The organism is Jeotgalibacillus proteolyticus (genome assembly GCF_002926065.1).
Taxonomy (GTDB): domain Bacteria; phylum Bacillota; class Bacilli; order Bacillales; family Jeotgalibacillaceae; genus Jeotgalibacillus; species Jeotgalibacillus proteolyticus.
The window spans coordinates 115,344-173,014 of record NZ_PREZ01000007.1 but is presented as its reverse complement, the minus strand read 5'-3'; the positions used below and the strand labels follow the sequence as shown (position 1 = coordinate 173,014).

Sequence of the window (57,671 nt, the reverse complement as noted above, 5' to 3'; positions counted from 1 at the left end):
AAAAAAAATTAGACCAACGGTTTCTGACATCCCATCGCTCAAATATAATCAACATGGACTTGCTTGATAAAATAGATGCAGTAGGACATATGTATATTGCCTGCTTCAAAAATTATAAAGAAAAAGCTAAGATAACAAAAAGCAAATTTCATTTTGTCCAAGTGTATAAAGCATTAGACTAAAGAGGCTGGGACATAACAATAATTTTAGTAACGTGAGGTGAACGGAGTGGAAGGGGGCGACTCCTGCGGGAGGAAGCGGAAGCTTGAGATCCACTTGCGTTAGCAAGTTAGCTCGAGCCCCGCCCCGCGGAAAGCGTCCCCCTGAAGCGCAGTGAACCGGGTAATTGAGGCTGAGACACATTTGTCCCAGTCTCTTTTTTGATGAAATTTTGATCGAGCAATTATAAAGGGTGTATGAAATCACTCTAAAGGTGTTTGAAACCGATTATAGTATGCCTGGACATGATTAGACAATATTTTATAGTCCAACTAATATTATCTTGTGCCTAATCTATTAACTTATTCTTTAAAGGGATACATTTTCTAATGGTTTACGATAAATTAAGGACGCAAAGGTAACCTAACAACGCATCTTTGCAACCGTTGTCAGGTTACCGAAATTAGTGATGAAAAAAATGCCTCCCTTTTTATTTCGGTAGTATTAATTTTTTTATCCTTAAGCATATAATCTAAGGGGGATTTAATAATGTTAACTAATTTTATTCGAAATGAACTCTTTTCCCACAGCTTCCAGCCTATAATCGATATCCAAAGATGGAAAAAAATAGGATTTGAGGGACTTCTTAGAACTTCTCATTTCAATAATGTTGAAGATGTTTTCAAACTAGCCATACAAGAAAAACAGTTATACGAATTAGATTCACAGTCTATCTATAAAGCTGCAGTGACCTACCATTCTGCAGGATTTTCTAGTAAGGACTGTTATTTATTTTTAAATGTATTTCCTTCCACACTTACAAATGCAAATTTCCTCCCATTTGTAAGAAAAATTAGTGCTGAATATGCTTTTTTAAATCACCAAATAGTCTTTGAAATAAGTGAATCGGAGGTAATTAAAGATTTTTTAAGTTTTAAAAAACAAATTATTCAATTAAGATCTGAGGGATTTCTATTTGCAATCGATGATGTTGGTAAAGGAAACTCTAATTTTAAATGCGTAATTGAGTTGGAACCGAATTTTATTAAGTTGGATCAATACTTTTCTAATTCCTTGCATAAGAATTTAAAGAAACAAGATTTCATTAAAAGTATGATCCATTATACTGACAAACATGAAATAAAATTAATACTGGAAGGGATTGAAACCGAAATGGATTTAGCTATGGCAAAATACATTGGCATTACGTATGGTCAGGGGAATATAATAGGAAGTCCGAAAAGCCTAAAAGTGGTTTAGAGATGATAAGTATGAAACTCAAACTATGACACTGGTTTTTTTGCTTAAATTACTTAGTAGAAATAAAAAAATTAGTAAATCAATCAATTCTTCCTTCGATATTTCTCTTTTGTGAAGAAATAGCAAAGAACAAGCTATTAGACATAAGGAGCTCCGCACTTTTATAGAAAATTACAGGATTTAGAACGGAGATGATCACTATTTTCAAATTTTTCTCCTTAAAAGTCGTTTCTATCGTTCTTTTCTTCTTTATTAGTGTAAACGTACTAAATAGTAACTCTAGTTCAGAGGAATTTCCCTTCGTTTTCCTGTACATGATGGTGATAAGTGTAATTTTATTTCTAACTACACTGTTTGCAGATCTCTATGTTAGTCAGAAGAAACTATCAGATGGTCGAAAAATAGCTGTACAATTAGTGATCTATCTAGGAATTGGGCTTATTCTTGGAGTTTGGATAAATACATATTTTATAGCAGGGAGTTCCGTGTTTATTGGGATCATTGGTTCTGTGAGTTTATGGTGTATTCAAGCCTTACTTAGTGTTTTCATTAACTTTCTGTCCAAATTAAAAATTGCTTAGATCTGCTCTCATTAAAAAGAACGATATATTTTTTCTACCTCCAAAAATAAGAGCTTCAACCCCGCCACTAGCTCAGTAAGGCGGGGTTCTTTCACATGCAATTGTTATACTGAGTATAAAATCCAGAAAACCCATTTGTGTATTTCCCTAAAATTACAGGATATTTTCTGAAATTATTAGGATTAATAGAATAATAGAAAGCGTTTACAATATGAATGTACTGAATTAACAGAAAATATAGGGGGCTTGAAAATGAAAAGTTGGAAATCACGAAGTCTTGTCGCTTCGGCTGCTTCGGCCATGCTGTTATTAGGAGCGTGTTCAGGCGGGGATGGTGCATCGGGTTCAGGTTCAAACGGTGATCAGGTTGAGTTAACCTTCTGGAATATTTGGACTGAGGCATCTCCACAGAATGAGGCCAGTAAAGCAGCAGTTGAGAGATTCATGGAAGAAAACCCTGATATAAAAATCGTACAGGAAAATATTGCGCACGATCAATTTAAAGTAAAAGTAAAAACACAGGCTGCCGGAAGACAGCTTCCGGACCTCGTACAGGTATGGCCAGGTGCAGAGCTGACGCCTCTTGTCGATGGGGAATTGATTCAGCCAATTGATGACATTCTTGACACATGGGATGGTGTAATCAGTGACACGATGTTTGCCGATTACAATGTTGACGGTGCTCAATATGCCGTTCCTGCAAATGTTACGCCTACGAGCCTTGTTTATTACAACAAGGATATGCTTGCTGAGGCAGGGTATGAAGAGATCCCTGCCACCTATGATGAATTTAAGCAGTTAATAGAGGACTTGAAGGCGCAGGGAGATATTCCAATTACACTTGGCAACAAAGGCCAATGGCTGCTGCAGTCCAGCTACATTTCAACGATCGGCGACCGTATGACAGGCAGTGATTTCCTTCAGGATGTGCTTGCTGGAGAGGCCGAATTTACGGATGAGCGATTTATTACTGCTGTTGAAGTGATTCAGGAAATGGCTGAGATGGAAGCCTTTAATAACGATTTCAACACCCTTGATAATATTCAGCACCGCGAGCTGTTTGTGGCAAAAGAAGCTGCGATGATGATTGATGGCGCCTGGTCACTTGGACCAATTGTAGAAGCAATTGAAGATGAAGGAAATCTTGGCATTGGCGTATTTCCTGAAATTGAAGGTGGAGATGGAGACCCTGAAGCGGTATCCGCTGTCACAGGTACCGGGATCGCCATTAATAGTGAGCTTGAAGGAAAAGAGCTGGAAGCAGCACAGAAGTTTTTACAGGAATTCTACTCAGAAGACTATTACACAGAACTGATGGAAGGGGATATTCTTGTTGCTGCTGATATTGAAACGCCTGATAGTGCAAGTGATGCTCTTAAGAGAGTTTCAGAGATTATCAGTAAAAAGACAGCACCTGTTTATGATGCGACTGTACCGGTTGATCTGACAGATGCAATCAACTCGGGGCTTCAGGAGGTTTCAATCGGTACTCTAACGCCTGAAGAATTTGCAGAAAACCTTCAGAGAATCGTGGACAACAGCTTATAAAATGGCAGACCAAATGAGGAAATCAGGTATCATATGCTGATTTCCTCGTTCCATAAGGAGGGACAATATGGACACGGTAAGTAAAACGAAATGGCCCATTATAGTAGGGATGGCTCCTGCTCTCCTCATCTATCTTGTATTTGCAATTGTCCCGATTCTCATTTCTTTCTATTATTCAACCATGAGCTGGAACGGTTTTTCAGACATGGAATTTATCGGACTTGCAAACTTTAGGGAAGCACTGGGAGATCCGATCTTCTGGCAGTCCCTTAAGAATAATTTATATGTCGTAGCTGCCTCTGTTTTCGGACAGGTGCCGATTGCTTTATTTTTTGCTTTACTATTGAACCGTAAACTTAAAGGCGGAAAGATTTTCAGAACGATTGGCTTTATGCCAGTGGTTATCTCAACCGTTATTATCTCTCTTGTATGGGGGATGATGTATAACTCAAGAAACGGTTTATTTAATCAGCTTTTAGGAGCAGTAGGGCTGGAGAGCTGGGCGCAGAACTGGCTTGGTGACCCGAAGTGGGCCATGATTTCTGTTTGTATTACGATCATCTGGCAGTTTATCGGCCTCTATTTAATTATCTTTCTTGCAGGGCTGCAAAATATTCCAGATGAGCTGTATGAAGCAGCTGAAATCGATGGCGCTTCAGGATTTAAAAAAACCTTGAATATAACTCTTCCAATGATGAAGGAAACGATTATCGTGGCGGTTATCCTATGTATCAGCGGAAGCCTGCGTACCTTTGACCTGATATACGTTATGACCTCAGGCGGGCCGGGTCACTCAACCGAAGTGCTGGCTATGTATATGTTTGACCAGACGTTTTCTTCAACGAGGTTTGGCTATGGCAGTACATTATCAATCTTTATTTTTATTTTTAGTCTGGGACTGGTTTACCTTGCTACTTTAATTCTTCGAAGAAAATCAGCGGCAGACTAGTGGAGAGGAAGAGGTAAAATGGTGCAATCCACAATTAGTGAACGACCGTCTGTAGGAGAGAAACAGGCGAAAAAACGTAAATTCACGAAAAAAACAATAATTTATTTACTGTTAACTTTATTTGCTCTCGTCAATGCCTACCCGATTTTCTGGATGTTTTTAAACTCATTTAAAGACAATGCAGACTTTTCCTCTAACCCGTTTGGACTGCCGGTTCAATGGATGTTTGAGAACTATGTAACTGCCTGGGAAACAGCAAGGCTTGATGTGTATTTTTTAAATAGTCTGATCGTTTCTGTTGGAGCAGTGGTTATTACAGTAGCCACCGGAGCGCTTGCTTCTTATTTCCTTGCACGGTTCAGATTTAAAATGAGCAAAATGGTGTACGGCTTTTTTGTTTTTGGGCTGTTGATTCCGATTCATGCTACGCTCGTTCCGCTTTTTATCTTAGAACGGCAGCTCGGTCTTCTCAATACCCATATTGGTCTGATCCTGCCATACATTGCATTTAATTTGCCGCTTACAATCTTTATTTTAACGAGTTTTATGAGAGCATTCCCGAAGGATATTGAGGAATCAGCGATTATGGATGGCTGCGGTGTATTCCGGATTTTCTGGTCAATTATTCTTCCGATGACAAAGCCAGCCATTGCAACAGTTGTGATTTTGAACTTTATTAACAACTGGAACGAATTTTCATTTGCACTTGTATTGATTAATGATGAGGCGCTAAAGACACTGCCGCTTGGTCTGACGAATTTTTCCGGGCAGTTCACCACTAACTACGGGGCACAGATGGCAGGGCTGACCATGGCAATCGTACCGATCCTGATTATCTATATGCTGCTTGAGAAACATATCGTTAAGGGGATGACAGCAGGAGCTGTAAAAGGATAAGATTGTTGAAAAACGGAGCTGGGGATCTAAATGAAGAAATATCTAAACGTGAACAATTGGCAGCTTACATGGAAGTTCTTTATCATTTTTTTTGTCCTGATTATCATGCCATTGTTCGCCTTTGGTTTAATCATCAGTAATAAGGCAAACGAAGCGGCACAAAATCAGGTTGTTGATAACACAAAGAAAAATCTGGAGAAAGCTTCTGAGAGTCTGGCAACTGTCTTTCAGGACATTGAGGATATTTCTTCCTATATGATCTACAGCGAGGATTTTAGAGGATACTTTAATGCAGGAAACGCACCGGGTGACCGGGGTCTTTTAAATACTCTGGAAGAGCGAATCAGCGGTTATGCGGTTTTTCATTTAAATGAAAGCGCTTATATCCACTCGATTGCGCTTGAATCAGAACGGGATAATACGTTTCAAATCGGTCAGGTTATTCAGGAAAATCAGCAAAATGAATCAGACTATATGCTCGAAGCGATAGAGCTTGATGGCAGACCGTTATGGGGAGGCTCCTATACGATAACCGATTACTGGAATCATGAATCCCATGTACTTAGCCTTTTTAGGGTAATTAACGATTTGAATAATCTTACAAGAAAGCTGGGAATGGTGACGATCAGACTTGATTCAACCAAACTATATGAGCTCGTGTCACTCGAAAACCCGGACCTCGACCAGATCGTTGTGCTGGATAAAAACTACCGGGTTGTTCTTCACGAAGACCCTTCTGTTATTGGCACTTCCTACAAATATGAAATCCCGCTTGGCGACTTAAATGAGGTGGGTGATTTTACGTATGAGCAGCAGGGGGAATCCTACCACGCAGTCGTCCAGCCGCTTGAAAATACGGATTTAACAGTAGTGGCAACGGTAGACAATGAGAGTATTCGGCAGGGGTTGTCCGGGTTAAGAACGATGATACAGCTTATGATCGTTGTTCTTGCGGCTCTTGGGATCGCAGCGATGATCGGATTTTATCATTTTAATATTAAACGGATCATCGAACTGACCGATCAGACAGAAAAATTAGAAAAAGGAGATTTCAGCGCAAAGGTTTCAGAAAGCTCCTATGACGAAATCGGAATTTTGGCTTCCCGATTTAACCGGATGGTTGATCAGGTGAACCTTTTGATTAATACAAAATACAAAATGCAAATTCAAAACCGTGATGCTGAGCTGAAACTGCTTCAGAGCCAAATTAATCCGCATTTTCTTTATAACACGCTGGATATGATCAGATGGACAGCGAGACTGGGAAACCCTGAAGAAACAGAAAAACTGATTGAGCTGCTTTCAAAAATGTTCCGGCTTAGTTTAAACAGGGGCAGCGACTGGATTCATCTGAAGGATGAGCTCGAATATTGCTCTATCTACCTAACCCTTCAGCAGCACCGGCTCGGTCCTTTATTAAAAACAGCTGTTTATTGTGAAGCTGGTATTGAAAAAGCGGTGATCTTAAAACAAATTATCCAGCCGCTGATTGAAAACAGTATCCAGTACTCAAAAGGAACTTCATTAGAACCAAAGCGATTATATTTACGCTGTTATAAAGAACAGGACATTCTCACGATTGATGTTATGGATAACGGCAAAGGCTTTGACCTGGATATTGACGAGACAATGCAAAAAGGAACCGCCCTCGCCAATATTAAAGCCCGGCTCAATCTTACTTATGGCAGTAATGCTTCACTTTCGATACAAAATCATCACTCCGGCGGTGCATGGGTCAGAATCACAATGCCCTATGAAAATGAAATTACTTCATTTATCAATAAAAGGCAGGTGACTAACGATGGGATGTAAACTATTAATTGTTGACGATGAACCAATTATCAGTAGAGGACTGGCTGAAACAATCCCCTGGAAGGACATCTCTATTGATGAAACCTACACAGCACTGGATGGAAAAGAGGCAATGGATATTTTATCGATGACAGCTGTTGATATCGTGCTGACTGACGTCAATATGCCGTTTATGAATGGACTGCAGCTGGCTGAAGAAATAATGAAGCAATACCCTGATATTAAAGTGATTATTTTAAGCGGTTACGATGATTTCGAATATGCGCGGGGAGCCATGAGATATAAGGTGAAGGATTATCTTCTGAAACCGGTAAATGTGAATGAGCTCATGGAGCGAATAAAGGGGATTGTAAGTGAAATCGAGCATTTACACTCTGACAGCGAGAAAAATGTTCTGCAAATGCTGCTAACAGACATGATCTACAAAAAGCAGGCCTCCTGTACTGAGATGCCCCGCGGAATTCTCCTTGCAACTGAGGTACTGGATGCTTCCTGGCTAAACATGATCAGCAAAGGGACAAGTGAGGAACTCGTAGACAGCTGGTTGAAGGAAGTGGAGAAATTTTTATCCAAGCTTGGTATAGCTGCATCAGTTTTTACAGCAGAAAATCGGCTCGTTACGTATGTGAAAACAGAAAATGCAGAAGAGCTGATCAATATTCTGCCAACTTTGAATCAGCAGCTTGAAAAAGTAACAGATGTGAGCTTTATTAGTGCGGGCTGTCATTTCAGTTCGGGTGGCGACACTTTTTCGTCTGATTATCAATTACTCATGGATGCACTTGGGAGAGCAGCATTTACAAATGAAAATGTTTTTTCAGTTACTCGTGAAAAAGAACAAAATATAACCGTAGACTCGTTTCAGCCTCTGCCGGCCAAGCTTTTAAATATGTTAAAAAGAGAAGCTCCCGATTTCTCTGCTCTGGTCAGCGAACTGATGGAGCATGCTGAAAAAGAAAGCTGGACTTCCATGAAATTAGTGGACGAAATTATGACTATATGTGAGCAAAAGCTAATGCTTCAGGCTTTCCATCATCTTTTCCATGAGGGGATTGTACTCAATACAGCGGACCAGCTTCAAAAAAGCCTGCTTGGCTACTTTCAAGCACTCCATGAAAAGCTGATGACAAATTATCAGCAGGGCGGCACTAGCTGGCTCATGGTGAAAGCCGCTGCCTATATAAAAGAACATTTTAATAAGGATCTAAAGGCCAGTGAAGTAGCAGATGTGATTCATGTTTCTCCAAACTACTTTAGTCAGGTCATCAAACAGGAAACAGGCATGCATTTTAACGACTATTTACATTCAATTCGTCTTGAGCATGCGAAGGAGCTGCTGCAGGAAACCTCCTACCGGGTGTTTGAAATTGGGGAAATGGTTGGCTATAAGGACTATAAATACTTCGTCCATATTTTTAAAAGACTGACGGGAGAATCGCCTACACAGTTTAGAAAATCAACTCTTCACATCAAATAAACGAAAGAAAGCAGGGTACATATGATTACATTATCAAATTGGAAGCTGCAATCGTTTGATCCGGGACGTGAAAACCCTCTGACCATTGCAGCTGTAAGCTATATCGATCACTTCTGGATGACAGCAAAAGTTCCTGGGGACGTACATTCAACCTTAATCGAGCACAAGCTGATCGAGGATCCCTTTATTGGTCACAATGACTTGAAATGCCGCTGGATAGAAGAGAAGGAATGGTGGTATAGAACCGTTTTTAACTGGAATTTAGATCATCAGGATCAGGAAATCATTGAACTGAATTTTCAGGGGCTCGATACGTATGCAACTATTTATTTGAACGGGAAAGAAATAGGATCCACAGAAAATATGTTTATCGAGCATACCTTTGATATTACAAGAGAACTGGAAGACGGAAAAAATGTTATCGCTGTCAGATTTGATCCTCTATCAAAACATGTCGGCCTAAAAGAAAAAGACTATTGGTGCAGCTACGGAAAGGAGCGTTTATGGGCGAGAAAATCCTCGATGAATTTCGGCTGGGACTGGGGACCAAGACTCGTTACTGCAGGGATCTGGAAAGAGGTAAATATCGTTAAAAAAAGTAAAACACGGCTTGGAGATATATTTGTTCATACTGCTTCTTTATCTGAAGAAGAGGCAGACCTTCATATCGATCTTAATCTGAAACGTCACTTCCTCAATAAGGATGCTCTCACAGCGCTTGTGACGTTGAGTGATGGGGATGCAGTAGTGAAGGAAGAAGTGAAAATCCATCAAAGTAAAACAGAGATTAGGCTGACAGTGAATAATCCTAAGCTTTGGTGGACCCATGATCTCGGGGACTCTTTTTTGTATGATTGCACCGTCAGCTTAAAAGATCAGAACGGTATAGAGCTTGACACGTATACGCAAAAAGTGGGCATTCGTACCATTAATGTTGATATGAAGCATGAGAATGGTGAAAATCTGTTTACATTTAATTTGAATGGCATAAGACTATTTGCTAAAGGGTCAAACTGGATTCCGGTCCATAACTTCCTTGGGGCAGTTGATAATGATAGATACAAAAAACTGCTTTATCTTGCAAAAGAAAGCAATATGAATATGATCCGTGTATGGGGCGGAGGAATCTATGAAAAAGATGTTTTCTACGAAGAATGTGATCGTCTGGGGCTGCTTGTTTGGCAGGATTTCATGTTTGCCAATGCCCTCTATCCTGATTACAACAAAGATTTTATGAAGACAGTGGAGGAAGAAATTGAAGCTGTTGTGAAAAAACTGCGAAAACACCCTTCACTTGCGCTATGGTGCGGAAATAACGAGATTGACTGGATCTATGACATGAAATTTTCGAGCGGATTAGTCACGACTCCTTTTTACGGAAGAAATATTTATCACGAACTAATTCCAGATATTCTTGGCAGGCTCGACCCGACCCGTCTTTACTGGCCAAGCTCTCCTTTTGCCACTGAAAGTGACGAGGATTTTAATGCGGAAAGTATCGGGGATAAGCATAACTGGCAGGTTTGGCATGGGAATATTAAACCAAGAAAAACTGGGGACCCTGTGGTGCAGGACATATCTAAAGAAGGTGTATCGTACAAAAATTACAAAACCGATTTCACACGCTTCTCAAGTGAATTCGGCATGCATGCTTCGGCCAACCGTTTTACATTAGAAAAATATATACCTGAAGGCGAGTTTTACTGGAAAAGCGTAGAAATGTCTTATCGTAATAAAGATAACTTTCATGAAAAAGGCATTTTATTAATGGAAGGGTTTACTGACATTCCTCAAACGATTGATGAGTACATTAATTACTCCATGCTCACTCAGGCGGAAGGGTTAAAGTATGGAATCGAGCATTACAGAAGAAACAAGCCATTTACGAGCGGTGCTCTTATTTGGCAGCACAATGACTGCTGGCCAGGGACGAGCTGGTCTCTGATCGATTATGAGCTCCTGCCAAAGGCTTCCTTCTATTATGCGAAAAAGTTCTTTGCACCTGTTGCAGCAACAGCTGACCATGACCCAGGAAAACCGGTCAGTATTTCAGTCATAAACGATTACCCTGATGCCATTGACGATGTTCTGGTCGCCACTGCAGAAACATTTAGTGGAGAGGTTATTTTTTCTAAGGAATTGCCTTACAGCGTTAAAGGAAACCAGGTTGAACAGCTAGAAGAAATAGAAGAAAGTGTCATCCTTCAGGGTCATTCTGCAGAAGAAGTATTTGTCAGTTTACAATCAAAACAGAACCGATTTCCTGAAAATATTATTCATCTAAGAGATTTTAAAGAGATGCGGTATGAGAGTACGAATCTCAAAGTCTCTAAAAATAGCACAGAAAAAAGCGTGACGATTAACGGAGGAGACTCCTTCGCCAGATTCGTGAAATTGGATATTCAACAGGAGGAGGTTATCTGTTCTGATAATTTCTTTGACCTGAGAGCAGGGGAGGAAAAAACCGTTACGTTTACTGCATTAAACGGAAAAGAAGTAGACCTTGAAAAAATAAGAATTCGTGCACTAAACAGTAAATCTGAAGGAGCGGAGGGACAATGATGAAAACAATTGAACTTAATCGCAATTGGATATTAACCTATGATGATCTTCAGCAGCCGATCCAGACTGAAATTCCCGCATCTGTTATGAATGATCTCCTGCAAAACGGACGAATTTCAGATCCTTTTTACAGAGATAATGAAGACCAGGCTATTGAAATTGCCTCAAAGGATTATCTGTACGAAACGTCTTTTTCATTAGATGATGAAATGATAAATGAGGATTCAATTAAGCTGAGGTTTCAGGGGCTTGATACATTAGCAGAGATAAAGCTTAATGGTTCGCTGATCAGCCATACAAATAATATGCATAGAATGTATGAATTTGAAGTAAAAGAGCTGCTGAATACAGGTGAGAACCATCTTTCAGTAAAGCTGAAATCCCCTATAAATTATATTAAGGAGAAACAAAAAGAACTTGCTCTGTGGGGAGTGCCTGATGCTGAAGAAGGGTACCCGCATCTTCGAAAAGGTCATAGCATGTTCGGCTGGGACTGGGGACCAAGAATGCCTGACCTCGGTATCTGGAGAAATGTTAATCTAACTTCCTATTCAAAAGGGAGAATTGATGATGTGTATATTACCCAACAGCATCATGAGGAATCAGTCATGCTTAATTTCCGCATTGGTTTGGAGAAGCTGACAGGCCAGGCGTTTGATATGGAGGTAACGATTACAGACCCTAATGGCAAAAGCGAAAGTACTACCAAAAAGAATGTAGCACTCACTGAAGAAATTACACATAAGGTTGAGCAGCCTCAGCTCTGGTGGCCAAATGGATATGGCAAGCAGCCGCTTTACACAGCAGAAGTCACGCTTCTTTCAGAGGGTAAGACGGTCCATAAAAAAACGATAAAAACAGGGCTCCGTACAATCCGTGTGAAGCATGAAAAGGATGAGTGGGGCAAATCCTTTGAATTTGAAGTTAATGGGTTAAGCCTATTTGCCATGGGTGCCAACTACATTCCGGAGGATAATTTACTTGCACGGAACTCACGAGAAAAAACGAAGCGTCTGATCACTGATTGCGTTGATGCGAATTATAATATGCTCAGAGTCTGGGGAGGCGGAATCTACCCTGAATCATACTTTTACGAACTATGTGACGAGTACGGACTAATTGTCTGGCAGGACTTCATGTTTGCATGCAGTACGTATGATTTAAATGATGAGTTTAGAGATACAGTTGTTCACGAAGTCATCGATAATGTCAAACGGCTGCGCCACCATGCGAGTCTTGGAATCTGGTGCGGGAATAATGAAATCGAAGAAGGCTGGGAGCACTGGGAGCAGATGCCAAATGACCCGAAAAGAAAAGCAGATTATATTAAGCTGTTTGAATACATTATTCCGGAGCTTTTAAAAGAACATGACCCTGAAACATTTTACTGGTCATCTTCCCCTTCTTCGGGAGGAGGTTTTGATAAACCGCGCGATCCAAACCGTGGAGATGTTCATTACTGGGAGGTGTGGCACGGGCTTAAGCCATTCACTGAGTATGAAAAATATCACTTCCGCTTCTGCTCGGAGTTTGGGTTTCAGTCCTTCCCTTCCATAAAAACGATCGACACTTTTACAGAGCCTGAAGATCGGAATATCTTTTCGCGTGTCATGGAAAAACATCAAAAAAACGGTGCAGCAAACGGGAAAATTCTATTCTACCTTTCTGAAAACTTTCTTTATCCAAAGGATTTTGAATCACTTATTTATGCCTCACAGCTGCTTCAGGTCGAAGCGATTAAATACGGCGTCGAACACTGGAGAAGAAACCGGGGACGCTGCATGGGCTCGCTTTATTGGCAGCTGAATGACTGCTGGCCGGTCGCCTCATGGAGCTCGATTGACTATTACGGACGATGGAAGGCTCTCCATTACTTTGCCCGTAAATTCTATGCGCCTTTGCTGCTGTCAGTCCGTGAAGAGGGAGAAAATGTTGAGATTCATGTAACGAATGATACACGTGAAGCTGTAAGTGCAGAAATAGAATGGAAGCTTAAGAAAAATAACGGGGAGGAGATAACTGGAGGACGTATTAGCCGCCAGGTGAGCAGTCTGTCAGCAGAACGATGCGATACTCTGTCCTTCCTAAAGAATGTCTCAGCTACCCAGAAACGGCAGACCTACCTTGAATGCAGCCTAAAAGTAAATGATAAGGTTATTAGTAATGTCACACATCTTTTTGTTAAGCCTAAGCATTTTACCTTCATTGATCCTGAAATTCAAGCAGCCGTGAGTGAAACACAGGATGCATTTGAGATTGTTCTTTCCTCTCAATCGTACGCTAAATTTGTTGAGCTTGACATGACAGACAACGATTGCGTATTCAGTGATAATTTTGTAGATCTTTCACCGGATAGAAAAGTAACCATCATTGCAGAAAAAAACAGTATAAACAAAGAAGTAACCCTGAATACATTTAAAGAGCAGCTGAATATCCGAAGTATTTACGATATGAGTGTTCATGAAAGCAGCAATCAGGAAGCATATGGGCAGGTGTCATCCAATTGACAGTAAACATCGGTGTAGACCTTGGAGGAACGAATCTACGGGTAGCAGAAGTAGATAATACAGGGGAAATCCTTCAAATGCTCAGCGAGCCCACTGAAGTAGAAAAAGGATACAGCTATACACTTAATAAAATGATCAATATGATTAATATGATAAAAGGGGGCAGACCCCTATCTGGAATAGGGATTGGAGCCCCCGGTCCTTTGGATTCCCAAAAAGGGGTTATTCTGAGCCCTCCTAATCTGCCGGGGTGGGATGATGTGCGAATTGTCCGCTTTATCCAGGAACATTTTCAGGTAAATACGTTCCTCACAAATGATGCTAATGCAGCAGCACTTGCAGAAGCGAGAGCTGGCAGCGGAGAAGGATATGAAAGTGTGTTTTATCTAACTGTTAGTACGGGAATTGGGGGAGGTTTCGTTTTTAAGGAAAAAATTTTTGAAGGTGCGCAGGGTTATGCAGGTGAAGTAGGGAATATGATTATCAATCCCGCCGGCTACCGTCATTCCAGTCTTAACAGAGGAGCATGGGAAGGACATGCTAGCGGAACGGCCATTGGAAGAGTAGGAAAAGAGCGGCTTCAGGTCCACGATGCATCCGAGGTCTTCAGACTTGCTGATGCAGAGAATCAAGAAGCATTATCCATTATCGAGGAGACTGTCAGCTCCCTTGCAATCGGTATTGCCAATATCACTCATATTATTAACCCTGAAATCTTTGTTATAGGTGGAGGTGTTATGAAATCTGAGAAAATGATTCTTGAACCACTGAAGGAAAAAATAAAAGAATTTGTTTATCCCGGGCTGCGAGAGAAAATCAACATAAGACCTGCAGCATTAGGAGGACTGGCAGGAGTCATAGGTGCATCGTTTCTCGTCAATGAGTAAAAGGTACCTTCTATAACAAGAGGTAAACAAGGAGATGACGGCCATGACTTCAAATGAAAATCTGCGGACTTGCGACAAAGGGCATAACTATCATAAAAGCAGAGATTGTCCCACCTGTCCAATCTGCGAAGCGGAACGTAAACCCGAAGATGGATTTCTTTCCTTACTAGCGGCACCAGCCAGAAGAGCCCTGGAGAACAATGGTGTGACTTCTTTAAAGATGTTATCCACTTACAGCGAAAAAGAGGTTTTGAAGTTTCATGGCATGGGACCCGCATCAATACCGAAGCTTAAATCAGCGTTGAAAGAGGAAGGTTTATCTTTTAAGCTTAGAACATAATGAAAATGCATTATTTCGTGACTGTTCGTTATAGAAACCTAAGGTGAACGGAGCGGAAAGCGTTTATCTGAAGCGCAGTGAACAGGATAAAAGGGGTTGAGACACACTAGTTGTCTCAACCCCTTATTATGATATCTAAATAAGAGCTATAAGGCTTTCTCTACTTTAAATTCTTCGTGGACAGCTCTACTCCCTCTCATTCTTCCGCTTATTTTTCAAAAATAAATTTACGCTCATATACAAAACATAAAGAGGAATGGCAAATGCAAGTGAGATCCCAAATCTGCCTGTATAAAAGGCAACGGCGAGAAGGGAGATCAAAAATAACGTTACAATGGTGCCGTATTTCGGAATCGGTACGCTTTTTAAACTCGGAATTTTAACTGAACTAACCATCAGCACACATAAGAACGTATGCGCTACCGCAATGGCAACATCCGGGAGGAAGTTTTGGAAGATTGTCAATAAAGCGATGAGTCCTCCGGCTGCTGTAATCGGAACACCGGTAAAATACTTGTTATCCGGTGTTTTATCTACATTAAATCTGGCTAAGCGAATGGCGCCAAAGACAGGGAACAGCCCTGATATAAGCATGCCAAGAATGCCAAATTCACTAAAAGCAGTGCTGTAGATCAATACCGCAGGAGCCACGCCGAATGTGACAATATCAGCAAGGGAATCTAATTCTTTCCCGAATGTGCTTTCTACACCAAGCTTCCGTGCGAGTCTTCCGTCTAAGCTATCTAACATCATCCCCGCAAGGATCATAATGGAAGCATTCTGATAATCCTTCTGTAAGACAAGCCCTATTGATAGAAACCCAAATAATAAATTGCTTAGGGTGAATAAATTAGGGATATTCCTTTTAATCATTCCAACACATCCTTGCGTTTTCTCAACATTCTCTTTTTCAAAAAGAGTTTATTACCCCTTATTTTAACAAACTGAAGGAAAGAAGGGGGGATTTTGCATAACTCCCAAAAAACTATGCGATACTTGATTAGAAAATGTACGGTATTAACAGGCTGTTTTTTTCAAATAAGATGGCTTTCCCTCCACTATCTATTCAGCTTTGTTAATTTCAAAAAGACTGCTCCTTACAGACAGGGAGCAGTCTTTTTGATTTTGAAGATAATACTCAATCAGTTCTTAGCAGCTTGCCATTGTTTCTTGACATATTCATAAATTTTGTTCTGTTCGGGCAGGTGGTTTTCTCTTCTGGTGTCATTCTCTTTCCCGTACTTGAAACTCTCAATGGTTTTGTACATTGAATCGTCCTCAAGCATTTTGAAGGGAAAAACCATGGGCTTAAAATTGGCTTCAATGATCCACACCTTCCCGTCCTCATCGACTCCAAAATCAAAGCCTATCACTCTGCTTTCCGGCCTGATGGCTGTCAAATGGGGAATGGCGGACAAGGCGATCTCATCCATTACTTTTATGGCTTTTCTAATTTGCCCAGAATTAAGGGAAGTTTTCTGCATGGCGTCTTCAACAGTAAGAATGTCCTTGGCTGCATTGGTGACGATGTATCGCAAAAGCCCCAGCCTGGCGAACTTTCCGGTGACATACCAGTCTGGGCTATTTCGCCTGCGCTGAACCATCACTCTAAAATCGATCAGGCGCTGTTCAGCCCTGATTAGGTGGATTTTTTGCTGTACAATATACCGGTTTGGCTTGATTTTACTCTTTATGAAGGAATAGGTCTCATCCTTGCCTGCAAACTTTATGATTGACCCTTCATGATGCACTTCATACAGGTCCTCTACTTCATTAAGCTGGGATACCTGGTAAATATTAAACCCCAGACGCCCCCGGCTCGGCTTGATCATCACAACTTTGTACTCTTTGACCATTTCCCAGAGTGTGCATTCACTAAACCGTTTGGTGACAGGAAGATAAACCCGCAATTCCGGGTCCTCCATTAAGATTTTGTATTGCTTCCATTTGGTTATTTGCACAATCGTTCACTACCTTTATATAAGTTGGTTATTGTTACAAACCAGATCCCGATAAAACCCATAATTTCTTGCTGCATCATTGTATGTAACCACCACATAATTTGCTTGTTCATCTGTCCAGGGATCATCATGCCACGTAATAAAAAAGACTAAATGATGATGGCTTTAAATCATGTTACTTGAACATATAGAGGTTGGTTATCTATCTCCTAAGGATTGAAAAATATCCTATTTAAGAATAAAAATGCCTTTTTTATTTCTTTTTATATTATAAAATGAATTTTCTAAAAAAGGTTGAAATTTAAATTTACCTGCACTATACTACAACTAAATCGATTTACTAAACCGGTTTAGGAGAAGTCAGACTATGAAAAAGGTAACAATGCAGGATGTTGCGGTGAAGGCGGGCGTTTCAAAAAGCACGGTTTCCCAGTATATCAATAACCGTTATGAGTATATGGCAAAGAGTACGAAGCTTAGGGTAGAAGAGGCAATTAAAGAATTAGGTTATATCCCAAATTATGTAGCAAAAAGTTTAAAGCAGAAGAAAACCGGAACGATTGGCGTCATCGTAGCAAATATTCTACATTCCTTTTCAACCGAAATTATCCGTTCGATTGAAGATGAGTGTGGAAAAAATGGATTTCATTTATTCGTTTGTAATGCGGATGATCAGCCGGAGAAAGAAAAAGCCTATATTGAAATGCTTTTAGCTAAACAAGTAGATGGGTTAATTATTTTTCCCACTAACGGAAACAACGATTTTTACCCCCTGCTAAAGCAATCTAACTTTCCAATCGTCTTTATGGATAGACGGATCAACCAGACGATCTATCCTACTCTTTTACTCGATAATGAAAGCGCTTCAAGGATCGCTGTCGAACAAATTGTGAAAAGCGGCAGGAAAAAGATCGGGATGGTATCCACTTCAATCGAAAAAAATGTTACCCCCCGTGTAGAACGGATTGAGGGCTTTAAAAAAGCATTGCAGGAGCAGGGACTAGAGTTTGAGAACAAGTGGATCATTGCAAAAGAGCCGCATGACATTGTAAGTGAATTACAGCAGGTCTGGAAAGACGAAAAGCCGGAAGCTTTTTATGCAGCGAATGATTTATCTTTAATCGAACTATTAAAATTTATTAAATCCAATCAGCTGGAGATTCCAAACGATATTGGTGTCATCACCATCGATGACTCGCCATTCCTTGAAATTGCCAATACCCCGATCACGGTTATTAAGCAGCCAACTTTTGAAATGGGGAAGGATGCGGCTGAAATCCTAATAAAAATGATTGAGAACAAAGAGTTTGAAGAGGTTTATAAAGAGCAGCGGTATACACCGTTTTTGGTTAAAAGGAAATCTATCTAAATTTTTGAAGGAGTGTCGGCAATTGCAGAGTGAATTTGGTGTATTAACAATAGGGGATGCCATGATAACCATGAACCCTATGTCAACAGGGCCGCTTCGGTATGTGACTAATTTCGAACGCAAGGTTGGCGGAGCAGAAATGAATTTCGCCATTGGGTGTTCACGCTTAGGAATGCATAGCAAGTGGATAAGCAGGTTGGGGAAAGATGAATTCGGCAGGGTGATTTATAACTTTGCCCGGGGTGAAGGGGTAGATGTTTCAGCAGTAGACTTTGTAGAGGACGTTGCTACCTCTGTGAATTTTAAGGAAATCCAGGGAAATGGGAACGGCAAAACGTTTTATTACCGTGACCCTTCACCGGTAACTTCGCTTAAAGAGGAAGATATTACAGAGGAACTGTTTGAGGGGATTCAGGCAGTCCATCTCACAGGCGTTTATTTGGCGGTTAACCATCAGCATCTGAGTATAGCAAAAAAAATCATCAAAATTGCAAAGGAAAAACAGCTTACAATCTCCTTTGATCCCAATATCCGCCTTAAGCTTTGGAGTGCCGAAAAAGCAAAAGAAGTAATTGAAACCATTTTACCGGATGTGGATATCATCCTCACAGGATTGGATGAGCTTCAACTGATTTCAGGCAAGGAATCATTGGATGAATTGAAAGCGTATACAGAGGGCTTTGGTATCCAAGACCTTGTGATAAAAGACGGCAGCAGAGGCTCTAAGCTTTGCCGAAACGGTGAATGGACGAGTGATTCCGGTTTTACGGTGACGCCGATCGATTCAGTTGGTGCAGGAGACGGATTTGACGCGGCCTATCTTTATGGATATTTGAATCATTATGAGACGCAGCAGCTTCTCAGGTTTGCCAATGCTGTAGGTGCACTAGTTACTACAGTCTCCGGCGATAACGAGGGACTGCCATATTTAGAGGATGTTCTGGCATTTATTGATAATAAAAAAATGATAGAAAGATAGGGGGAACACTAATGTCTACAGTTACGGTTTCACATAGTGAAGTCCAGGAATTGATTATTCATCAGCTGACTGGAGCGGGAATTAGCGAAGAGCATGCAGGAAAGATTGCAGATGTATTGATTCACGCAGACCTGCGCGGTGTGAATTCTCACGGAGCATTGAGAACAGAGCATTATTTAAAACGATTAGCAGCTGGGGGGATTAACCCTGAACCAGCTATCTCCTTCAACGCAAGCGGTCCTGTGACAGGTGTAGTGGATGGTGACGATGGATTCGGTCATCTCGTAGCAGACAGAGCCATGAAAGAAGCCATTAAAATGGCCGAAACAAACGGAATCGGAATGGTCACAGCTATTAATAGCAGTCATTGCGGGGCACTCAGCTACTTTGTTCAGGAGGCAGCAGAGCATGAGTTAATTGGAATTGCCATGACACATACAGACAAAATCGTTGTTCCGTTTGGCGGGAGAGAGTCCTTCTTAGGGACTAACCCGATTGCATACGGTGTACCTGCTAAAACAGAAAAGCCATTTATTCTCGATATGGCAACGTCAAACGCAGCTCTTGGCAAGGTGTTGCAGCATAAGGAAGAAGGCAAGCAAATCCCGAGCGGCTGGGGAGTTGATGAGAACGGCAGGGATGTAACAGACCCTTCAAAAGTGGTATCGCTAACACCATTTGGAGGTCCAAAAGGGTACGGGCTGTCTGTCATCGTTGATATTTTCTCAGGCTTGCTGGCAGGCATGGCGTTTGGTCCTCACATCACAAAAATGTATGGCGATCTTGATAAAAAGAGAAAGCTTGGCCATTATTTCTGTGTGATTAACCCGTCTTACTTTACGAATAAGGAAACATTCTTAGAGCAAATGGACCGGATGATTCAGGAGCTTCGTCAGGTTCCTCCGGCAGTTGAAGGCCAGCAGGTGATGGTGCCAGGTGAGATTGAGCAGAAGAAAGAAGAGAAGAATCTGGCTGAAGGAATTGAGATTGCGAAAACGACGTATGAATTTTTAAAAAATAACGATCAGTTTGTGAAAAACTAATTTAAGGGGAGAAAATACATGAAAAACAAATTATTTACAGGGGTTCTTGCATCAGCTTTACTTTTAGGGGCATGTGGTTCAGATGACAACGCAGGCGGTGATTCAGGAGACAAAATTGAATGGCGTTTTGGTCATTTAGCCGATGAAAACCATATCTGGCACCAGACGGCTGAAAAATTCGCAGAATTAGTTGAAGAAAATTCAGATGGACAAATCGAAATTACCCTTTACCCTAACAACTCTCTTGGTGGGGAAACAGATACGATCAATGCGATTCAATCGGGTACAGCAGACATGGTTATTTCAGGTGAAACCTTACAGAACTGGGCTCCTAATGCAGCATTAATGGCCGTTCCTTATGCATTTAGAGATCTTGATCATGTGAAATCTGTCGTAGAAGGAGAAATCGGGGACCAAATCCAAAGTGAGATTCAGGATCAAGCAGGTCTTACAGCTCTTTATTATCACACACGTGCACCAAGAAATCTTACATCAAACCAGCCAATCGAATCTCCTGATGACTTAAGTGGATTCAGCATGCGTGTTCCTAACGTTCCATTATTTCTAGATGCTTGGCAGGCTGCTGGTGCATCACCTCAGGTAATGGATTTCAATGAAGTATTTACAGGCCTGCAGCAAGGCGTTATAAACGGGCAGGAGAATCCTGTTGATTTAATCCAAAGCGGAGGGTTAGCGGAGGTTCAGGATTATGTAAATCGTACAGAGCATGTCTATTCATGGATCTATATTTTGGTTGGAAATGAGCAATACAATGAACTGTCTGATGAGCTGAAAGAAGTCGTACAGAATGCTGCTGAAGAAGCACAAGCGCTGGGTGATGAGCTTTATGAATCTGAGATTGATAACATCGAACAAGAGCTAATGGATAGCGGGATGGAATTTGTTGATGTTGATCAGGATGCGTTCCGTGAAGCCATGATGCCAGCCATTGAAGCATCCCTCGATGATGAACAGCTTGAGCTTTACAATCAAATTTTGGATGTTGAATAATAAGTCAGGCACTTTTGGCGCTCCTGCCAATTGTGCCTCTCTATTATGAGAGGAAGGAACCTGAATGAAAAAGTTTAGGAGCATTATAGACCTGATATTAAGCGTTCTCACGATTGCGAGTTTCACTGGCGTTATCGTTATTATCACGGTACAGATTATCTCCCGTTTCGCTCCTTTTTCCTTTATCTGGACAGAAGAGCTGACTCGTTATTTGTTCATTTATGCCATTTGCTTTGGAGCACCTTTGGCATTGATAAGAAATGAATTCATTAATGTTGACCTTCTCTTAACAAAGATGTCTGATCATTTCCGTAAGTACTATGAGACGTTAATTTATTTGTCCATCATCGTCCTTAGCGGTGTCATGGTGAAGGAATCGTATAGCTTTACGTTGATTGGAAATAATCAGGCTTCAGCGACAATGCCATTTAAATTATCCGTTATCCATGCAGCCTTGTTGATGATGAGTATATTTCTAATCTTCTATTCTGTCTTGAAGATTATTGATCTATTAAAAAATGATCAGGAATTTAAAAGGCATTATGAAGGGGAGGAGTTTTAATGGCTGCGTTACTGTTTATTTCTTTTATCGTTTTAATCTTTTTAGGCGTACCTGTGGCGTTTAGTCTGGGACTCTCTTCATTAATTTACCTTGTTGTTGCTGACATCCCTTTGACCGTTATTCCCCAGCGAATGTTCGGCGGATTAAACTCGTTTGTTCTATTATGTATCCCGGGATTCATCCTGGCTGGTAATTTAATGAACGCAGGAGGTATTACAGATCGAATTGTGGGCTTTGCCAATAATTGCTTCGGTCATATAAGAGGAGGCCTCGGGTTAGCGAATGTAGGGTCTTCAATGGGGTTTGCCGGTATTTCAGGTACAGCTTTGGCAGATACCGCAAGTATTGGTTCTGTGATGATTCCAGCAATGAAAAAAGAGGGGTATGGACCTGGGTTTTCAGCAGCAGTAACCGCTTCATCCTCAACTGTTGGTCCAATGATTCCTCCGTCTCTGCCACTCATTATTGTAGGAACGCTTGCCTCTTTGTCAATTGGTGATCTGTTTTTAGCAGGGGCTGTTCCAGGTCTTTTGTTAGGAATTGGGTTAATGATTCCTACTTATCTGATTTCGGTTAAGCGTAATTACCCAAAAGGGGAGCGCAAATCGTTTAAAGCGATATGGAAAAGCTTCACTGGTGCTTTTTGGGCAATCTTAATGACCGTGATCATTTTATATGGAATCCTGGGCGGACTGTTTACGCCGACTGAGGCTTCGATCGTTGCGGTTTTATATGCGTTTGTTATTGGGATATTTGTTTATAAAGAACTGCCAATCAAAAAAATTCCTGAAATCATGCTGTCCTCGATGACCAGTACAGCTTCCATCATGCTGCTTGTCGGGTTTGCAAATTTATTTGGCTGGATTATGGTGCGTGAGCAAATTCCGCAATTAGTGGCTGATTCTATTTTAGGTGTATCTACAAATGCCATTATCGTCATTCTGTTAGTGAATCTGCTTTTACTATTCGTTGGGACATTTATGGAAACGATCGCAGCGCTTGTTATTTTGTTTCCGGTATTGCTGCCTGTGGCGTTGCAGGTTGGAATGGATCCAATCACATTTGGTGTCATGATGGTCTTGAATTTAGTCATAGGTCTCGTAACACCTCCAGTGGGGGTATGTTTGTTTGTCGCCTCCCAGATCGGTAAGGTCCCAATAGGGAAAACAGCGATTGAGCTTTTACCATTTATAGGAGTCAGTCTAGCGATCCTTATGCTTGTGGCTTTTGTTCCTCAGGTTACGCTGTTCCTGCCGAGTTTATTTGAATAGGAGGATAATCGAAAATGAAAGCTGTAAAAGTGTTGGAAGCAAATCAGTTGAATATTATTGAACAGCCAAAACCAGTCATTCAAAATGCGGATGAAGTATTAATAAAAGTTAAACGTGTCGGCATTTGCGGTTCAGATATGCATATTTTCCACGGGACAAATCCTCTTGCAACCTATCCGAGAGTTGTCGGGCATGAAGTAGCCGGTGAGGTCGTTGAAACGGGTGAAAATGTTAAGGGAGTTAAAGCAGGAGATCACATTGTTGTTGAACCGATCAGCTATTGCGGCACCTGCTTTGCCTGCCGCAAAGGCCGCCCAAATGTATGTGAGAAGCTATCCGTTTTTGGTGTACACGAGGATGGCGGAATGCGGGAATACATTGTGCTACCCGAAAAGCAGGTTCATGTAATCAATGAAAAATTGAGCTGGGATGAGGCGGTATTGGCTGAGCCTTATACGATTGGCGCTCAGGCAGTTTGGAGAGGCAATGTGCAAGCCGGCGATACTGTTTTAATCCAGGGAAGCGGTCCGATTGGCATTTGTATCCTGAAAATGGCGTTAATTCAAGGCGCTACGGTGTTTATGACGGATCTAAATGATGAAAGACTTCAATTTGCGAAAGATAATGGGGCTCATCACGTTATTAATGTAACGAAGGATTCCCTTAAGGATCGTTTATTTGAGCTTACTGAAAATCAGGGTGTGAACATCGTAATCGATGCGGTGTGTCTGCCTTCTACTGTAGAAATGAGCCTGGAGCTTGTGACACCAGCAGGAAGCGTTGTGATCCTTGGTTTTGATGAACGTCCATCAGCGCTTCCACAATTGCCGATTACAAAAAAAGAAATCACGATTGTAGGTTCCAGATTACAGACCAACCAGTTTGGAAAAGTAATCGAGCTTCTTAATACAGGAAAGCTGAAAGCCAACGGCCTTATTACGCATGAATTTCCGCTTGATCGCGTTCAGGAAGCCTTCAATTTTGTTGAGAATAACCCGGAAAAAGTACGTAAAGCATTAATTAATCTCGAGTAGGGAGTGTGGGACATTGAGTTCAAAAATAGAATTTTATCAGAAATTCTTAGAAGAAAAGATTGTCGCAGTTGTTCGGGGTAAAGATGCGAAGGAAGCTGCAGCCATTGCAGAAGCCGCTGTAAAAGGAGGCTTAAATGCCATAGAATTAACCTATACGACTCCCGGTGTGGAGGATGTGTTTAAGCATTTTGCAGGAACGAATGCTTTAATCGGAGCTGGAACGGTATTAGATGAAGAAACGGCAAGACATGCGATTTTAAATGGCGCACAGTTTGTTGTCAGCCCGCATTTTGATCCGAAGATTGCGAAAACCTGCAACCGGTACAGTATTCCTTATTTCCCTGGCTGTATGACGATAAAAGAAATGGTCCAGGCAATGGAATATGGCAGTGATATCCTTAAGCTTTTCCCGGCCAATGGATTTGACCCATCCTTTATCGGGTCTGTAAATGGTCCGCTGCCAAATGTCCGTGTCATGCCAACAGGCGGTATTAACCTGAATAATATGAATGAGTGGCTTGATGCCGGTGCAGTGGCCGTTGGAATTGGAAGTGATTTAACAAAGGCTTATCGTTCAGCAGGTGAGGATGCAGTAGTTAAGCTCGTACAGGAATACTTAACTAAATTAGGGTAATCAGAGGAGGCGATCGCATGAATATGACGTTTCGATGGTACGGACGGAATAACGATACAGTGCAATTGGAGCAAATTAAACAAATTCCAGGTACAAAGGGAATTGTATGGGCGCTCCACCAAAAGCCTGTCGGTGAGGTCTGGAAAAAAGACGAAATAAAATCAGAAGTGGATTATATTAAGTCCTTCGGCTTTCATGCAGATGTTGTTGAAAGTGTAAATGTGCATGAGTCGATTAAACTCGGAAACAGTGAACGGGATCAGTATATTGAAAACTATAAAAAAACGATAGAAAACCTGAGTGAAGCGGGTGTTAAGGTTATTTGCTATAATTTCATGCCTATTTTTGACTGGACGCGCACACTGCTGCACCACCCGCTCGAGGACGGTTCTACTGCTCTGTTTTTTGAAAAGGAAAAAATTGAGTCGCTTGATCCGATCGAGTTAATCAATACAGTCGCTTCAGCATCTGAGCTGACGCTGCCTGGCTGGGAGCCGGAGAAAATGGCAAGAATTGAGGAGCTGTTTGCGGCGTATAAAGGAATGGATGAAGAACAGCTTTGGCAGAACCTGGATTATTTCCTGAACGCCATTCTGCCAACTGCTGAAGCACATGGCATTCAAATGGCCATTCATCCGGATGATCCACCGTGGTCTATTTTTGGACTGCCTCGTATTATTACGGGTGAAGCAAGCTATGAACGACTACTGAGCATTTCAGATTCTCCATCAAACCGCATTACGTTCTGTACAGGGTCAATGGGTGCGAACCCTGAAAATGATATGGTCGACATCGCATCAAAATATGCACAATATTCACCATTTGCTCATCTTCGTAATATTAAAATCTATGACAATGGTGATTTTGTGGAAACCTCTCATTATACGCAGGATGGCTCTATTAATCTAAATGGAGTGGTAGCCCAATTGTCTGATCAGCAATACACCGGCTATGTTCGTCCTGATCATGGACGCCATATTTGGGATGAAGAATGCAGACCGGGGTATGGGCTGTACGACCGGGCATTAGGAATTATGTATTTGCACGGATTATGGGATGCTCATCAGTCAAAATAGGGGAGGTCACTATGTTATCAACTCATGAAAATATTGCTGGACGGACAGCTGTCATTACAGGAGGCAGCGGGGTGCTTTGCTCTGAAATGGCGAGAGAGCTGGCTCAAAGAGGAGTCAAGGTTGTTATTATCAATCGTACAGAAGAAAAAGGCCAGGCAGTCGTAAATGAAATTGTACAAAACGGCGGAGAAGCAATTGCTATAGCAGCTGATGTGCTGGACCGAGATTCACTCGAAAAAGCAAAAGAACAAATCATCGAGAATTTTGGCCGGATCGATATCTTGATTAATGGCGCAGGCGGAAATCATCCTGATGCCATAACCGAAAGCGAAATTCATGATGATGAGGCGGCAGGGAAGTCATTTTTTGATATGGAGGAACAGGGATTTTCAAAGGTTTTTGCCAGTAACTTTACCGGTTCCTTTTTAGCGAGCCAGGTATTTGGCAGGGAGCTTTTAAAGCAGAAATCTCCTGTTGTACTAAATATCTCTTCCATGAGCGCTTTTTCTCCCATGACAAAGGTTCCTGCCTATAGTGCAGCAAAATCAGCGATTAATAATTTCACGATGTGGATGGCTGTTCACTTTGCCGAGCAGAATCTAAGAGTGAACGCAATTGCGCCAGGCTTCTTTTTAACGGAGCAAAATAAAAACCTCTTACTTAATAAAGATGGAAGCCTAACAGCACGGTCAGGTAAAATTATGGCTGGAACACCGATGAAGCGTTTTGGTAAGCCATCCGATCTGATTGGCACCATGCTTTGGCTGATCGACGAGAATTATTCCGGCTTTGTCACAGGAATCACAGTCCCTGTAGATGGTGGTTTTATGGCGTATTCAGGCGTTTAATTTATAAGGAATTTGAAATCCCTCAAAAGCAGAGAGTTGCCCTTGAGGGATCTTTGTTTATCAGACTTCAGTAGTTAAGCATTGAACAGCCTCCAATGCCCCTCAGACTTCAGTAGTTAAGCATTGAACAGCCTCCAATGCCCCTCAGAAATTACCTCGATGCCTTCATCCGTTACTTTAATGGCCGTATCATCATCGATTGCATACGATGGCACCGACATCCCAGCAGCCCATTTTTCTGCATGGGACATTGTATTATACGGCAGCATTTCATGATCCAGGTGTGGAAACATAGCAAAATACACGAAACCGAGCGTTTTATCGTTTCCTGCCGGCGGACGCCAGCCGACAAATGTCTCCCCTATATTTGGTGACATGACCATGCTTCCCGCGCTCATTCCTACATAGACCAAGTTCTGAAGCGAAGGCAAGAGATCCGCAAGACCGGACTCGCGCATCCAATGACATAGATACATTGGATCGCCGCCTCCTACTAACAGTACATCCGTTTCTTTAACAACAGGAACCCAATGCTCTTTATCAAGGCTTGGTAAAGCAGTGAGTTCAAGTACCCCTAGAGACTTCCATCCCAATTCGACCATAGGAGTTCCAGGCTCCTGCCCGCTGACCCATCGCCATGCCTGACCAGGACCCCCGCGGTTGGCGTGCATGGCGGTGGGAATGCAAAGGGCACTGGCTTCAGAAATTGACTTGCCAAGCAGATCGACGAGTGCGTCGTGGATCCGCGGAGTTCTAATCCCGGCAGAAGTAAGCAGCAGTTTCATTCCGGTTTTCTCCATAGACGTTGAACCTTCTGAATAATGATGCGACATACATTTTTCCTCCCTGAAGACCGAAGTCTCGTTTTTCACAAGGCTTTAAAAAAATTACATAACCATTAGATGGCCGCCTTAGTTCACTGTTCATTCATTACTTTAATTTTACAAAAATGTTATAGAAAAGATAAGTATTAAAGTGGAAGTTTGGAAGAAACCTCTACTCGTTTTTTAGAGCGGCTGGATAACGTTTAAAAAGATTTCAAAGAGGAATAGGTTAGTCAAAATGATTATTGATAAAACCTTACATTTAGTTGAAATCAACCATAAAGGAGAATGCTATATGACACAGCAACGTTCACTAGCGATAATTACAGGGGCATCATCCGGCCTGGGCTTTGAAATGGCTAAACTATTTGCAAAAGATGGCTACGATCTTGCCATTACCGGCTCAAGTGACAGGATTTTTGAGGCTGCCGAAACAATACGGGAACTCGGCGTTGAGGCGTACCCGCATAAAGCTGATGCCGCGGCATATGAAGGTGTAGAAGGGTTTTGGGACTTTGTCAGCGACCTTGACCGGCCGGTTGAAGCAGCGGTCCTTAATGTTGGCATCGGAATTGGCGGAGGGTCTTTTCTTGAGACCAGTCTTGAAGATGAAATGCGGTTAATTTCGATTAATATCACAGGTACTGTCCACCTGGCAAAACGGGTCGTCCATCATATGGTGCCAAATAGCAGAGGGAAGATTCTCATTGTTTCCTCTATCTCAGCCACAACACCGACACCTTATGAAACGGTATACGGACCATCTAAAGCATTTGGCTTCGCATTCGCTGAATCCCTACGCGAAGAGCTTCGTGAAACAGGCGTCACGGTAACCGCGCTGCTGCCTGGCGCTACAGATACAAACTTCCACGCCAATGCAGGGATGGGAGATACTCAAATAGGCTCTTCTAGTAAAAATGACAAAGAACTCGTCGCAAAACAAGGATACGAGGCACTCATGAACGACATCGATCATGTGGTTGGCGGAGATGAGAAAACGAAGAAGGAAGCTGAAGATAACCGGACAACATCAGAAACAGAAAAGGCCGCTATCCATGCCGAGAAGACCCGTCCGTAGATGTGGTGGGAAGGTTAAAAGGGTTGGGACTATTATGTCTCATCCTCTTAGTCCGGTTCACTGCGCTTCATGTGGACGCTTTCCGCGGGGCGGGGCTTGAGCTAACTTGCTTCCCAAGTGGATCTCAAGTTCCCGCTAGATCCCGCTGGAGTCGCCACATTCCGCTCCGTTCACCTCATGGTCTTAAATAAGTTTAGTTACCGCTTCTATCATCTTTTTAGTTATAGTTCACTTACATATTTTTTGTTAAATAGATAAGTTCATCATCATTAATTTGGTTTTCTCCTGTATAGTTAAAGTAGAAAGCCCAATGTGTCACGGACTTCATTAAAATCAAGGGGGAAAGAATATGCGAAGGATCATTTTATCGACTGAAAGCGGTGCTGACCTGCCGGAGGATTTAGTCCAAAAATACGATCTCCAGGTCGTTCCAATGCACATCATAATGGACGGAAAAGATTACTTAGACGGTTCCCTGCCAGTTGAAGATATTTATGACTACTACGGCCGCACCAAGAAAATCCCCACAACGACTGCTACAAATACCCACGAGTACGAGACCTTTTTTAAAACGATTAAAGAAAAGTTCCCGGATTGTATCATTATTCATATCGGCTATACATCAAAAGCGTCATCCTCTTTTCAAAATGCGGTCATTGCTTCAGAAGAATTTGACAACATTATTCTTATTGATGCCCTGAATGTTACTGGCGGATTAGCTGCGATTGTCCTGTATGCCGCTGATTTACTTCAAAAAGAACCTGACATTTCGCCTGAGGACCTGGCTGTAAAAATAGAGGCTGTCATTCCTAAGTCAAGACTTGCTTTTATCCCGGGTAGTCTTGAGTTTCTTAAAGCAGGAGGAAGGGTAAGTAATATGGCTTCTTTAATCGGTGGTCTGTTAAAAATAAAGCCATGTATTGAGTTAAGAGATGGAAAGCTGATGTCCACAAAGAAGTATCGAGGAAATATGAGCGGAGCTTCTGAAAAACTACTGAGTGATTATTTGAAAGAATTTCCGATTGATCGGAAGCAGCTGTATTTCATTTACTCCATCGGCCTTGATGAGAAGGTCAAAGAACGAATGGATGCGGCGGCTAAAGAAAACGGCTTTCAACATGTAAGATGGATCCAGGCAGGCGGGATGATCTCGACTCATTCCGGAGCCGGTGGTTTTGGGATAGCGGGATTAGAGGAGTAGTCTGGTCCAGCTTTACTGCAAAATTAAACATGCCTGTCCTCGACATATGAGGGCAGGCAATTTTTCTGACTGGGAATCTTCATTTATCATTAGCGTTCAAAGACTATAAGAAAAACAGAATCACACTCTGCATATAAACTTGTGTCATCCCATAAAACGCAATCGCGTATTTGTAATTAAAAACGATGCTGTTTTTTACTATACTGAGCCGGTTCACTGAACTCAATACGATCGTTGGCAGAACCAGTGGTGACAGCATGATGGATATGACACTTCCGGAGGTAATCCCAAGCACGATGAGTTCGGGTGGATAAGGCACGTTGACTCCTTGAAGAATTCCCGCTACCAGAACGATGACAGTCAACGGTCCGAGGCCGATAAATCCTAACAAAATCACCAAAAAAGGCAGGATTAAGAGAAAGTTTAAAAACGGAACAGCATCGGTCATATAAAGCAGTCCATCGACGAGATAATCTCCATAGCCTGATTGGTCCACTGAATCGATTAAAAATCCGGCAGCAAGCAGGATGGAGAATTGCTGGGCTTTATTTGGAATGCCGGTTTTCGCATAGTTTTTTCCGTTTTCAATGACGCTAGCGATCTTTACAGTAATAAGAAAATACAGGATGACCCAGGCCACGATAACGATTGGAATAATCAGCAGCAGGCTCACATTCCATAGCCCATTTAAAAGAAAAATGGAACCGAAGAGCGTAATAAATAAGAAGCAAAATTCGATTACGTTGCGATTTCTGTTCGAGTCCTGTTTTAATCCGCCGCTAATCTTCTCCAGCTGCTCCTGAATGCCTGCTGTCAGGTCAACCCCGTAATGACGCTCCTGAAAATAGGAAAAAAGAACAGCGAGCATCACACCGGCTAACGAGATGCAAAAACCCTGCAAAATCGATAACCCCAATGAAGCGCCGAGTGCATCCACTGCAAAAATAAAGCTGGGAATGCTGACAACCCACATGGTAGTTAAGGCAAAGGCACGCAGCAAAGCCGTTCCTTTGTAGTTTTCCCAAGCTTCTCCTTTTTGGTCGCTCAAAAAACCGTTTATCATGCCATACACCATCGGAATAGCCCCAAACAGCAAAAAATAAGAGATGATCTGTGTAATCATCAGCATGCCAAAGTAGAATTTTCGGCTCGTATTAAGAAGACGCTGCGCATAATGAATAACGGATTCAATATAAGGCTTTTCTTCAAGCACCCAGCTGATAACCGGAACGATCAGTAAAAGCGCGATCAATCCGCTCATAACAGTAAATCCGGATATTCCCGAATCAATCAAAGAGGTGCCGGATACAAGATGAATGATTACACCAATCGAAAATAAAAGAATAGAAACGGAAGCCTGCTTAATGGGCAGAAAAAAATAACCAAGGATAAAGGCTGCCATGCCAATTAAAGACAGCGAAGGCGCAATGGCTTCCCCCTGGGTAAAAGAAAAGAAAAAATACATAAAAATGTACAAACAAATGAATAAGGTATATCCCCGTTTAGCGAATTGTTTCATCCCGGATACTCCTGTCTGCTTAAATAGATGTCACAATCTATCCTATCATAGGAGGGAGGGATGAGGTTCGACCGTGACTCACAAGAAAGAAAAATCACTATCTGTTTTGGTCTATTTTTCTAAGTAGCGAATGAATAAATTCATCATTTATAGAGAATAAATCTACATTTCTTATTTCAAAAAAACACCTAGTAAACTTTTACTTAGCTTGTTATCATTTTAGTTATTAAAGGTTTTTTTGCTTTATGGTTAATCATCCATGAGCCGGATAAGGGATGCCTTTTGAAAATCGGAGGAAGTTAGATGAATTTACATAATTTCGAAGAACATATAAATCGAAAAATAGTACGTAGAGGACATGAATATTACCTTGAAGGGCATTTGATGGAAGTATAGGAGCGGGAAAAAAATTCGTTTGTTTTTATATCGAAGGGTCAGAGGTTTATGAAGTGCGTATTGAGCTTGGAGCAAATAATGAGGTGTTATATACCAGATGTGATTGTCCTTACGACTTTCCCTCTATTTGTAAGCACGAAACTGCCTGTTATTATGCGCTTTTAGATCGATTGGAACATGCTGATTTACTAGATGATAACCAGCCGAAAAGTGATGATAGGTTGGCGCTGCAGGCATTTCTTAAAAATCTATCAAGGGAAGAGCTTGAGGGAATTATTCTTGATATTGCAGGCAAAGACCAGACTGTGGAGCAAGCTTTAATTGTTAAGTATGGAACTACAAACGATAGGAATGAAGAATAAGAGAAGTAACCTCTTGATAGTAAAAAGGAGCTGCCATTTAAATGACAACAACAACCGATCATTTATCAAAAGAAAAAAAAAGGCCATTTTGAGAGCGGCTGATTCCATCATTGCCGAAGGAGGAAAAACCCTTCTGGCCAAGATCCTAAAAGGGTCAAAGGATAAGAAAGTACTGCAGCTGGGGCTCGATAAAAACCCTTCCTACGGCTTTTATAAAGGAGTAAAATTGGATGATGTTCTGCAAAAAATTGAGTGGATGATCGATTATCGATTTTTGGAGATTAAGTATTTCAGAAAGCTGCCACTGATTACTTTCACAGATTTGGGATGGTTAATTGAACGTGATCAATATACAGATGAATTCATAAATGAGTGGAGAGAATGGATCAGGGAAGGAAAGCAAAACCCTGATATGAGTTATTTAAAAGACCGGAATAGAGAAATGATATTGTTGCTGCTAGATAAGGTGAAAGAATCGGGCGATCAATCATTCATTCCTTATTTAGAGCTATGGGCAAAGGTCGATTACAAAAAAGTCAAAGCTGAGATTCAATACACCATAGATGTTTTAAAAAGTAACGAGCCGGTCAGCCATTCTTTAGCAGAGAAGAGACAGGATGAAGTCAATGAAGCACTGAAAGGTGTCATCCCTCATGATATTAGAATGAAATGCTGGTCCTGTACGAGGAGATTCACCTGGACAATAGGAGAACAAAAGTTTTATAGAGAAAAAGGCCTTTCCTATCCGAAGAAGTGTAAGATCTGTCGTGGAAAAGGGTTTGGTTATTCATAAAGTGACATTGAACTTAAAAAATGATGGCAAAAAAATCCCTCAAAGGAAGAAATTTTTTCTTTGAGGGATTTTAAACCTGCTAAATCATAAAAAGCCCCATCAATGATGAATACTTTGAACAAAAGACTGATTATAATCACTTTTTGTGTACACGAACCCTTCCATCAAAAGACGGGCAGTCCGGCCAACTTTAATCGTTAAGGGAAACTCTTGATAGATTGTTTCCATAACCCCGGCCGGGTGGCCAATTAAGATAGTTTGTTTGTTTCGATCAATCATATCTGAGAGGATTGTTCCTTCAATTTTGCTGGCTGCTGTGATGCACACTGCCCCTGTAATAGCCAGTGCTTTATGTGGACGCTGCATTGACATCATTCTCACCAGCACATCAAAATCTTTTTTCTTGTGAAATTGACCCGCACTATCCTGATAGTCAAGAGGCTTTGAAACGACTGCCATTTTAGGGGTGGCTGGGGAAAGTGCTGTCGCTTCAGTTTTTGAGGCGAATCCGCAAATCTCAGCAGCTGCTGAACGCAATTCCTCTAAAAGAGCAAGCTGCTCCGTTGAGTATTCCTCAGGTAATTCATCCCCGCGAAGTCCTATATCCTGTGCACGAACAAATACCAGCGGGTTGGCGATATCCACAATTGATGCATTGACCTCACCTAAAGAGCAAGAGAGAACATCGATGGTTTTACATGTGGGAAGTACTTTTCCTGTAACAGCTCCTTCAGGATTTTCGAAAGATAAAAAGATAGGGGAACCGCTGCCTGGTACGCCAGGGATAGAATAATTTCCTTCTGATTTTACTCTGCCATTCTCTACTTCAACCTCAGCTGTGATGATTTTGTTCGTGTTTGTATTAAATATTCTTACTTTTGTAATGGGCTCTTGTATTGGAACAAGTCCTTTAGCGATTGCGTAAGGACCGACTGCTGAAGAGATATTCCCGCAATTCCCCTTAAAATCGACCATTTGGTCATATAAGCTTACTTGCGCAAAAGTATATTCAACATCATATAAAGGGTCGCTGCTTTCATCAATAATCGCTACCTTGCTTGTAAGAGAGTTAGCTCCGCCCAGCCCATCTATTTGGTTAGGGTCAGGACTGCCCATAATATCCAGAAGCAATTGCTTAACTTCCTGATCGTATTCAGGTAGATCTTTCTTCTGCAAAAAAACGCCTTTACTGGTTCCGCCACGCATAAGTGTAATCGGTACTTTATTCATTTTTCATGTCCTCCTTAAAGCAAAATGAATGTTGTCCAAATGATACTCATAGCGTACAATGGAACCGATTATAAGAAAAATCAAAAAATTATATTAAACTATATAAAAATATTTTATAGTTAAGGGGCGATGATCACGATGGACCAAAAAGATTGGCAAATTTTAAAGGCGATTGCAGAGGAAAAGAGTTTAACAAAAGCAGCTGAAAAATTATTTATTACACAGCCTGCTCTTAGTTATCGATTGAAGCAACTGGAGGAGTCTTTTCAGACAAAACTCTTCTTCCGAACAAAGAAAGGAATTGAATTTACTTCTGAAGGCGAGTATCTCGTGGAATATGCAGAGGAGCAGCTAAAGAAATACCTCCATTTAAAAGATGAGATTTTTAACATTGGCAACGATGTGAGGGGGACACTTCGGATTGGTGTATCAAGTAATTTTGCGCAATATAAGCTTCCTGCATTATTAAAAAAATTCTCAACCTCTTACCCTAATGTCCAGTTCAAGGTACTGACGGGTTGGAGTACTGAAATTATGAGTTTATTAAACCAATCTCAAATTCATCTCGGCATTTTAAGAGGAGATTATGAATGGGAAGGAGAAAAATTACTTTTAACAAAAGAGCAATTATATATTATATCTAAAAACAAAATTCTACTGGATGAGCTCCCGCAATTACCATTCATTTACTACAAAACTGATAATTCACTTAAACGCTTGATAAGCAGCTGGTGGAATGATCATTTCACAAAGTCCCCCTTAACTGCAATGGAAGTGGACAGACAGGAAACGAGTAAAGAAATGGTAAAGAATGATCTGGGCTTTTCTGTTGTACCGGAGATCTGCTTAACTCCTTCAGATGAGCTTTATACAGAAGGGTTACATTATAAAAACGGGGAGCCTGTCCTGAGGGATACGTGGCTAATGTACCGTACAGACTTTATCCAGTTGACGATTGTAGAAGCTTTTATTGACTTCTTAATCAAACAGCAAACAGTTAAGATATAAAAAATTTTTATGACGACCTATAATATTTAACTATTTTACTTATAGCGATGATTTCTTTAACCTGATGACAACATAAAAAAAGAAGGAGGACATGACAGTGAGAAAAATGTATACGCTTACTTTATTGTTGATTCTTACTCTTTTTCTGGCAGGTTGTCAGTCTTTAGTGTTAATAAGTCCAAATCAAACTAGTAAAGGAGAGGTGGATTATCAGGATACTCTGCTGACAATGGTTGTTCCCTACCAGTCAGGAGGAGGCACGGACGTTTTTGCAAGATTTATGACGAAGCCGCTGTCAAATCACATTAAGAACCAGCCTAGTATTCAAGTAGAAAATGTTCCAGGCGGCGGGAGTATTACAGGTACGAATAAATATGTTAATTCGTATTCAAAGGATGGAACAAACCTGGTCACAACCAGTGCTTCAACACATATCCCCTATTTACTGAAACAGTCGTCTGTTCAGTATAACCTGGATGAATTAACTCCTTTAGTTGGAGCTCCTACAGGTGGGGTAGTATACGGTTCTCCCGACTTGAAAATTGGAAGCGGTTTCGAACTTAAACAGGTAAAAGAAGATTTGTTTTTTGCTGGGATGTCACCCACCGGCTTGGATTTAACAACATTAATCTCTTTTGAAGTGTTGGAGATAGATGCTAAAGCAGTACTAGGGTACGAAGGGAGAGGGCCGGCAAGAGTAGCTTTTGAACAAGGTGAAAGTAATATTGATTTTCAAACGACGACAGCTTATAAGCATAACATCGCTCCTAAAGTAGAAAATGGGGAAGCGATCCCGCTGTATAGCCTGGGACAGATCGACGAGAACGGAGAAGTTGTGAGAGATCCTCAGTTTCCAGATATTCCGACTGTAAAAGAGGTCTATGAAGAAATACATGGCGTTGAGCCTTCAGGACGGGTCTGGGAAACGTACAAGCACTTTCTAAACGCTACCTATACCTTACAAAAGGTTATCTGGGTTCATAAAAGTGCTCCTGAAAGTGCCAAAAATGAATTGAAGGAAGCAGTCAACAAGCTAGTCGAGGATGATCAATTCAAGGAAGATTAATCTAAGGTTCTGGAGGGGTATGAAATCTATACGCAGCAGGAGTTAGAGGAAAGAATTGAGAACCTGGAGAAAAACACGAATGAGGAAATAATCGAGTGGGTGTACGAATTTCTCTTAAGAGAACATGGAGTTGATGCCAGAAAACTATAGAATTGAGGGGATACTATGTTTGAAAGTGCAATGGAGGCCTTAAGTATTGTATTAGATCCATCAAGAATGTTATTCATGTGTCTTGGTATTGGTCTGGGAATCATCGTTGGTCTACTTCCAGGTTTAGGCGGAACCGTAGGAATGTCCCTTATGCTTCCATTCATTTTTGGAATGGATCCTTTCGTCGGCATCGCATTGTTAATTGGGATGGTAGCCGTTATCCATACAGGAGATACTTTTCCTTCTATATTGATTGGGGTTCCCGGTTCAGCCGGTTCGCAAGCAACCATTATGGATGGATTCCCTTTGGCTAAAAAGGGGGAAGCATCCAGGGCGATGGGAGCTGCCTTATTTTGTTCGATGATAGGGGGAATTATTGGGGGTATTGTGCTTTTTCTGGCTATTCCAATTGCAGCTCCTCTGATCACCAGCTTTACTTCACCGGTCCTGTTTATGTTAACAATGCTTGGACTGAGCATGGCAGGTCTTTTGGCGGGAGATTCTCCTGCTAAGGGAGCGTTATCTGGTTTATTAGGCTTACTGATTGGTGCAATAGGAAGTGCTCCGGCTGTTACTGAGTATCGGTATACTTTCAATTCACTTTACTTATCAGATGGTCTTTCTCTTCCAGTTGTGGCACTAGCAATTTTCGCTTTTCCCATTCTTATTACCATGCTCATCCAAAAAGGAAGTATTGCAAAAACGACTCACTTACAGGGAGGGGTATTGAAAGGAATTGGTGATGCGCTAAAAAATAAATTTTTAGTAGTGAGAAGCGCTATCTTAGGAAGTCTGGTGGGATTCATTCCGGGCTTAGGAGGAAGTGTCGTTGACTGGCTTGCTTATGGAGCTGGAAAAAAGACGGTAAAGAACAACCAATTCGGTGAGGGAGACATTAGGGGAGTCATCGCTCCGGAAAGTGCTAATAACGCGAAAGAGGGCGGGTCACTTATCCCGACACTTCTTTTTGGCATTCCGGGCAGCGGGACTACCGCTATTCTGCTTGGTGGGTTGATTTTAATGGGGTTAGAAGCAGGGCCAAAGATGTTGACATCCGAACTCCCTGTCACCTTATCAATTGTTTGGACACTTGTCATTGCTAATATAATTGGGGCACTATTATGTATGATCTTAATCAAACCGATTGCTAAATTGAGCTTGATACCTGGAGAAAAGCTAGTCCCTTTCCTTGCCGTCCTTTTAGTAATTGGAGCTTATCAAAGTAATTTTTCGTGGGGAGACCTTATTACTTTGATCGCAATTGGTTTATTGGGATATATCATGACAATTCTCGATTGGCCAAGACCACCGTTGCTGATCGGTTTTGTCCTAGCTGTCTCAGCAGAAAGATATTATTGGATTTCTATTGAAAGATATGGGTGGGAATGGCTCGGTCAGCCAGTTGTCATTACAATCGGCATAATTATTGTAATCCTGCTTACTGGAGGAGCCATCATGAAAAAAATCAGTATCAGCTTACAAAGAGAAGGTGTATAAAATGACTAAACAAACACTGAATGTAATCTTTACTACGTGTCTATTTATTACTTTTACCTGGGCAGCTGTAAGTGCACTTGCTTTTTCAAGATTAGCTCAATTCTTCCCTTTATATGTGTCAATAATCGGAAGTATTGTTTCCGGTATTTATTTAGCAACGGAAATTTTTAAATTAGTGAAACAAAAAGAAAAAGTGGAGCAATCCAGGGTATTAATTTTAAAGCCACTGATTTACACATGCTGGGTTGCAGGGTACATAGGTATCATCTATTTAGCAGGTTTGTTTCTTGCTACAGCTATTTATCTCGTTGCCTTTTTACTAATAGAATCTAAGTTTTCGCTATTTAAGGCTGTCTACTCAACAGGTATCGCTTTGGTAATCATGACAGTAGTAAGCAATTTACTGAAAATTGCATGGCCGCAGGGATTAATAGGGATTTGAAGTGGAAAACTAATTGACTAGTTTCATTCACCTTTTCTTTAACATTAAGTAATTTCAATAACAAGATTGTTAATAGGAGAAATTATTTATAATAGGATTATCATCCGAAATTTCAATTACTCCTGATGTCAGGCATTTACTAAAGGAATGATAAAGTTGAAAGCACTTCTTTCATTAAAGAAAAGCCTCAATCAAAATAAGCTGATCGTCCAAAGGGAAGAAGGCTATATTGCCGAAGAAATATTTCACTTCTTTCCACGGGCATCAGAAAAAGAAATTAACAAGCTGCCCGAATATACTCCTAAAGATCTTATTGCTTTTTTAAGATTACATAATGGTGCTGATTTATTTGTTCATCCTGAAAATGGGGGCGGAACGCATTTGTTTTCAGTGGAAGAGATAGTAGAGCACCAGGAAATTTGGGATTGTCCTGAAGGCTTTACTCCTATAGGAACGGGGATGGATGGCTTATGGATCGTTTGCCAGACTGAGAATAGGGAGTCTGAAAGAAACTTCATTTGGATCGGGGAATTTATGAGTTTTGAAGACGAGTTTGAAAAAACATCTCTGGATTTCTCTACTTGGTTTGAACGGTTTATTCTTGCTCAGGGGTCCTCTTTTTGGGAGTGGGGGAGGGAGTAAAAACGCGAAAAAACTACATGCACTTGGAGTAATGGGACATGTTTTTTCGGAAAATGAATGAAAAAGAAATAAAAAACACAGAAAAAGCGGTAAAAGCAGGGTTTGTATTTTATTTGTTTGCTTTAGGGGCAAGTGCTATGTATTCGTTTCTATTGGAGTCACGATCTAACACATCATTTACTATTTTAATGGCGGGTTTAAATTTTTTCTTCGGGTATGATTTTATTTTAAATAAAATAGACAAAAAAGAAAGAAAACACTAGTAGACTCTTATACTGGATTGGTGTCTTATCCCTTAAGGTTTTGAACTTTTATTTGTACTGTGGGAGATTTTTAAAAAAGAAGGAATGTATCAACCAAATGAAGAAAATATTTAGGGTTTTAACAGAAGAAAAAAACCACCTAAATAGAGGCTTTTCATTCGTTATCTGGACGATTGGAAGGTCTTTTTGTTTTTTAATTGAATTTTAAAAAGTTAAATAAAGCAGTTTTGTAAAATATTTGTCTTTTATAAAGGAGAATGAAGTAATCAATCGAATTCCTAATATAAGTAAATTTCCAGATAGGAGTTTAAGTGCATCTATTATTTTTACTATAAAACAAGGAGATGGTTTCCATGAAAAAAGCATTGGATTCGAATAAAATTGCACAAATCGGGATTATCGTACGTGATATTGAGAAAACCTCACAGGCATATGCAGATTTTTTTGGTATCGAAAAGCCTAAAGCTGTTTGGACAGATGGGTATGAGAAAGCGGAAACGGTGTATAAAGAAAAGCCATCAAATGCCCGTGCTCAGCTTGCGTTTTTTGATATGGGGTCTGTCCAGCTTGAACTAATCCAGCCGAATGAGGAACCGAGTACGTGGAAAGAGTATTTGGATACACATGGGGAAGGCGTGCAGCATATTGCTTTTATAACGGACAAGATGAAAGAAAGAGTGGATGCCATGCAAAGCGAAGGAATTTCCTTGATTCAAAAGGGAGAGTACACAGGTGGAAGATATGCATACATGGATACTACCGAGGATTTAAAGGTGATTTTTGAACTGCTTGAAAATGATAAGTAAGGAGAGCTGATATGAATATATTCATAACCGGTGCAAATAGAGGACTTGGTTTAGCGTTAGTTCAAAAAGGGATTGAGCGGGGAGATTTTATTTTTGCAGGGGTGAGGTCTGCTGAGGAGGCAGAAAAAGGAATACTCGGTGATCTGAATAAAACAGGGCAGCTTAGAATTGTGCAAGTCGATGTAGCGGATGAAGCTTCTGTTGTTAAAGCAAAAAATGAAATTGAGAAATCTGCCGGTTTTTTGGATGTCATTATTAATAATGCGGGGATTTTGCTTGAGAGTGACAAATCAATTGAAGAGTTGGACTTAAATGAGTGTATGAAGTCGTTTGATGTTAATACACTTGGACCGATAAGAGTAATAAAACACTTATTGCCACTGCTTGAAAAGGGCAGTCAGCAATCTATTATAAATATTTCGTCTGATGCAGGAAGTATTTCGAATGCTTATGTAGGGAATTACCCGTATTGTCTGTCAAAAGTCGCGTTAAATTTACTTTCTGAAAAGCTTGACCTGTATTTAAAAGAAAAAGAGATTCAGGTTCTATCTATACATCCCGGGTGGGTGAGGACAGATATGGGTGGAGAAAAAGCAGCCATTTCACCTGAAACCTCAAGCGAAGGGATCTATCGTTTAATTGATCGTTCAGTAGAAGTTAATGGAGAATATGTTTTTGTAGATTATAAAGGACAACCAATGAAAATTTAGAGGTGAGTGAAATGACGAAGCGGATCGTAGCTGTCCTTGGTGACTTTTATCATAAAAAGGACAACCTGATAAAATCCATGGAGCTTGGATTGAAGAGGGCGGAGGCAGAAGTCGAAGTGGAATATTCTACTGCTCGTGAGCTGAGCGATCAGCTTAAAAGTTTACCAGATGCAGTCATTCTCTCCACGGAGAACCGGTTAAACCCTGAAGATGACAACGTTGAAACATGGATGGATGAGAGGGTGGCTAAGGAGATAAGTGACTATGTGAAAAACGGAGGCAGCTGGCTTGCCTGGCATTCAGGCCTGGCTTCGTATGATGATTTGACTGACTATACTGACATGCTGCGAGGACATTTCAAGTTCCATCCAAAAGAGCATCAGGAGGTAACCTACTTTCCCGAACAAGGTACTGCTTATGAAAGCCTGTCTACATTCATACTGGTAGATGAACATTATTTTGTTCACTGCGATGACAATCACGAGGGTATCTTTATGCGCTCAGAATCAATTGACGGCAGCTCAATAGCAGGCTGGTCTCATACATATGGGAAAGGAAAAGTCGTCTGCCTCACCCCTGCACACAACGAAGCAGGATTAGCTGATGCTGCTTTTATAGATGTGTTAAGGAAGAGTTTAATAGAACTTCTATGATTGGAATTAAATAGAGAATAAAAAGATCCGATGTAAGCTCTGGAAGCTTACATCGGATCTTTTTTTATTAGTAAAAGTACCTAATCGACATAAATCGGGTGGTGCCAGGCACCACAGAAGGCCCCACAGAGGGCACAATGAAGTACCACCCCACGAAGAAGACACCCGAAATGATTAGTGGAGATAACATCGGGTAAACAATTAATATAGGTGAATAAGCCTATTTATCTAAAATCTACTTATTCTATAAGGAGATGATCGAGATGAAACAAGTAGTAAATTCAAATAAAATAGCTCAAATCGGCATTGTCGTGCACGATATAGAAAGAACTTCGCAAGCCTATGCAGATTTTTTTGGAATGGAAAAGCCTGATGTGGTTTGGACAGATGGATTTGATAAAGCAGAAACTGAGTACAGGGAGGAGCCAACAGATGCCCGTGCCCGCCTTGTGTATTTTAATATGGGTTCCGTCCAGCTTGAATTGATCCAGCCAAACGGTGAACAAAGCATCTGGCAAGAGTTCTTAGATAACCATGGAGAAGGCGTTCAGCATATAGGCTTAGCAACAGATAAAATAGATGAAAGAGTCCGCGACATGGATAAAGAAGGAATCCCGCTACTACAGAAAGGAAAGTATGCAGGAGACAAATATGCATACGTTGATACGAATGAAGAGTTAAAGGTGATTTTTGAACTGCTTGAAAATAAGAATTAAGAAAACTGGGTTGAATCAGGGACAGTTGAGCATAGTTCATGTTAATACAGCCGTAATGATTAAAATAAAGGATCTGTTGTGAGCTGAAGTAGCTTGCAATGGATCTTTTTTACTCATTCGACGTTAATTGACAGAAATCGGGTGGTGCCTGGCACCACCCGATTAGGCTATTGCCGTATTTCGAAACAAATGCTGGTGATCATCATATAAAGTTGCGTTCCAACCATCAAAAGTTTTCAACTGTTTTTCTCCTCTACTATTTAAAAATCTGATGCACCGTTTTCTGCTCCATATTAATTTGTGACTTGCGAGCAGTATCGTAAAAAGGAATTTAATCATAGATTAATAAAATTAGTAGATTTCATCATCCGTCAACAGCAAGAGATTCTAATTAGATTACATAAAATTACAGAAAGTTACATAAAAGCACATTTTTATATGCTATTATAAAAGCTAAATAAAATAATTAAGAGTAAGAGGGATACGATGAATAAATCGGGACAAATTTCTTTAGTGTTCGTTTCGGTCGGATTTACAACCTACCAGACAGTGGTGAACGATGAAGCCTTTTTTACGTTGGACTTTTTTCTCTTTACCGTTATAGCATGGCTTGTTGGCAGGCAATATGATAAAGCCCGTTTCTATGAAAAACAGGCACGTGCCAGTGAAGACAGCTATAAACAACTAATCGATTCATTGCCAGAGTCGATTATTATCCACCGGGATCAAGTTATTGTGTATGTAAATAAAGCGGCAGTCAGTATGTTCGGGGCTGAAAATAAAGAAGAAGTTATTGGGAAATCTATTCTTGATTTTACTGATTTCGAGTATATAGAGCGTGTACAGCAACGCTTAAAGCAGGTAAAGAAAGAAAAACGGCCGTTAAACAGTATCGAGCATAAATTAATACGGAAAGATGGGTCCAAGTTTTTCTTTGAGGTTTCTTCATTAACTATTGTCTTTGGCAAAAAACAAGCAATCCTCTCAATTGGAAAAGATGTTACCAGTAGAAAAATACAATCAGAACGGCTCATTCAAAAATCAGAAAAGCTCGCTATGCTCGGTCAGTTAGCAGCGGGTATTGCTCATGAAATACGTAATCCACTCACTTCAATCAAAGGATTTATCAATTTGGTCCAGTCCAATAACCAAAAAAAAGAGTACTTTGACATTATCTTTTCAGAGCTTGAAAGAATAAATGTAATTGTGGGGGAATTTTTGGTGCTCGCAAAACCCAGTGCAGCAACTTTTGTAGAACAAGATGTGAAGATATTAATTAAAGATGTTGTAACCTTGATTAATACCCAGTCCATTTTGAACAATGTCCAAATTTTCGTGGAGTTTGAAAGTGACCTGCCTATGGTTAGCTGTGAACAAAACCAAATAAAGCAAGTGTTTCTAAACCTCTTGAAAAATTCAATTGAAGCTATGCCTAAGGGCGGCATTATTGATGTAAAGGTAAGGGAATCAGAAGACGATACGATCTCAATCCTTATTATTGACCAGGGGATCGGAATTCCACAAGAGCGGATCCCTACACTTGGAGAACCATTTTATACCACGAAGGAAAAGGGAACAGGTCTTGGACTCATGACCTGCTATAAGATTATCGAAAGCCATAACGGCAAGTTAATTATTCAAAGTAAAGTAAACGTGGGAACCACGATTGAAATCATTTTACCCGCCACCACTCAATCATTATTAAAAATGGAAGTAAGCCATACTTGACTTTCACAATTAAAGGGCATTGCTGATCAATAATTAAAATTTATCTCTTTAAAACAACCACCTGACCCATTGGCAGGTGGTTTACTGTACATCCCTGAATCTGAACATTGACTCGTAATAAAAAATCCTTTGTTCGGTTGTGAATGAATATCTGGATAGAATACTGTCCTCATCAGAAGTTTCTTCTGTCTCAACTAACTTCACTTCGCCAGGGCCAAGGGTCATAATGTTGGACTCTGCCACTTTTATTTCATTTTCATTCGCATCCAATGCCCTTATGCGGAGCTGTACTTCTTTTTCATCGTCTAAATTGTTTTTAACATAAAAATAATTGCTGTAATCAGTACTTGTGCAATTAGCAGTTACGCGTCTAATACACTCTTTTGTCGATCTGACGATAGCGACTGAAACTTCCTCGTTTGCCTCTTCGTCTGAAAGTGCCTGCATTGCTTCTTTGATGTCTGCAACATAGGTTGATTTTTGAGCAAAGGGCAGAACCCAAAAACTAATAAAAAGAGAAAATAAGGTAAAGCAAATGATGAAAACCCAAACAGCTTTAGGATTATGAAGGGACTTAGGTGCTCCTTTATTCATTAGGGTTACCACTATGTTTAGAATAGATAAAAAAACTAGAAAGGCTCCAGCGATTACGAGCGCAACTATGCTTTCTGTTTCATTAAGAAACAATGGAAGCTGATACGTGCTGTAAAAATGATAATTAATAATCGCACTGATCACAAGAATTGCCGCAAAAAGAATGAGCGGCTTTTTCCAAGCGATTTTATCGCGTTTACCCCTTGTCACATCAATGAGGGAAAAGCCCACCCATAAGAATGGAATAAGAAATATAAGACTTAATGCGGAGATGATAGCCATGGCATTCTTCCTTTCAGGTCTACGTAGTACTTGATGTTAAAATATACCTTACATGTAAGAAATCTAAACGCAAAATAGCAATTAATATATCGCTTTCTCACCGTCACTTATGAAAAATTCACCTTTAATTTAATATCCTGCGGGTGATCGCCGAAGTCCTTTCCAAATAGGTTAATTCCGCCTTTATGGAGCGCATCGTCCTTGATCCCGATCTTAAAAGAAAGAAAGTCATGATCCTTCAGGTGCAAATCATCTATCGTAACATCTGAAAGATAAAAGGCATCAATTGCAGTTTTTTCTCTCGTTACCTTCCAGGTCTTAAGAGTCCCATACTGCGTATAAACGGTATCTGCCCAGGATTTTGGATTTAATTTCCCCGGACGATCCCCAAAATCCCCAGGGCTTGTCCAGGTGCCAATATCTACACTGTTTAACCAGACCGTTATATCAGATGGCCAGTTTGGATCAAAGTTCGGTGCTTCTGAACATAGCTCCAATGAAAGCTCAAGGGACTCTACCATTTTGTCATGGGGAACGACCAATGGAAGTTTGTATTCAAAGTACCCTTTTCGAGTCCAGATAAGTTGGGCATTTGTTCGGTTTGGACTGTAGAAGTACCCTGGCTGATCCTCAGGAATTAACAGTCCTTCATGATTTGCCATGCCGCAAGTAGGAGCCGCTTCATAATCCACATACTGCCCGATCGGCATTTCTATTTCAACGCTTTCAAAATCAGTTAAATGGTCTTTTGGGTCATTTAACTGAATATGAATATCGTCAAAGTTTCGCGTACAAACTCTCATCGACCCTCTAACGGCAGGTCGCAGTTCGGTTAGGATAAGACCTGATTCCTCCAGCACCTTTATATGAGAAGCGGCGGTTGATACGGGAATTTTCAGGCTTTCAGCCAATTCGTGTATATTGACGTTTTTCGTATTTAATAAATTTATAATATCCAATCTTACCTTTGAAGATAAAGCACGAGCCATTTTTTGCAGCTCCCCTGGTTTTTTAATGGTCAGTTCATACAAAACAGATCCTCCTCACTAAGTACTAATCTCATTTTTAATTAAAACAAAAAATATGTAACAAATGATGGTTATATTCAGTAATTTTTTTATACTCTAATAGTAAAACGTAATAAAGATTAAATAAAGGCTTATTTAAAACAATATTTTTGTATATATACATAAAATACTACTAAAAAATTTTGACAATACAAATATGAAAGCGTATTCTAAAAGAAATAAAAGACAAGTTGATGATGAAATTATCTATTTAAAATCAAATCTATGAAAATATAAAATAACTGCTTAGGAGGTCATACAAATGACAAACAAAACACAGGAATCAGTGAAGCAATATGATACAGGTGAAATACAGGGCGCACTGTATGGACCGGGAATTAAGGGACTAAAAGGAGCCTTCAGCCGTGAGTTTATCGCAAAGCTTGGAGAGGAAATTAATGAGCTTTATAAAGAAGCGCTGACAAGAGAGGGCGGAGCAGTAGGGAGAGGACCGAAACGTCATTATGTTGAAATTCATCCGGAGGATATTAGCGGATTTGTGGAGATTGTTACGCATCCATGGGTAAAAGAGGTTTGTGAATCAGTGTTAGGGCCGGAATACAAAATCGTTGAAATCGGATTTGACGTACCAAACCCTGGTGCAGTCAATCAGCCATGGCACCGTGACTTCCCGGCTCCTGAAGACACCACAAAAGGTAGAAGGTTGAATTCTCTTGCCTTTAACTTAACGACTGTTGATGTGGAGGAGGATATGGGGCCATTTGAAATCGCTCCTGGCACTCAGTGGGATGATGGCAGCGGATTCGAGCATGAAATGTTCCCTGCAAAAGAACTCTACTCCAGATATGAAGAAAGAGCCGAGCAGAAGATGCCGAAGATGGGTGACATCTCCGTCCGGTCTGCTTTGACGATCCACCGTGGAACCACGAATCATTCAGATAAATCAAGACCGGTTTTAGTACTGGGCGTAGATGCACCGGGTGCAAACAATCATGAACGGCATGATCTTCAGCTAACCAAGGGATTTTACAGTTCACTGCCTGAGGATTTAAAGAAGCACCTTCATGGGCGTCTAGTTGATGAGCTTGAAGTGATCGTACAGGGGCATTCCATCGAGGGCTTGATGATGGGCGAAGCCTAATTATTCTTTTATAAAAGTAAATGAGTATACTTTTCCTTAATATTCATTTAAGAAATGTAAGGTAAAGCCAAGTGAACCGGGAAAGGGGTTGAGACAAATATCTGTCTCAACCCCTTTTCAACGCTCTATCCTTGATATAACTTGCAATCAGCCAGTTCTGCGTTCAACTAGATTGACCCCAATCCCCATTGCAATAACGCCAATCAGAACCATTAAAATGAGGGGCTGCGTAATATCCTGCAGGGTTGCGTCATGCATAACAACTCCTAATATTGCGTCCATTGCATGTGAAACCGGGAAGAGGTCTCCGATGAATGTAAGCACCGGGTTTGTAACGGTCCCTGGCATCCAGTAAGCTCCGCTGATTAACGGAATCATGGGGATAAGGGACGGGTAAAGGGCGTAAAAATGCTCCGGCTTTTTGACAAGGCCTGTCACAAGTGTCGCCACACTCACCATGCTAAAGGTGAAAAATGCGAGAGCGAGTAAAAGAAGATCCAGCCGCTCGCCGATATCATAATGTAATCCATATTTAAAAATTAAAACGACTGCTGTCATTTGGATAAATCCGATAAAGAAGGCGTAGGCAATATAAGCTGTGTACATGCCTGTTTTTGAGAGCGGTGATAAAATCATGCGGTCCCACAGGCCTTCCACCTTGTCTTTTAAAATATTGTTCACGCGAAAACCGATAATAAACATGGCTGTAAGCAGGGTGAAGGCAAACATTAACTGGGTGCCCATATCATAATCGGCTCGTTCTTCTCCAGTAAGTGAAAGAACCTCCATTTCAATCGGCGGTTGGTTGAGCTGAGCTTCTATGGATGAGCGCAGGGCTTCGGAATCATCCGATTGCGCAATTGCTCCCTGAATGAAAGCCTCCTGCTCAAATACGGTTCTTACCTGCTGGTCAACGTAACCGACTGTAGGCATAGAAGAGGCTGTTACCAATTGATAATCGTCCTCCATTACTTTTACGGCTACGTCCGAACGGCCCTGCTGTACATTTTTTCTTGCTTCATCAGGATCGGCAACGACAAAATGAATATCGCTCCCTTCATTTAGAAGGCTCTCCCATTTTTCCTCAACTGCCTGGGCATTCTCTTCCTCGCTGAAAATGGAGACGGTAGTAGGGGATTGAGCCCCGCCAGTAAAAATCAATGTTCCCCCAATACTCGCAGCGATAAAAATAAGAATGATATAGGGGTTGCGGCGTTCCTTTGCCAATTGGGCTAAAAATACTGATATCATGATGTTTCCCCCTTTTTAGGGTATAAAAGAATACTTCCCATGATAGCTGCCGCTGATAGCCCCGCTAAAATAAGCAGAGGAACCCACAGTGCTGAAAAATTTTCATATTGGAACCATTCCATTAATACAGCTAAGGTCTGACCATTTGGTGTGAATTCTCCAATTTGCCGGAGCCATTGCGGCATCACATAGATCGGAACGAAACTTCCTCCTATAGTTCCAAACAACATAATAATCCCCATAAATAGTCCATCGACCACATCCTGATTTTTAATCTGAAGTGAAATCGATGTGAGAATGGAAGTAAGCCCTGCTATCGAAAAGGAATAAACCAACAGGATAAGAATCGTTCCAAACCAGAAGGTAAGGGACCGATCAGCAAAAGACCCTAGAATTAAGTGAGATCCGATAAAAATAATAAGGATCTGAAGAAAGGCTAAAATAAAAGTCGAACTCGTTTTACCAAATAAAAAGTGAAGAGGGGGAGCATTTGAAAGAATGACCCGGCTAAAGGTATGCTCACGCTTTTCAGACCCTGTTCTGGAAGCAATGGTGCTGGCTAAAAAGAGCACAAACAGCACTCCCATGGAAATGGTAAAATACTGATCAATTCCAATGGTGAGAGAACTGGATTGTTCTTCTTCCAGCGTTTCTATGCCTCCAACTGGCATTTGGACCTCTGCCGGATCGATTGTCCCGCCTGCTGAAGAGATGACATACTGCAAATTCATCTGATCAACAAACCCTTGGATTATGCTTTGAATCATATCTACTTCAAATGCTGTATCTTTTGCTGAAAATTCCAATGCAGTTTCAGCTTCCTGCTCAAAATAAATACGGTTAAGCAGGCTTGTTGTATATCCTTCAGGAATAACAAGCATTGCGTTTTTGCTTTCGTTTTCTACGCTTTCTCTTGCAGCACTTTCTGACATGGTTTCAACAGTCATCCAGGATTCCATATCAGGACTCATTAGAAACTGTATGAGCGACTCTACAGGAGGAGCTTCTCTAACACCTGTGGTCAGTGCTTCTTTTACATCTTCAGGAAGCTCCTGTGATTGGTTGACGGATGAGATAAACTCCTCCAATGCTTCGTTTTCGTTATCTTCTATCACAACACTTAAAGAAAGATCATAGTTTTCACTTTGATCTTCACCGAATAGTCCTGACAATGCGAAGCTTAACACGACAATGATGAGAAGAGGTAAGGTAATGACGATTAGCAATTCCTTACGGTCACGCCAAAATAGAAGCAGGTCTTTTTTTAAAAATGTCAGCATGCAGGCACCTCCTAATCTCTTAATGTCCGACCTGTTAAATGGAGGAATACATCCTCAAGTCTTGGGTTTTCCATTTGAAAATTGATGATTTTACTGTTGTGCTGATCGACCAGCTTTACAAGATCGCTGATGATGTTGGATGATTTTTTCGCAATGATTTTAAGTCCGTCGCTTGTTTCTTCAATATTACGTACTACATCCATTTTAAGTATTGCTGTTATAAGCTCATTACTTGTCTGGTTTAACTGGACCATCATTGTATCTTCATTGGAAAGGATGCTTAATAGCTCTGGCTGGCTGCCGGAGGCGATCACTTTTCCGTGGTCCATGATGTACACACGGTCACAAAGCTGCTCAACCTCTTCCATGTAGTGACTGGTGTAGAGGACGCTTGTGTGATCCTGCTGATTTAATTGACGAATCATTTCTAAAATATAGTTTCTAGATTGCGGGTCGATCCCCACAGTGGGCTCATCAAGAATAAGGATTTCCGGCTCGTGCAGCATAGCTGAAGCAATATTGATTCGCCTTTTCATTCCGCCGGAAAATGTTTTAATGAGGTCCTTCTGCCGTTCCTTAAGCCCAACGAGCTCAAGCGTCCGTTGGATACGGGACTCCAGCTGATCCTTTGGAACGTTATAAATGCGCCCAAAGAATTTCAGGTTTTCATAAGCCGTCAGCTCCTGGTACAGCGCAATTTCCTGAGGTACAACACCAAGGACTTTCCGAATATCTGCAGGAGTTTTAACGACGCTTTTCCCGTTTAGTTTTACGTCCCCCGACGTTGGTTTTAATAAGGAAGAAATCATGGATATCGTCGTTGATTTTCCTGCTCCGTTCGGACCGAGAAGGCCGACTGATTCTCCTTTGTCCAAATAAAGATCCACGTCCTTGACGACTATTTTTTCCTTGAATTTTTTGTTTAGCTGTATGGCTTCAATCATCTTTAAACCTCCCTAAGTTAACTGATCTGACTATAGAATAAATGAAAAAGACCAGAGCCAATACTGACTCTGGTCATAATATCTGTGAAAATCGTGACTTCCGTCATTTTTATACTAAATTGTGGCGGAGCGCATAAATGGCTAATTGAGTGCGATCACGCAGCTCAAGCTTATCTAAAATCGTGCTTGTATTATTTTTCACCGTTCCAATAGAAAGACCTAGACGGTTTGCAATTTCCTGATTGCTCAAGCCTTCACCGATACAAATTAGAATCGCTTTTTCCCTTGGCGTAATGCTTGAATCCACGATATTTTCTTGGACTTGCTGCTTTAATAAAGCGGGCATTACCTTTGCTGCTACCTGATCCTCTATCGATAATCCTCCTGAAAGAGCACTTTTAATGGAGCGGATGAGGGATTCTGTATCCCCGTTTTTCAGCATATAACCGTTAACACCAAGTTTAAGGGAATCCATAACATATTGGTCGTCGTCAAAGGTAGTAAGAATAAGAATTTTCACAAGAGGCCATCGGTTCCGGATAATTCGCGCTGCTTCAATGCCGTCCATAACAGGCATACGAATATCTAAAATGGCGATATCAAATGATTGTTTTTCAAAAAGCTCAATGGCGGATCTGCCGTCATCAGCTTCCCCGGTTACTTGTATCTCCGGATCCGATTCAATCATCACCTTTAATCCCTGACGAACCATTATCTGGTCTTCAGCTAAAAGTACCTTAATCATGATCTCCCCGTCCTTTCAATTTCACCCAGCCCTTTAGAATAAATTCTTTTTCGCTGCTTTGTGCCCTCAAGCCTCCTCCGAGCTTTTCCAGGCGTTCGCGCATCGAGCTGAGTCCGTAGTCCTCTCTAAACGTTGAGGCTTGGCCGCCTGTTATCGGATTAATAATCTCAAATCTAAAAATGCTGCCACCCGGTGCTTCAAATGTAATTTGCGCTTCCCGTGATTGGCTGTGTTTCATAATATTCGTCAAGCCTTCCTGAACAGCCCGGTAAATAGCGAAGGACTGTTCACCGGTAAGCGGAGCTGCGAACGCCCCGTGGTTAACTGTGAAGTGAATACGAAGAAAGCTTTCCAGCTCAAGCTTACGGATAAGCCTCATTACGCCCTGCAGACCGCCAATTTCCTCCTGCTTAAATGTTTTAACTGCTCGGCGGGTTTCCTCGAGGCTTTCATCCGCCAAATTTTTCAGCCGTTCCACCTGTGGATCATTCCTTGTTCCAGATTGTATTCTATAGGCTTCCAGCTGCATGATAAGCGAGGTTAGCTTGTGACCTACTGAATCATGGATTTCCTTTCCAATCATATGCCTCTCTTCCTGTCTGGCATTTTCCTCATCCTGGGCCAGCCGCCTTTTTAGCAAGCGATATTCTCTATGTAAGTAATCATAATCAGCGATAAGCTTTTGGTACGAATCGTTCTTCCATTTATAATAACTAAACCCTGCTACTAATAGTATAGAAAACAGTCCAATGAAAAGTTGAGTTGAAGCTGTTATATCCTCAAAAACCGTCAAGCCTGCAATAGATATTAGGTAGATAACATAAGCAATCCACATATTTAAAAGAGGCAGTTTTTCAGCACTTTCCGCCATGAGGAGCATATAAACAAATAGGATAAGCAGATTAAACTGAACTGCTCCACCAGGAAAAAAGACGAAAAAAACAACAGCAGCATTGAGACAAAACAGGAGTGTCAGAAACCAGATTTTTTTCCGGAATAGGGGCATTAGAAAAAATAACGAAAAATAAAGCGCCACGCCAAGCAGCCGCAAGCTGTTTTGACCGATATCCTCAAACAAAGGAAGGGCAAGCGGCAGCCATACAAATAGATGAAGTGTCAGCCATATCAAAAATGATTTCATTCGCACCACCTTAGTTATTCGTTAAAATTTTTCAAAATGGTTTATGTAATAATCGTATCTTATCATATTATGGAAAGTACGAACGTTGTAAGTGGTAATCCATCCTTTTTGAAACGGAGTGACTGAACTTGCGTGATCGAACATTGCTTGAAACCTACAAACGCTTCCTGAAAGATTATTCACTCGAACAGCTTCGGTATATTCCGGAGCCGGGAGTGTGGTCGCTTTGCCAGATGTACGATCATTTAATTATCGTTGCTAACGAATATCTTGATTGTGCAGAAGCATGTGCAGAAGCTCACAGCATGGAGGGAAGAGGGAAGACTGATTTTGGCGAGTACCTATTTGCCAATGGCGGATTTCCTCCTGAAAAAATCAGACTGCCCGATGAAATGAATGCTCCTCCTGATAATACGAAAAGCACAGAAGAACTCATGCTTGAGCTTGATCAATTGATAATTCGGATCGAAAAAGTAGAAAACACGGTGCAGGAAATCAACCCTCAAAACAAAGTTAAGCACGGCGGTATCGGCTGGATGAATGCCGTGGAATGGACAGCGTTAGTTGGAATGCATTTCCGCCATCATCTGCGTCAGAAATATGAGCTCGACCAAAGGATTTCAAAGTAATGAGCGATGATCTCAAAAACGGGAGATCGCTTTTTTTAATTCTTCTTTTACTTATCCTGATTCAATCTCACCCCTCTATACATTAGGATTCATTTCTTGAGAAACCTACATAAAGGCGTTAATTGGAATACATTCTTTAAACCCTGGAGGCAAACAATATTTTTAGTGATTGAAAAAGTGAGGAAGGTTGATGATGAAAAAGAACATCGCTTGTTTTTTATCCTTTTTTCTTTTGTTTTTTATATTTACTGCTGCCAGTGATGCTTCAACAGACAATAAAGGAAGACAGTATTACGAGGAATCAGGACTTATTCTTTGGGATATTAAAACAAAGAAAAAAGTTATTGCCCTCACCTTTGATGATGGACCCCACCGAAAATATACTCCGCAAGTGCTGGATCTGCTTGAAAAATATGAAGCAAGAGCAACCTTTTTTATTATTGGAGAAAACGTTTTAAAAAATCCAGAGGTTGTATCAAGAATGTACCTGGAAGGGCATGAACTTGCCAATCATACCTTTACCCATCCGACAAGAATAACCATACCGGACCTCCAAAAAGAAATAAAACGAACAAATGACTTGATTTCCAGCATTACAGGGTTTAACCCTAACCTATTTCGACCAGTCGAGGGACATTATACGGATGAAATGGTTGAACAGATAGGAAATGATGGCTTTAAGGTCGTCATGTGGTCCTGGCATCAGGATACAGAAGACTGGAGGGAGCCCGGGGTAGATCATATTGTGAATCGAGTATTAAAAGGGACAAAGCCGGGGGACGTGGTTCTTTTTCATGACGGAGGAGGAAACCGCAAGCAAACAGTCGCTGCACTGGAAAAAATCCTGATTGAGCTTCAAAGGCAGGAGTATGAGTTTGTTACGATTTCAGAGCTGCTCGCGATTCAGGAAGCAGAAAATGGAAATCAGTAATGAAAGTGAAGGAAGCGTTGAATCAAAAAAATGCAGTTAACAAAAAGATCTCCGTCCTCCCGTAATCAGGTCTATCCTGAAGGGAGGCGGAGATCTTTTAAAATTAACTAGATATTAGGTGCGCCTGATCAATGCATCATCATCTCATGAGCGATATCCTCACCGCTCAAATCAGAAAAGTAATACGTCGGCCAGTTCACTACTTCATCAAGCAACGCTTCCCGGTCATCGCCCCAATACAGATGATAATGGTCTGCATCTGTCGGCTCGATGCCGTGGTCACTGAATTGAATATAGGCTGGCATGCTGCCTTCCTTTTCTTCAGATAGCTTGAAAATGTATCTGACCCCGCGGTTGCCTGCTTCATAATTCAAGACTTCATATCCGTCATACGTATAGGCTCCTGAAGATTCCTTGCCGTTTTCAAAGAAGGTAAATGTATCTCCTTCAATGATGATACGGTCTACATCTGTTTTGTAGCCTTCTGTATAGTATTCTTTATATTCTTCTGCTGTTTTATCGCCGTCTTCTGCTTTATGAGCAAATACTTCATCCAATGTTCCATCGAGTAAGTAAGGGTAGACGGATTGCCAGTCGCCTTCCCAATCAGAAAGCTCACGATCTTTAATTTGCTCGTCTTCAAAATAGCCATCATAAATTTTTTGGGCTTCTTCGTCTAAATCATGATCGTGGTCATGACTGTGATCATGATCATGGTCGTGCTCCTCAGGCTCAACAGCAGAAGATTCTGCCAAAGCGATCTTTAATTGCTCAAGATTATTACGCATCAAAGTAAAGTAATTCTCTTCATTTTCGATATCCTCCTCTGTTAAAACAGAGAGATTATGAAGCTGAAGAGCTTCTGCACCAATTTCTTCTCTAACAACCTCCGCTACTTTAGGGGTTATATTTTGTTCGAAAAATACATGTTTTAGATCATATGCTTTCGCTGCTTCAATAATCGACTGCAGCTGTTTTTGGGAAGGTTCATCGGTTGAGCTTAAACCGGAAACTGCAAGCTGATGTACACCATAAGCCTGTGACCAATAGCCGTAAGCTGCGTGGGAGACGATAAAGTGATTGCCTGGTACTTCTTCCAATTCAGTAGAGAATTCTTCATTAAGATTTTCAAGCTCCGTTTTTAAGTCTTGAAAATTTTCATTAAAAAGTTCTTCTTTTTCAGGTCGTAGTTCAACCAGCATATCTTTTACGTTCTCAGCCATTTCGATTGAACGAATTGGATCGAGCCATACATGAGGATCATGATCTCCGTGATCGTGATCGTGGTCATGCCCGTGATCATGATCATCACTTTCGGCCAATTCAATTCCCTCTGCTGCTTCTATTGTGACAACATTTTCCGAGTCTACTGCATTTGATATTTTCTCAGCATAAGTTTCAAGTCCTGCTCCATTCATAATGAAAGCATCAGCATCTGCAATGTTCATCATTTCCTGAGAAGTTGGCTCGTATGTATGGGAGTCAGAACCAGGGGGTAAAATTGATTCCACTTCAGCTTCTTCCTCAGCAATACGCTCTGCAAAAAATTGAAGCGGGTACACGGTTGTGTAAACTTTTAGCTGATCCTCTGATGATGAGGATTCTTCCTCACTGCTAGTTGAATCATTTCCTCCGCAGGCTGCTAAAGTCACAACGCTCAGTAGTCCAAATATAGAGATCCAGGTTTTCTTCATTTTTTTCCTCCTAAAAAAATAATCTTTTTCAATATATCGTAACCATTACGATTTGTAAATAAGAATCATTACTTTTTGTGGGGATTGGAAACAGATAAAATTAATTTTCCTATATTCTGAAGAGGAAAAAAATGATTTTAGAAGAATTTAGTTAGAAGGATACTTTCGATGAAGGAGGATGAAAAATAGGGGATTCCAGACGGGTTAACTAGACCCCAGGGTACAAAATCAATTTTCTCGAAAGACTGCGGGGAAGATAAAAATTTTATTTACATAATAGGGAGTAAGCAAATGCAGAATTTTTTAAAAGAAGTAAGATCACCGGTATCCATACCGCTATCGAAAAAAGCAGTCAATTCATTGGTGCTATTACTTGCGGGTAGTAGTTTCGGCGTATTTTCCAAAATGCTTGATCAAACCCCCAGTAATGAATTGCCGTACTTTTTGGAAATGCTCGATTTGGGCAATTTCTTTTCTCGAATCGGTATTTGGCTTTTTCTTTCGGTACTCATCTCTGTTTACAGTAAATCACCTGGCAGGGCTATGGTGAATGTTTTTCTGTTTCTGGCAGGGATGGTAGGCAGTTATTTTCTTTATACCGTTTTCATCGCTGGCTTTTTTCCTGAATCCTATATGATGTTTTGGATCATCGTGACGGTTTTTACACCTTTTCTCGCTTATTTGTGCTGGTATGCGAAGGGGAGAGGAATAATGGGCATTGGCATCTCATCTCTAATCGTCATGCTTCTATTACGGCAGGCTTTTAGTTTTGGTATCTGGTATTTTCACTTGAAGAGCCCTCTGGAGCTGCTTCTGCTGATTGCTGCTGTTTTCGTTTTGTATCAGTCCAAGAGACAGATTATAAAAGTAGTGATTATTGGATTAATTCTTCGCTTTCTTACTGCAGATATGTATTTTTTCTGGGGGCTGCTGTAGGGTGAAACAGTTTATAAATATACTAGCTAATAGCAGCCGCAATGGCTGCTTTTTTAGTTGTAAAAAGAGTTGAAATTATTTACTTATTAAATTTTATGTAGATATTTCCTTAAAAACATACTCCTGCACATCTGGATGTATAGAAGTATGGTATTATGTAATCTACTCAATAAACATGAATCTTGTCGAATGATGAGAGATCAAGGGTTGAGTTCGAAAAACTGACTATAGTTAAGAAGGAGTGATGCGCATTGAGAGGGAATAAGACTTTAACGATTTCTGTCGGGATTTCTATTTTATTTGTTTTAATCGGTGTAATCATCCCCGAAAGACTTGCCGACGCCATGAATGCCTCCCAAACATTCGTGCTGGTTAACTTCGGCTGGTTCTATCAACTAATTGCTACGTTTTTCCTCATTTTTGCCATTATCATGATTGTAGGGCCTTTCGGCAAAATTAAACTCGGAAAACCTGAGGATAAGCCAGAATACAACAGAGCCACTTGGATTGCCATGCTTTTTTCAGCCGGGATGGGGATCGGTCTGCTTTTTTACGGAGTAGCTGAGCCAGTATCACATTTTGCGACACCTCCATTTGGTGAGGGCAGCACAGAAGAGTCTGCTGTCTTAGGTTTGCGCTATACGATCTTGCATTGGGGTCTTCATGCATGGGCGATTTATGCCATTGTTGCTTTAGCGCTTGCTTACTTTAAATTTAATCGAGGTTCTCCCGGTTTGATGAGCGCCACACTGACGCCTGTTATTGGCGAAAAGAGAGCAAAGGGCGGCATTGGGATAGCAGTGGATGTCATTGCTGTATTCGCTACATTATTTGGTGTAGCTGCTTCGCTTGGTCTTGGCTCACAGCAAATTAATTCTGGACTACAGTATTTAATCGGCATCCCCTATAACTTTGGAATTCAATTAACAATTATGGTCATTATAACGACTCTCTTTATCCTTTCTGCTTCAACAGGGATCTCAAAAGGGATTAAGTGGTTAAGTAATATTAATATGTCTTTAGCAATGATATTGCTTGTTGCCATGTTAATCTTAGGCCCAACTGTATTCGTTCTTAATCTGTTTGTTAATACATTGGGAGAATACATACAAAACCTTCACCGAATGGGCTTGCGGTTATCACCTTTTAACGAAGAAGAAGCTGGGTGGACGCAAGGGTGGACAATCTTTTACTGGGCCTGGTGGATTTCCTGGACCCCGTTTG

General features: G+C 41.0%; 54 protein-coding genes (2 of these 54 cut by a window edge). 41 read left to right on the top strand and 13 right to left on the bottom strand.

Annotated elements, in window-relative coordinates; translation table 11 throughout:
• The 11 genes from C4B60_RS17740 to C4B60_RS17685 all read left to right on the top strand — a co-directional run.
• Positions 1 to 182, top strand: partial view of a LytR/AlgR family response regulator transcription factor gene (locus C4B60_RS17740; protein WP_104059369.1) — the 3' end only. Its footprint begins 520 nt before the window's first position; the window shows 182 of its 702 coding nt (coding positions 521-702); the start codon falls outside the window, past its left edge; it ends in the stop codon at positions 180 to 182.
• 526 nt (positions 183 to 708) lie between these two features.
• Positions 709 to 1,419 carry an EAL domain-containing protein gene (locus tag C4B60_RS17735; RefSeq protein WP_104059368.1) on the top strand — a complete coding sequence of 237 codons (711 nt, stop codon included), beginning with the start codon at positions 709 to 711 and terminating at the stop codon, positions 1,417 to 1,419.
• Between the two features lie 833 nt (positions 1,420 to 2,252).
• The gene (locus tag C4B60_RS17725) at positions 2,253 to 3,548 is read left to right on the top strand and encodes an extracellular solute-binding protein (protein WP_245154044.1); all 1,296 of its coding nucleotides are present in this window, start codon (positions 2,253 to 2,255) and stop codon (positions 3,546 to 3,548) included.
• A 67-nt stretch (positions 3,549 to 3,615) separates the two neighbouring features.
• The gene (locus C4B60_RS17720; protein WP_104059366.1) at positions 3,616 to 4,497 is read left to right on the top strand and encodes a carbohydrate ABC transporter permease; all 882 of its coding nucleotides are present in this window, start codon (positions 3,616 to 3,618) and stop codon (positions 4,495 to 4,497) included.
• An 18-nt stretch (positions 4,498 to 4,515) separates the two neighbouring features.
• Positions 4,516 to 5,394 carry a carbohydrate ABC transporter permease gene (locus C4B60_RS17715; RefSeq protein WP_104059365.1) on the top strand — a complete coding sequence of 293 codons (879 nt, stop codon included), beginning with the start codon at positions 4,516 to 4,518 and terminating at the stop codon, positions 5,392 to 5,394.
• 30 nt (positions 5,395 to 5,424) lie between these two features.
• Positions 5,425 to 7,206: a cache domain-containing sensor histidine kinase gene (locus C4B60_RS17710; protein ID WP_104059364.1), complete on the top strand. Its 1,782-nt coding sequence runs from the start codon at positions 5,425 to 5,427 to the stop codon at positions 7,204 to 7,206.
• Positions 7,196 to 8,683, top strand: coding sequence for a response regulator transcription factor (locus tag C4B60_RS17705; protein ID WP_104059363.1), 1,488 nt, complete (start codon positions 7,196 to 7,198; stop codon positions 8,681 to 8,683). Before C4B60_RS17710 ends, C4B60_RS17705 begins: the two co-directional genes overlap by 11 nt.
• Positions 8,684 to 8,704: 21 nt before the next feature.
• Complete coding sequence (locus C4B60_RS17700; protein ID WP_104059362.1) at positions 8,705 to 11,245, top strand: beta-mannosidase; 2,541 nt, start codon at positions 8,705 to 8,707, stop codon at positions 11,243 to 11,245.
• Positions 11,242 to 13,752, top strand: coding sequence for a beta-mannosidase (locus C4B60_RS17695; protein WP_245154043.1), 2,511 nt, complete (start codon positions 11,242 to 11,244; stop codon positions 13,750 to 13,752). Before C4B60_RS17700 ends, C4B60_RS17695 begins: the two co-directional genes overlap by 4 nt.
• The gene (locus C4B60_RS17690) at positions 13,749 to 14,639 is read left to right on the top strand and encodes an ROK family protein (protein ID WP_104059360.1); all 891 of its coding nucleotides are present in this window, start codon (positions 13,749 to 13,751) and stop codon (positions 14,637 to 14,639) included. The genes C4B60_RS17695 and C4B60_RS17690 overlap by 4 nt, the downstream gene beginning before the upstream one ends.
• Positions 14,640 to 14,682: 43 nt before the next feature.
• Positions 14,683 to 14,979: an RNA polymerase alpha subunit C-terminal domain-containing protein gene (locus tag C4B60_RS17685; protein ID WP_104059359.1), complete on the top strand. Its 297-nt coding sequence runs from the start codon at positions 14,683 to 14,685 to the stop codon at positions 14,977 to 14,979.
• Between the two features lie 186 nt (positions 14,980 to 15,165).
• Here the strand turns inward: C4B60_RS17685 and pssA are convergent, their stop codons facing one another.
• Positions 15,166 to 15,852, bottom strand: coding sequence for a CDP-diacylglycerol--serine O-phosphatidyltransferase (gene pssA / locus C4B60_RS17680; protein WP_104059358.1), 687 nt, complete (start codon positions 15,850 to 15,852; stop codon positions 15,166 to 15,168).
• A 269-nt stretch (positions 15,853 to 16,121) separates the two neighbouring features.
• Positions 16,122 to 16,940 (bottom strand): YheC/YheD family protein, encoded by an 819-nt coding sequence (locus C4B60_RS17675; RefSeq protein ID WP_104059357.1) that lies wholly within the window; start codon positions 16,938 to 16,940, stop codon positions 16,122 to 16,124.
• Positions 16,941 to 17,307: 367 nt separating this feature from the next.
• Between C4B60_RS17675 and C4B60_RS17670 the strand changes: the two genes are divergently transcribed.
• From C4B60_RS17670 to C4B60_RS17625, 10 genes are all read left to right on the top strand, one after another.
• Positions 17,308 to 18,309, top strand: coding sequence for a LacI family DNA-binding transcriptional regulator (locus C4B60_RS17670; protein WP_104059356.1), 1,002 nt, complete (start codon positions 17,308 to 17,310; stop codon positions 18,307 to 18,309).
• A 22-nt stretch (positions 18,310 to 18,331) separates the two neighbouring features.
• Complete coding sequence (locus tag C4B60_RS17665) at positions 18,332 to 19,288, top strand: sugar kinase (RefSeq protein WP_104059355.1); 957 nt, start codon at positions 18,332 to 18,334, stop codon at positions 19,286 to 19,288.
• An 11-nt stretch (positions 19,289 to 19,299) separates the two neighbouring features.
• Positions 19,300 to 20,331: an ureidoglycolate dehydrogenase gene (allD, locus tag C4B60_RS17660; protein ID WP_104059354.1), complete on the top strand. Its 1,032-nt coding sequence runs from the start codon at positions 19,300 to 19,302 to the stop codon at positions 20,329 to 20,331.
• 18 nt (positions 20,332 to 20,349) lie between these two features.
• A complete protein-coding gene (locus tag C4B60_RS17655; RefSeq protein ID WP_104059353.1) occupies positions 20,350 to 21,342 on the top strand; it encodes a TRAP transporter substrate-binding protein in 993 nt (330 codons plus the stop codon).
• Between the two features lie 64 nt (positions 21,343 to 21,406).
• Positions 21,407 to 21,904 (top strand): TRAP transporter small permease, encoded by a 498-nt coding sequence (locus C4B60_RS17650; protein WP_104059352.1) that lies wholly within the window; start codon positions 21,407 to 21,409, stop codon positions 21,902 to 21,904.
• Positions 21,904 to 23,175 (top strand): TRAP transporter large permease, encoded by a 1,272-nt coding sequence (locus C4B60_RS17645; RefSeq protein WP_104059351.1) that lies wholly within the window; start codon positions 21,904 to 21,906, stop codon positions 23,173 to 23,175. Before C4B60_RS17650 ends, C4B60_RS17645 begins: the two co-directional genes overlap by 1 nt.
• Before the next feature lie 14 nt (positions 23,176 to 23,189).
• Positions 23,190 to 24,209: a zinc-binding alcohol dehydrogenase family protein gene (locus C4B60_RS17640; RefSeq protein ID WP_104059350.1), complete on the top strand. Its 1,020-nt coding sequence runs from the start codon at positions 23,190 to 23,192 to the stop codon at positions 24,207 to 24,209.
• 13 nt (positions 24,210 to 24,222) lie between these two features.
• Positions 24,223 to 24,843 (top strand): bifunctional 2-keto-4-hydroxyglutarate aldolase/2-keto-3-deoxy-6-phosphogluconate aldolase, encoded by a 621-nt coding sequence (locus C4B60_RS17635; protein ID WP_104059349.1) that lies wholly within the window; start codon positions 24,223 to 24,225, stop codon positions 24,841 to 24,843.
• Between the two features lie 17 nt (positions 24,844 to 24,860).
• Positions 24,861 to 25,919, top strand: a complete 1,059-nt coding sequence (gene uxuA, locus C4B60_RS17630) for a mannonate dehydratase (protein WP_104059348.1) — start codon at positions 24,861 to 24,863, stop codon at positions 25,917 to 25,919.
• 11 nt (positions 25,920 to 25,930) lie between these two features.
• The gene (locus C4B60_RS17625; protein ID WP_104059347.1) at positions 25,931 to 26,767 is read left to right on the top strand and encodes an SDR family oxidoreductase; all 837 of its coding nucleotides are present in this window, start codon (positions 25,931 to 25,933) and stop codon (positions 26,765 to 26,767) included.
• Between the two features lie 116 nt (positions 26,768 to 26,883).
• On the opposite strand, the gene C4B60_RS17620 is transcribed toward C4B60_RS17625, so the two are convergent.
• A complete protein-coding gene (locus C4B60_RS17620) occupies positions 26,884 to 27,552 on the bottom strand; it encodes a Type 1 glutamine amidotransferase-like domain-containing protein (protein ID WP_104059432.1) in 669 nt (222 codons plus the stop codon).
• A gap of 334 nt (positions 27,553 to 27,886) precedes the next feature.
• Here C4B60_RS17620 and C4B60_RS17615 point away from each other — a divergent pair, with 334 nt between their 5' ends.
• Together C4B60_RS17615 and C4B60_RS17610 are read left to right on the top strand one after the other, a co-directional pair.
• Entirely contained in the window at positions 27,887 to 28,669 is a 783-nt protein-coding gene (locus tag C4B60_RS17615; protein WP_209020110.1) for an SDR family NAD(P)-dependent oxidoreductase, read from the top strand.
• Positions 28,670 to 29,018: 349 nt separating this feature from the next.
• Positions 29,019 to 29,870, top strand: a complete 852-nt coding sequence (locus C4B60_RS17610; protein WP_104059346.1) for a DegV family protein — start codon at positions 29,019 to 29,021, stop codon at positions 29,868 to 29,870.
• A 103-nt stretch (positions 29,871 to 29,973) separates the two neighbouring features.
• On the opposite strand, the gene C4B60_RS17605 is transcribed toward C4B60_RS17610, so the two are convergent.
• A complete protein-coding gene (locus C4B60_RS17605) occupies positions 29,974 to 31,389 on the bottom strand; it encodes a hypothetical protein (protein ID WP_104059345.1) in 1,416 nt (471 codons plus the stop codon).
• Positions 31,390 to 31,838: 449 nt separating this feature from the next.
• On the opposite strand from C4B60_RS17605, the gene C4B60_RS17600 reads away from it, so the two are divergent.
• Both C4B60_RS17600 and C4B60_RS17595 read left to right on the top strand, forming a co-directional pair.
• Complete coding sequence (locus C4B60_RS17600) at positions 31,839 to 32,147, top strand: SWIM zinc finger family protein (RefSeq protein ID WP_104059344.1); 309 nt, start codon at positions 31,839 to 31,841, stop codon at positions 32,145 to 32,147.
• An 88-nt stretch (positions 32,148 to 32,235) separates the two neighbouring features.
• Complete coding sequence (locus C4B60_RS17595; protein ID WP_245154042.1) at positions 32,236 to 32,940, top strand: RQC-minor-1 family DNA-binding protein; 705 nt, start codon at positions 32,236 to 32,238, stop codon at positions 32,938 to 32,940.
• 99 nt (positions 32,941 to 33,039) lie between these two features.
• Here the strand turns inward: C4B60_RS17595 and C4B60_RS17590 are convergent, their stop codons facing one another.
• On the bottom strand, positions 33,040 to 34,170 hold the full coding sequence (locus C4B60_RS17590; RefSeq protein WP_104059343.1) for a 2-methylaconitate cis-trans isomerase PrpF family protein: 1,131 nt from the start codon (positions 34,168 to 34,170) through the stop codon (positions 33,040 to 33,042).
• Between the two features lie 138 nt (positions 34,171 to 34,308).
• Between C4B60_RS17590 and C4B60_RS17585 the strand changes: the two genes are divergently transcribed.
• The 11 genes from C4B60_RS17585 (at position 34,309) to C4B60_RS17535 (ending at position 43,851) form a co-directional block, all read left to right on the top strand.
• The gene (locus C4B60_RS17585) at positions 34,309 to 35,178 is read left to right on the top strand and encodes a LysR family transcriptional regulator (RefSeq protein WP_104059342.1); all 870 of its coding nucleotides are present in this window, start codon (positions 34,309 to 34,311) and stop codon (positions 35,176 to 35,178) included.
• 97 nt (positions 35,179 to 35,275) lie between these two features.
• Positions 35,276 to 36,244: a type 2 periplasmic-binding domain-containing protein gene (locus C4B60_RS17580; RefSeq protein ID WP_245154041.1), complete on the top strand. Its 969-nt coding sequence runs from the start codon at positions 35,276 to 35,278 to the stop codon at positions 36,242 to 36,244.
• 165 nt (positions 36,245 to 36,409) lie between these two features.
• Positions 36,410 to 37,891, top strand: coding sequence for a tripartite tricarboxylate transporter permease (locus tag C4B60_RS17575; protein WP_104059341.1), 1,482 nt, complete (start codon positions 36,410 to 36,412; stop codon positions 37,889 to 37,891).
• A 1-nt stretch (position 37,892) separates the two neighbouring features.
• Positions 37,893 to 38,333, top strand: coding sequence for a tripartite tricarboxylate transporter TctB family protein (locus C4B60_RS17570; protein ID WP_104059340.1), 441 nt, complete (start codon positions 37,893 to 37,895; stop codon positions 38,331 to 38,333).
• Positions 38,334 to 38,480: 147 nt separating this feature from the next.
• Positions 38,481 to 38,975: an SMI1/KNR4 family protein gene (locus C4B60_RS17565; protein ID WP_104059339.1), complete on the top strand. Its 495-nt coding sequence runs from the start codon at positions 38,481 to 38,483 to the stop codon at positions 38,973 to 38,975.
• 53 nt (positions 38,976 to 39,028) lie between these two features.
• Positions 39,029 to 39,238, top strand: coding sequence for a hypothetical protein (locus tag C4B60_RS17560; protein ID WP_135122140.1), 210 nt, complete (start codon positions 39,029 to 39,031; stop codon positions 39,236 to 39,238).
• A 353-nt stretch (positions 39,239 to 39,591) separates the two neighbouring features.
• Positions 39,592 to 40,044 (top strand): VOC family protein, encoded by a 453-nt coding sequence (locus C4B60_RS17555; RefSeq protein ID WP_104059337.1) that lies wholly within the window; start codon positions 39,592 to 39,594, stop codon positions 40,042 to 40,044.
• A gap of 11 nt (positions 40,045 to 40,055) precedes the next feature.
• Positions 40,056 to 40,754, top strand: coding sequence for an SDR family oxidoreductase (locus C4B60_RS17550; RefSeq protein WP_104059336.1), 699 nt, complete (start codon positions 40,056 to 40,058; stop codon positions 40,752 to 40,754).
• An 11-nt stretch (positions 40,755 to 40,765) separates the two neighbouring features.
• A complete protein-coding gene (locus C4B60_RS17545) occupies positions 40,766 to 41,407 on the top strand; it encodes a ThuA domain-containing protein (RefSeq protein ID WP_104059335.1) in 642 nt (213 codons plus the stop codon).
• A 263-nt stretch (positions 41,408 to 41,670) separates the two neighbouring features.
• A complete protein-coding gene (locus tag C4B60_RS17540) occupies positions 41,671 to 42,123 on the top strand; it encodes a VOC family protein (RefSeq protein WP_104059334.1) in 453 nt (150 codons plus the stop codon).
• Positions 42,124 to 42,609: 486 nt separating this feature from the next.
• The gene (locus tag C4B60_RS17535; RefSeq protein ID WP_104059333.1) at positions 42,610 to 43,851 is read left to right on the top strand and encodes an ATP-binding protein; all 1,242 of its coding nucleotides are present in this window, start codon (positions 42,610 to 42,612) and stop codon (positions 43,849 to 43,851) included.
• An 81-nt stretch (positions 43,852 to 43,932) separates the two neighbouring features.
• On the opposite strand, the gene C4B60_RS17530 is transcribed toward C4B60_RS17535, so the two are convergent.
• Both C4B60_RS17530 and C4B60_RS17525 read right to left on the bottom strand, forming a co-directional pair.
• Entirely contained in the window at positions 43,933 to 44,727 is a 795-nt protein-coding gene (locus tag C4B60_RS17530; protein ID WP_104059332.1) for a hypothetical protein, read from the bottom strand.
• A gap of 107 nt (positions 44,728 to 44,834) precedes the next feature.
• Entirely contained in the window at positions 44,835 to 45,758 is a 924-nt protein-coding gene (locus C4B60_RS17525) for an ArsR/SmtB family transcription factor (protein WP_209020109.1), read from the bottom strand.
• Between the two features lie 298 nt (positions 45,759 to 46,056).
• On the opposite strand from C4B60_RS17525, the gene C4B60_RS17520 reads away from it, so the two are divergent.
• Positions 46,057 to 46,896, top strand: a complete 840-nt coding sequence (locus C4B60_RS17520) for a phytanoyl-CoA dioxygenase family protein (RefSeq protein WP_104059331.1) — start codon at positions 46,057 to 46,059, stop codon at positions 46,894 to 46,896.
• Between the two features lie 147 nt (positions 46,897 to 47,043).
• Here the strand turns inward: C4B60_RS17520 and C4B60_RS17515 are convergent, their stop codons facing one another.
• The 5 genes from C4B60_RS17515 to C4B60_RS17495 form a co-directional block, all read right to left on the bottom strand.
• A complete protein-coding gene (locus C4B60_RS17515) occupies positions 47,044 to 48,147 on the bottom strand; it encodes an ABC transporter permease (protein WP_104059330.1) in 1,104 nt (367 codons plus the stop codon).
• On the bottom strand, positions 48,144 to 49,427 hold the full coding sequence (locus C4B60_RS17510) for an ABC transporter permease (protein ID WP_104059329.1): 1,284 nt from the start codon (positions 49,425 to 49,427) through the stop codon (positions 48,144 to 48,146). The genes C4B60_RS17515 and C4B60_RS17510 overlap by 4 nt, the downstream gene beginning before the upstream one ends.
• Before the next feature lie 11 nt (positions 49,428 to 49,438).
• Positions 49,439 to 50,371, bottom strand: coding sequence for an ABC transporter ATP-binding protein (locus C4B60_RS17505; RefSeq protein WP_104059328.1), 933 nt, complete (start codon positions 50,369 to 50,371; stop codon positions 49,439 to 49,441).
• 109 nt (positions 50,372 to 50,480) lie between these two features.
• Positions 50,481 to 51,116, bottom strand: a complete 636-nt coding sequence (locus C4B60_RS17500) for a response regulator transcription factor (protein ID WP_104059327.1) — start codon at positions 51,114 to 51,116, stop codon at positions 50,481 to 50,483.
• The gene (locus C4B60_RS17495; protein WP_104059326.1) at positions 51,109 to 52,257 is read right to left on the bottom strand and encodes a sensor histidine kinase; all 1,149 of its coding nucleotides are present in this window, start codon (positions 52,255 to 52,257) and stop codon (positions 51,109 to 51,111) included. The genes C4B60_RS17500 and C4B60_RS17495 overlap by 8 nt, the downstream gene beginning before the upstream one ends.
• Before the next feature lie 128 nt (positions 52,258 to 52,385).
• Here C4B60_RS17495 and C4B60_RS17490 point away from each other — a divergent pair, with 128 nt between their 5' ends.
• Positions 52,386 to 52,886, top strand: a complete 501-nt coding sequence (locus C4B60_RS17490) for a DinB family protein (RefSeq protein WP_104059325.1) — start codon at positions 52,386 to 52,388, stop codon at positions 52,884 to 52,886.
• Positions 52,887 to 53,076: 190 nt separating this feature from the next.
• Positions 53,077 to 53,817 (top strand): polysaccharide deacetylase family protein, encoded by a 741-nt coding sequence (locus C4B60_RS17485; RefSeq protein ID WP_104059324.1) that lies wholly within the window; start codon positions 53,077 to 53,079, stop codon positions 53,815 to 53,817.
• Positions 53,818 to 53,945: 128 nt separating this feature from the next.
• Here the strand turns inward: C4B60_RS17485 and C4B60_RS17480 are convergent, their stop codons facing one another.
• Positions 53,946 to 55,511, bottom strand: a complete 1,566-nt coding sequence (locus C4B60_RS17480; protein ID WP_104059323.1) for a metal ABC transporter solute-binding protein, Zn/Mn family — start codon at positions 55,509 to 55,511, stop codon at positions 53,946 to 53,948.
• A gap of 291 nt (positions 55,512 to 55,802) precedes the next feature.
• Here C4B60_RS17480 and C4B60_RS17475 point away from each other — a divergent pair, with 291 nt between their 5' ends.
• Both C4B60_RS17475 and C4B60_RS17470 read left to right on the top strand, forming a co-directional pair.
• The gene (locus tag C4B60_RS17475; protein ID WP_104059322.1) at positions 55,803 to 56,447 is read left to right on the top strand and encodes a hypothetical protein; all 645 of its coding nucleotides are present in this window, start codon (positions 55,803 to 55,805) and stop codon (positions 56,445 to 56,447) included.
• A gap of 251 nt (positions 56,448 to 56,698) precedes the next feature.
• Positions 56,699 to 57,671, top strand: partial view of a glycine betaine uptake BCCT transporter gene (locus C4B60_RS17470; RefSeq protein ID WP_104059321.1) — the 5' portion only. Its footprint extends 545 nt past the window's final position; 973 of the gene's 1,518 nt are visible here — the first part of the coding sequence; the start codon lies at positions 56,699 to 56,701; its stop codon lies beyond the right edge, outside the window.

What these genes read in the sequence shown, in the direction of transcription:
- C4B60_RS17735 (WP_104059368.1), top strand. Translation starts at nt 709, where the DNA reads ATGTTAACTAATTTTATTCGAAATGAACTCTTTTCCCACAGCTTCCAG.
- C4B60_RS17725 (WP_245154044.1), top strand. Translation starts at nt 2,253, where the DNA reads ATGAAAAGTTGGAAATCACGAAGTCTTGTCGCTTCGGCTGCTTCGGCC.
- C4B60_RS17720 (WP_104059366.1), top strand. Translation starts at nt 3,616, where the DNA reads ATGGACACGGTAAGTAAAACGAAATGGCCCATTATAGTAGGGATGGCT.
- C4B60_RS17715 (WP_104059365.1), top strand. Translation starts at nt 4,516, where the DNA reads ATGGTGCAATCCACAATTAGTGAACGACCGTCTGTAGGAGAGAAACAG.
- C4B60_RS17710 (WP_104059364.1), top strand. Translation starts at nt 5,425, where the DNA reads ATGAAGAAATATCTAAACGTGAACAATTGGCAGCTTACATGGAAGTTC.
- C4B60_RS17705 (WP_104059363.1), top strand. Translation starts at nt 7,196, where the DNA reads ATGGGATGTAAACTATTAATTGTTGACGATGAACCAATTATCAGTAGA.
- C4B60_RS17700 (WP_104059362.1), top strand. Translation starts at nt 8,705, where the DNA reads ATGATTACATTATCAAATTGGAAGCTGCAATCGTTTGATCCGGGACGT.
- C4B60_RS17695 (WP_245154043.1), top strand. Translation starts at nt 11,242, where the DNA reads ATGATGAAAACAATTGAACTTAATCGCAATTGGATATTAACCTATGAT.
- C4B60_RS17685 (WP_104059359.1), top strand. Translation starts at nt 14,683, where the DNA reads ATGACTTCAAATGAAAATCTGCGGACTTGCGACAAAGGGCATAACTAT.
- pssA (WP_104059358.1), bottom strand. Translation starts at nt 15,852, where the DNA reads ATGATTAAAAGGAATATCCCTAATTTATTCACCCTAAGCAATTTATTA.
- C4B60_RS17670 (WP_104059356.1), top strand. Translation starts at nt 17,308, where the DNA reads ATGAAAAAGGTAACAATGCAGGATGTTGCGGTGAAGGCGGGCGTTTCA.
- allD (WP_104059354.1), top strand. Translation starts at nt 19,300, where the DNA reads ATGTCTACAGTTACGGTTTCACATAGTGAAGTCCAGGAATTGATTATT.
- C4B60_RS17655 (WP_104059353.1), top strand. Translation starts at nt 20,350, where the DNA reads ATGAAAAACAAATTATTTACAGGGGTTCTTGCATCAGCTTTACTTTTA.
- C4B60_RS17650 (WP_104059352.1), top strand. Translation starts at nt 21,407, where the DNA reads ATGAAAAAGTTTAGGAGCATTATAGACCTGATATTAAGCGTTCTCACG.
- C4B60_RS17645 (WP_104059351.1), top strand. Translation starts at nt 21,904, where the DNA reads ATGGCTGCGTTACTGTTTATTTCTTTTATCGTTTTAATCTTTTTAGGC.
- C4B60_RS17640 (WP_104059350.1), top strand. Translation starts at nt 23,190, where the DNA reads ATGAAAGCTGTAAAAGTGTTGGAAGCAAATCAGTTGAATATTATTGAA.
- uxuA (WP_104059348.1), top strand. Translation starts at nt 24,861, where the DNA reads ATGAATATGACGTTTCGATGGTACGGACGGAATAACGATACAGTGCAA.
- C4B60_RS17625 (WP_104059347.1), top strand. Translation starts at nt 25,931, where the DNA reads ATGTTATCAACTCATGAAAATATTGCTGGACGGACAGCTGTCATTACA.
- C4B60_RS17620 (WP_104059432.1), bottom strand. Translation starts at nt 27,552, where the DNA reads ATGAAACTGCTGCTTACTTCTGCCGGGATTAGAACTCCGCGGATCCAC.
- C4B60_RS17615 (WP_209020110.1), top strand. Translation starts at nt 27,887, where the DNA reads ATGACACAGCAACGTTCACTAGCGATAATTACAGGGGCATCATCCGGC.
- C4B60_RS17610 (WP_104059346.1), top strand. Translation starts at nt 29,019, where the DNA reads ATGCGAAGGATCATTTTATCGACTGAAAGCGGTGCTGACCTGCCGGAG.
- C4B60_RS17605 (WP_104059345.1), bottom strand. Translation starts at nt 31,389, where the DNA reads ATGAAACAATTCGCTAAACGGGGATATACCTTATTCATTTGTTTGTAC.
- C4B60_RS17590 (WP_104059343.1), bottom strand. Translation starts at nt 34,170, where the DNA reads ATGAATAAAGTACCGATTACACTTATGCGTGGCGGAACCAGTAAAGGC.
- C4B60_RS17585 (WP_104059342.1), top strand. Translation starts at nt 34,309, where the DNA reads ATGGACCAAAAAGATTGGCAAATTTTAAAGGCGATTGCAGAGGAAAAG.
- C4B60_RS17575 (WP_104059341.1), top strand. Translation starts at nt 36,410, where the DNA reads ATGTTTGAAAGTGCAATGGAGGCCTTAAGTATTGTATTAGATCCATCA.
- C4B60_RS17570 (WP_104059340.1), top strand. Translation starts at nt 37,893, where the DNA reads ATGACTAAACAAACACTGAATGTAATCTTTACTACGTGTCTATTTATT.
- C4B60_RS17565 (WP_104059339.1), top strand. Translation starts at nt 38,481, where the DNA reads ATGATAAAGTTGAAAGCACTTCTTTCATTAAAGAAAAGCCTCAATCAA.
- C4B60_RS17560 (WP_135122140.1), top strand. Translation starts at nt 39,029, where the DNA reads ATGAATGAAAAAGAAATAAAAAACACAGAAAAAGCGGTAAAAGCAGGG.
- C4B60_RS17555 (WP_104059337.1), top strand. Translation starts at nt 39,592, where the DNA reads ATGAAAAAAGCATTGGATTCGAATAAAATTGCACAAATCGGGATTATC.
- C4B60_RS17550 (WP_104059336.1), top strand. Translation starts at nt 40,056, where the DNA reads ATGAATATATTCATAACCGGTGCAAATAGAGGACTTGGTTTAGCGTTA.
- C4B60_RS17545 (WP_104059335.1), top strand. Translation starts at nt 40,766, where the DNA reads ATGACGAAGCGGATCGTAGCTGTCCTTGGTGACTTTTATCATAAAAAG.
- C4B60_RS17540 (WP_104059334.1), top strand. Translation starts at nt 41,671, where the DNA reads ATGAAACAAGTAGTAAATTCAAATAAAATAGCTCAAATCGGCATTGTC.
- C4B60_RS17535 (WP_104059333.1), top strand. Translation starts at nt 42,610, where the DNA reads ATGAATAAATCGGGACAAATTTCTTTAGTGTTCGTTTCGGTCGGATTT.
- C4B60_RS17530 (WP_104059332.1), bottom strand. Translation starts at nt 44,727, where the DNA reads ATGGCTATCATCTCCGCATTAAGTCTTATATTTCTTATTCCATTCTTA.
- C4B60_RS17520 (WP_104059331.1), top strand. Translation starts at nt 46,057, where the DNA reads ATGACAAACAAAACACAGGAATCAGTGAAGCAATATGATACAGGTGAA.
- C4B60_RS17515 (WP_104059330.1), bottom strand. Translation starts at nt 48,147, where the DNA reads ATGATATCAGTATTTTTAGCCCAATTGGCAAAGGAACGCCGCAACCCC.
- C4B60_RS17510 (WP_104059329.1), bottom strand. Translation starts at nt 49,427, where the DNA reads ATGCTGACATTTTTAAAAAAAGACCTGCTTCTATTTTGGCGTGACCGT.
- C4B60_RS17505 (WP_104059328.1), bottom strand. Translation starts at nt 50,371, where the DNA reads ATGATTGAAGCCATACAGCTAAACAAAAAATTCAAGGAAAAAATAGTC.
- C4B60_RS17500 (WP_104059327.1), bottom strand. Translation starts at nt 51,116, where the DNA reads ATGATTAAGGTACTTTTAGCTGAAGACCAGATAATGGTTCGTCAGGGA.
- C4B60_RS17495 (WP_104059326.1), bottom strand. Translation starts at nt 52,257, where the DNA reads ATGAAATCATTTTTGATATGGCTGACACTTCATCTATTTGTATGGCTG.
- C4B60_RS17485 (WP_104059324.1), top strand. Translation starts at nt 53,077, where the DNA reads ATGATGAAAAAGAACATCGCTTGTTTTTTATCCTTTTTTCTTTTGTTT.
- C4B60_RS17480 (WP_104059323.1), bottom strand. Translation starts at nt 55,511, where the DNA reads ATGAAGAAAACCTGGATCTCTATATTTGGACTACTGAGCGTTGTGACT.
- C4B60_RS17475 (WP_104059322.1), top strand. Translation starts at nt 55,803, where the DNA reads ATGCAGAATTTTTTAAAAGAAGTAAGATCACCGGTATCCATACCGCTA.